Here is a 41,652-nt window from a genome sequence, read left to right as displayed (position 1 = left end):
CCGCGCGGACCCGGAGGTCCAGGAGGCCCTGCGCGCCGCGCGTCTGGACGAACTGGCCCGCCCCACCGCCGACGACGGTCTGCAGGCGCTGCTCGGGGACCGCGCCTCGTTCGAGGAGTTCGACGTCGACGCCGCCGCCGCGCGCGGTATGGCCTTCGAGCGTCTGGACCAGCTCGCGATGGACCACCTCCTCGCCGCCCGCGGCTGAGCAGTCGGCCCGGCCGACCCTTCGGCGCCCCCGCGCGGAACGTCACGGACTCAACAGGTCCGCGACGCCCTCCGCGCGGGGCCCGCGGTGGCTCAGAGCGCTTCCTCCCCCGGGTCGCGCCCGAGCGAGGCCAGCGCGGTGGCCGGGTCGTGGGCCCCGCCCCCGGCCGGCACCCAGTGGCCGTCCTCCGCGCGGTAGGGCCACCAGCGGCCGTCACGGCCCAGACGCAGCTGGGCCGACCCGTCGGCGACCGTCCACCGGTTGCCGTGCACACACAGCGCGGGCCGTTCGCCCTCGTCCCAGGCCGCGTCCAGGGCCGCACACGCGCGTGCCCACGCTTCGCCCCGCACGTCCCACTCCTCCTCCAGCACACGGAGCGCGGTGACGCCTCCGTACCGCCACGCCCGGACGGCCGACGCCAGCTCTTTCCTGCTGCGCCCCGACCCTTCGGCGAGCCGGTCCACGACGGCCCGCTCGGGAGTACCGGCGGCCAGCCGCACGGCATCCTGGCCGACCGTCGGTTCCGCGCCCTCGGGCAGCAGTCCGGGTCCGGCGTGCAGGGACTCGGCCAGCAGCCGGTATGCCGCCACGGCGGTCCGGGCCGCCAGGAACTCCAGCGCCGCCGGATCCACCGGTCGTGCGGGCCGCGTCCCGGTGTCGAGCGACGGCGGGAGTCCCGGCTCGGACGGCAGCTCGGGCAGGGCGGGAAGCGGCGGGAGGATGTCACCGGCCGCGTACGCCTCGCCGGCGTCCACACCGGGCGGTGCCGCGGTCTCCTCGCGGGGTTCGGCGCCGCGTGACTGGAGGTTCGCCAGCAGGGCACGCCCGCCGCGCCCCCGCATCAGCAGCAGCACGAGGGGGTCCTCGTCGAGCAACCGCGCCACCTGGTAACAGAGCGCCGCGGTGTGCCCGCAGTGGTCCCAGGCGCCGCAGTCGCACTCGGGCTCCAGATCACCCGTCCCCGGCAGCAGGTCCACCCCGGCCGCCGCCGCGTCCTCCACGAGGTGCGGTGGCATCTCCCCGTCGAGCAGCGCGGCGACATGCCCCGCACGCTCCGCGGTCATCTCCAGGAAACGGTCCCACTGCTCGGCCGGCAGCTCGGCGAGGAGGACATCGGCCCGGTGCCCCGTGCCGTCCCGGTCCTGCACGACGGCGGTGATGCGCCCCGGCCGCACCGACACCGCTCCCACGGCCCCCGCGCGCGCGAGCCGACGACCGGTCCTCACCTGCTCCCCGTCCAGCGCCGCCTCCTCCAGCGCCTTCAGCCACGCCCGGCCCCACCAGGTCAGCGCGAAACCACGCCCCCGCGCGGGCGGCAGCGCGGCGAAGGTGCGCTCCACTTCGCCGGGTCGGCCGGTGGTGCGCCCGCCGCAGTCGCGGTACCCGTTCATCGCGTGCCTCCTCGCAGCTCGACCAGTTCGGCCAGCTCGGCGTCCGTCAACTCGGTCAGCGCGGCCTCGCCCGAACCGAGCACCGCGTCGGCAAGCTGCCGTTTGCGGCTCAGCATGTCGGCGATGCGGTCCTCGATGGTGCCCTCGGCGATCAGCCGGTGCACCTGCACGGGCCGGTTCTGGCCGATGCGGTGGGCGCGGTCCGTGGCCTGTGCCTCGACGGCCGGGTTCCACCAGCGGTCGTAGTGCACGACGTGCTCGGCCCGGGTGAGGTTCAGCCCCGTGCCCGCCGCCTTGAGCGAGAGGAGGAAGACGGGCACGTCACCGTCCTGGAACCGCCGGACCATCGCTTCCCGCTCGGCCACGGACGTCCCGCCGTGCAGGAACTGCGCGGACACGCCGAGCTGTGCCAGGTGCCGTTCGAGGAGCCGTCCCATGCCCACGTACTGCGTGAAGACGAGTACGCTCGCGTCCTCGGAGAGGATCGTGCCGAGTAGCTCGTCCAGCAGCTCCAGCTTCCCTGAGCGACCGGCGATCCTGGGACGCTCCTCCTTGAGGTACTGCGCCGGATGGTTGCAGATCTGCTTCAGCCCGGTCAGGAGCTTCATGATCATCCCCCGCCGCTCCATGCCGTCGGCACCGGCGATTGCCGCGAGGGTCTCCCGCACCACCGCCTCGTACAGCCCCGCCTGCTCGTCGGTGAGGGACACGGCACGGTCGGTCTCCGTCTTCGGCGGCAGCTCGGGCGCGATCCCGGGGTCCGACTTGCGGCGCCGCAGCAGGAACGGGCGGACGAGCCGGGCCAGCCGTTCCGCGGCGGCGGGGTCGCGGTCGTCCTCGATCGCCCGCGCGTACCGCGCGCGGAAGGCGCCGAGGCGGCCGAGCAGCCCCGGCGTGGTCCAGTCGAGGATCGCCCAGAGTTCCGACAGGTTGTTCTCCACCGGCGTGCCCGTGAGCGCCACGCGCGCGCGTGCGCCGATGGCACGCAGCTCCCGCGCGGTCGAGGAGTAGGGGTTCTTGACGTGCTGCGCCTCGTCCGCCACGACCAGCCCCCACGTCACCTCGGACAGCCGGGCCCGGTCCAGCCGCATCGTGCCGTACGTCGTGAGCACGAACTCCCCGTCGGCCAGACCGTCCAGGTCACGCCCCGCCCCGTGGAAACGGCGCACCGGCGTGCCCGGGGCGAACCGCTCGATCTCCCGCTGCCAGTTGCCCATGAGGGATGTCGGACACACCACCAGGGTGGGCCCGGCGGAGTCCGGGTCGCACTGCCGGTGCAGGTGCAGCGCGATCAGCGTGATCGTCTTTCCCAGGCCCATGTCGTCGGCGAGGCAGCAGCCCAGCCCGAGGGACGTCATCCGGGCCAGCCAGTTCAGTCCCCGCCGCTGATAGTCACGCAGGTCGGCGGCGAGTGCGGCAGGCTGCTCGACGGGCTCGTGCGCCTCGGGGTCCGCGAGCCGTTCCCGCAGCTCCGCCAGCCGGCCCGTCGGCTCCACCTCGACGCGGTGGCCGTCGACCTCCGCGGAGCCCGTCAGAGCGGCGCCGAGCGCGTCCACGGGTGCGATCCTGCGGTTCTGCCGGGCGCGGGCACTGCGTACCTGCCGAGGGTCGATCAGTACCCACTGGTCGCGCAGCCGGACGAGGGGACGGCTCGCCTCCGCGAGGCGGTCCAGTTCCTCGCGTGTCAGTTGCCGGTCGCCCAGGGCGAACCGCCAGTCGAAGGCGAACAGCGCGTCGGCGGAAAGGAACGACGGTCCGTCCGAGAGCAGACGCGTTCGCCCCTGCGGGGGACCGACGACCGCCCGCGCGGTCAGCCCGCGGGCCGCCTCCCGGGGCCAGTGCACCTCGACGCCGGCGCCCGCGAGCGCCGCGGCGCCCTTGCCCAGGAGTTCGGCGACCTCCTCGTCGGCCAGGTCCACGGTGTCCGGCACCGCGGCCGACAGCAGGGGAGTGAGCGGCGGCCACGCCCGTGCGGCGCGCCGCAGCGCCAGCAGGGCGTCCATCCGCGCACGGGCGCCGAACGCGCGGGCGGCGGCACTGGTCCCGGTCCACACCTCGGCGGCGTCCGTGACCAGAGCGGGATCGCTCAGGCTGTGCACTTGGAGCACGGCGCGGAAGGCGGGCGCCGACTCCTGCGGAGTGGTGTCCGTCAGGCCGGGCGCCTCGACGCGCAGCGAGATGCGCACGCCCGCATCGTGGCCCGCCGCGACGTCGGCAGCCCAATCCCGCAGTTCGGGCAGGTGCTGCGGCTCGGTCGCCGCGTAGGCGGGACCGCCGGTCACCAGTGTGGCCGCCGGGGAGCGGGGCAGCGTGTCGGCGATCGCGTCCAGGAAGGCGCGCAGCAGCAGTTCCGGGTCGGGCAGCCGGAGGGGGCCGTCCGCTCCGGCTGCCTGGGTGTCGCCGGTCCCGCCGAGGGGCGTGGCATGCGCCTCCGGTGGCATGGCGGCGGCGAGCCGCCGGACGGCCTCGACGTCCTCCGAGCCCAAGGGACCCGTGCGCCAGGCGTCATGGCCGCCCGCCGAAAGGCCGGGCAACAGCAGGCCGCGCGCGGCGAACTGCAGGCCGAGCAGGGTGGCCGCGCCCCAGAAGACGGCCGACCGGTGCCCGTCCGCGGACACACGCGCGCGCGTGAGGACGGGCAGTGCCGCGCGTACCGGCAGCACGACGGACGGCACGGTCACGGGCTCGACGGTCTCGCCGTCCGGCACGACGACGGTCAACTCTTCTGCGCTGCCCGTCTCCTGAGTCCGTGGGGCAGTGCCGTCACCGTGCCAGAACGCGACTCGGCCGGCGCGGGGCGGGTCGCCGGGCAGGAACACGGCACGGCACCGGTCCGGTTCGGAGATGTCAAAGGGGGATGGCGCGGGGAATGTCTGCGCAGCGATGACTGATTCCTCAAATTTGACTACTGGCTTGGAGTCGCCGAGGATACAGCGCTTCACTGGTCGGCTGACGATCTGAGAGTGTGGTGTCCGACACATGCAGGAGGTCTAGGGGAGGACGTCAGGGATCTCTCAGGGTGCCCTCGGGGTCGGACGCGGAACCGGCCGAGGCGCGGGCGCGTTCTTCCGGACAGAGAGCGGCACCGGCCGCGAAGGAGGCGACACACATGTCGAAGAAGGCGAAGATCGCCGCAGGGGGTGTGGCGGTCGGGCTCATCCTGACGATCTGGCTCCCCTTGTGGGCAGCGCTGCTGATCGTGCTGGGCGTCCCGGCCGCCGCCTACCTCACGCTCGACCCCTCGCAGCGGCGTCGGCTGCGCCGTGTCTCCCGCAAGGAACTCGGCCGCTGAAGGTCACCGGCTCCCGGCGGCGCTGCCGTCCAGCGCACAGGCATTGACCACGTCACCGCCCGAGGGCCGGCCGACGGTCCGGTCCGCGGGCGGGCGGACGCCCCGCTCCACCCAGGTCACCAGCGCCTCGAAGGCCGTCAGGTAGCAGGGGAGGATCGGCCGGAGCCGGTCGGGGTGGGTGTCGTACAGCCCGTCGACATGGGTTCCGCCCTCGATCGTGTAATAGCGGTGCAGGGCACCCCGCCCGCTCCGGTCGACCATGCGCGCGTACACGTCGGAGTCGGCGGCCTTCGGCAGCAGGGTGTCCAGATCGCCGTGCACCGTGATCAGCGGCTTGCCGACGCGGCCGGTCAGGGCCACTTCGGCCACCGCGCGACGGACGGACGCGGGCCGCGAGGCGTAGTCGTAGGCGGCGTCGGACGCGCACGGCGCCAGGATCTCGTCCAGGGTGCTCCCGGCCGACGCTCCCGGACAGTCCGGGTCGTAGGCGGGGTCGAACTCGGCGCGGTACGTCTTCTGCGTGACGCCCCAGTAGGCCTTCTCGTGGTACGGCCAGAGGAACTCCGAACCGCGCGCGAAGCCGACCCGGTAAAGGTCCTCGTCCGAGGCCGAGCCCACGCTCCGGGCCACCGCGGCGGGCAGGGAGGTGAGCAGGTTGGGCCCGTGCGCCGTCCACAGCGCGCCCTCCCAGTCCACTCCGCCGTCGTACAGCTCCGGATGGTTCTCCAGCTGCCACCGGGTGAGATAGCCGCCGTTGGAGATGCCGGTCATATAGGTGCGGTGCGGCGCCTGCCCGTAGCGCTGGGCGACTGCCCTGCGGGCCGCGCGGGTGAGCTGGGTCGTCCGCATGTTCCACTCGGCGACCGCGTCCCCGGGCCTGGCGCCGTCCCGGTAGAAGTCGGTGCCGTTGTTGCCCTTGTCGGTCGCGGCGTACGCGAACCCCCGCGCCAGCACCTGATCGGAGATGGCCTTGTCCGTCGCGTACTGACGCCGGGTTCCCGGCGCGCCCGTGACGACGAGACCACCGTTCCAGCGATCCGGCAACCGGATCACGAACTGCGCGTCGTGCCGCCAGCCGTGCGTGGCGTTGAACCGCGAGGAATCCGGGAAGTAGCCGTCGATCTGCACCCCGGGCACTCCGGACGGCGTGTGCGTGGCACGGGCGGTGAGCCCCGTCTGGTCGGCCGGATCGGTGTACGGCGTACCGGCCAGACCGGTGGTGGTCAGATCGGGCAGACAGGCCGTCCGCTGGAAGGCCGCGCCCGGCACCCGCACCCGGTCCTGCCGTGCGCAGTGGCCGTCACCGGGGTCCGAGGCGGCGGCCGGAGCCGGCCCGGCCAGGGCCGCCGCCACGAGAGCGGCGCTGAGTAGGGGAACACCACGGGACGGACGCATCGGGGGCCTCCACACGGGACGGAGCGGGCGGGAGCCGTCGGCCGCACGGCCGAGGGCTGCCCCATCGTGCGGTGCTCCGCTCACGTCATCCATGGAGTGGCACCACATGCCGCACGGTGCGCGCGTGGTGGCCCAAGACATTCATCGGTCGGGGCGTCCGACCGGGGTGATCAACTGGGCCGGACGGCCATCCTGTCCAGTGCCTCCAGCAGCCCCGGCAGCTCGGGTCCCCGTCCCACCGGGAGGACTTCCCCGGGAGCCTCGTCGAGCAGCACGAACGCGATGTCGTCGGTCCTGGCCACCAGTGACCAGCCCGGACCGTCGGCGCGCAGCGTCCGCGCGTCCCCGGGCGCGAAGGACGACCGCACCCGACCCAGCGGCGGCGGCGAGTCCACATAACCCCGGGCCTCCGCGAGGACCCGCCGTATCCGGGTCCGGCTCTCGCCCCCGGCCGGCTGCGCGGCGTCCTCGTCCGAGGAGGCGTCGGAGGCGGCGGGGGACCCGTCGGGAGCCTCGGCGCCGTCCGATGTGCCCGGGCCGCCCTGTGAGCCGCCGCCGGACGGCACGAACTGCGAGTCGTCGATCTGCCCCCGCCACGCCGCCCACTGCAGCGCGATCTCGTCCGCGCCCAGGCGCCGCTGGGCGGGTCCCCAGCCCGCGGTGTCCGGCGGACACAGCACGGGACCGTCCACGACCTCGGGGCCCGGGTCGTGCGGCGGGGGCACGTGGGGAGCGGCGACGGCGACGGCGAGCGGCCAGCCGGGCAGGGCCGCCACCACGGACCGCTCGTCGGGGGACAGGTCGTACTCCATGCCGCAGTCCCAGGAGGCGATGGCGACCGCGACGAGCGACACGTCGTCCGTGACGACGGTCCACCGCGCGCCGTCCCCGTCCTGCCCCAGCACCAGGCCGTAGCCGTCGGCGAGCGGCGCGAGACCGAGCGCCGCGCAAGCCTCCGGATAGTCGTCGCCCAGCACGCTCGGGAACTGCGCCGGCGTGAGCAGCACCGCCGTGAGCACATAGAGCGCATCGTCCGCGGCGGCGACGGCGCCCTCGTCCGTCCCGGCCATCCCAGCCTCCCCAGGAGTTCGTCCAACGGCGCGCACCCTAATGCGCCCGGGAGCCCCTTGTCACGACCTCCCGGACCAGCCGGAGCTGCGGTGATGCAGCGGGAGGAGGTGAAACGCTCCGGCCTGCACCCCGGTTGGGGCGGGCCCTCGGCCGTCGTGGGAAAGTTCTTCTCTCGCTGAGCGTCGATCTACCGCTACGCACCGTAGAGTTGAAGGGAGTCGGCGGCAGAAGGGGGACGGCAGGGTGAGGCGTTTCGAGAGGCTCGAGCAGATCCGGCGGATGGACCCGCACAAGGACGCGTCGGAGATCTACCGGCTCAGCGCGGCGTACGAGTTCCCCTGGGACCACACCCGCGCGCTCGAGCTGGCCCTCTACCGCACCTACGCGGTGCCCTCCATCGGCGGGCTGCTCGCCGAGACGGCGGAGCTGACCGACCGGTCGCAGAAGCGCTACGACGACACATCGCTGCTCCTCGACACGGTCGTCGAGCACGGCTTCGACAGCGGTCTCGGCCGCACGGCGATCCGCCGCATCAACGGGATGCACCGCTCCTACGACATCAGTGACGACGACATGCGCTATGTGCTCTGCACGTTCGTCGTGATGCCCAAACGGTGGATCGACGCCTATGGCTGGCGGCGCCTGTCGCGGCACGAGGTGATCGCCTCCACCGTCCACTACACCACCCTCGGCCGGTACATGGGCATCAAGGGCATCCCGGGCTCCTACGAGGAGTTCGAGTCCTACCTCGACGCCTACGAGGAGACGCACTTCGCGTGGGACGAGGGCGCACGCCGCGTCTCCGACGCCACGCTCGACCTGATGGCCTCCTGGTATCCCCGCCCGCTCGCCCCCCTCCTGCGCACGGCCACCCTCGCTCTCCTCGACGACCCCCTGCTGCGCGCCTTCCGCTACCCGCCGCCCGGCCCGGCCACCCGCGCCCTCGTCCGTCGCGCCGTACGACTGAGGGGGCGCGCCGTACGGCTCCTGCCGCCACGCCGCGCACCCCACTACGCCCGGCAGAACCGCGAGATCAAGGGCTACCCCAACGGCTACCGGGTGAACGACTTGGGCACCTGGCCGGTTCCCGGCTTCGGCGGGTGCCCTGTGCGGCACGCGGAGGGACCGGCCAGGGACGGCTCGGCCGCGGAGTGAGCCCACCCCTGGGCATCACTCTTCCCGGACGGCCAGGGCGAGGAAGCGGGTGTCCTCGTCGGTGTACGACGTCATGCGCCACCCCGCCTTCGCCAGCAGCGGGCGAAGGTTGGGCTCCGCGCGCAGGTCGTCGGATGTGATCCGGCGGCCATGGCGGGCCGCGAGCGCGGCCCGGCCGATGGGGTGGAACAGCGCCAGCACACCGCCGCTGCGCACCACGCGCGCCAACTCCCGCAGATTCGCCAATGGTTCGGGCAAGTGTGCGACCAGGCCCGCCGCGAACACCGCGTCGAGCGAGCCGGAACGCAGCGGCAGTGCCGCCACGTCGGCGAGCAGGAGCCGCCCGTCACGATCACGACCGGCGCGTACCGCGACGTCCAGCATGGCGGCGGTCAGATCCACCCCCAGGACCACCCCCGCGGGTCCCACGGCGGCCCGCAGTGGTGGCAGGGCGCGACCTGTGCCGCACCCCGCGTCGAGGACCCGGTCACCCGCGCGCAGGCCCAGCTCGGCGACAGCCGCCGCGTAGGCCGGGCCGTCGTGCGGGAATCTGCCGTCCCAGCCGGCCGCACGGGCCGCGAAGAACTCCTGGACGTGTGTGCGGTCGTCGCTCATGTTCCGCATCATCCCCCACCAGCGAGTTATGCGTCGGTGTACCCGTGTGCGAGTGGGCTCAGTCGGACACCCCCTTCTCCGCCGGCACCTTGTCGATCACCACCCGGACGAGGAGTTCTCCGGGTACACCGTTGCGGGCGCCGAATTCCTCCGCCCGCTCCTCACCCATGTACCGCGCGCCGAGGAGGGCCGCCCAGCGCCGGACCTCCACCAGATCCTCCACGATCCGGGCGCGGCCCTCCAGGACCGTATGGGCGAACGGCGGCCGGTCGTCGTCCACGCACAGGGCGACCCGGCCGTCCCGGGCAAGGTTGCGTCCCTTGACCGTTCCCCTGCCGGTGGTGAAGACCAGCTCGTCGCCGTCGAGCAGGAACCAGACGGGGGCGAGGTGCGGGCGCCCGTCCGCCCGGACGGTGGCCAGTTTCGCGGTACGGGTGCCGTGTGTGACGAACTCGCGCCACTCGGTGTCGGTCATCTTATCCGCCATGCCCGACATCCTCCTTGCCCGGGAACCGGTCGTGGGGAAGGCTGGCGGAGAGATCCTCCGGCCAGGGGGAGTCGGCACACGGGGAGACCGAACCATGGCGCAGAACCGGAAACTGGGCTGGCTGCTGGACGACCTGACCGAACGCGTCGAGCATGTGCGGCATGCGCTGGTCCTGTCCAACGACGGGCTGGTGACCGGAGCGAGTACGGGACTGCGACGCGAGGACGCCGAGCACCTGGCGGCGGTGGCGTCCGGCCTGCACAGCCTGGCCAAGGGATCGGGACGCCACTTCGGCGCCGGGCAGGTGCGCCAGACGATGGTCGAGTTCGACGAGGCGGTCCTCTTCGTCACCGCCGCCGGCAGCGGCAGCTGCCTGTGCGTGCTCAGCGGCGCCCAGGCGGACATCGGCCAGATCGGCTACGAGATGACCCTGCTCGTCAACCGGGTCGGCGAGCACCTCGGGCTCGATGCCCGAAAGCCCGAACAGCAGACCCCGAACGAACCGTCCTGACCTGCTCGTTCCTCACCCCTGCGGAGTTATCCACAGGCTCGCCGCGATCTCGGCGAGACCGGTTACGGTTCTGTCATCGCCAACGCACACAGCGTGAGCACAGAACCTCCACGGGGGCACCATGTCAGGCAGCACCGTCACCGCATCGAGGCGCGCGAGCCTCGCACCGAGCCACGCCGCCCGCGAGCTGGGCCTGAAACGACGTGAGTTCGAGCTGGCCGTGAACCTCGGACGGATCCGCACCGTGCCCGACGAGGGAGGCGGAGGACGCCGCGTCGCCCGTACCGAGATCGAACGGCTGCGCTCACTGGACGGCTTCCCCGACACACTGCGGGACGGCGTCCGCGCGGTGGCCGGCACCGAGGCGGCCAGGCTCATGGACGTGTCCGAGGCGCGGTTCAAGCGCCTGGCCCGCCTCGGCCTGATCGTGCCGGTCCTCTTCTACGTGAACCGCTACGGCGCCCTGGTCTGGATCTACCTGGCCGACGAGGTGGGGCAGTTCGCCGCGGACGAGAAGAACGCCCCGCTGCTCAACGGGCGCACGCCCGAGCCGCTGAAGAAGCAACTGGACACAGGGCTCGACCTGCGCCCCCGCAACTGGCGCGGACGCCACCTCAGATTCATGCTGCGACAGGCCGAGGACCCCTGGGAACGCGCCGGGGCCTTCGCGGCGCTGCTCGACCCCGCGCTGATCGCCGACATGGTCAAGGACCTCTACGAACGCGCTCACCTGAACCGGTTCCGGCCGGGACCGCCCGGCCACACCAGCCCAGGAACACCGGCCGCGCGGCTCGCCGAGCAGCTCATGACGGCGAGCGACGCGGACGAGATCGACTGGCTGCGGGCCGACCTCGCGGCAGCCCTGGCCGAGGCCCGCGAACACCGGCAGGCGCCGCGTCCCACCCGCCCGTCGGCACCGGTGCACACCCTGCCCGAGCCGCGCCGGGACGCAGCCGAGCCGCAGCGGCCTCGCAGCCTGCTGCACTGGCTGCGGCGATGCAGAGGCGTCTGACTACAGCGCCCGGAACAGCCCTTCCTGGACGACCGACACCAGCAGCCGGCCCTCAAGGTCGTAGATCCGGCCTCGGGCGAGCCCTCGTCCGCCCGTGGCGATCGGCGACTCCTGGTCGTACAGGAACCACTCGTCCGCGCGGAACGGCCGGTGGAACCACATCGCGTGATCCAGCGACGCCATGTCGAACCCCCGCGGACCCCACAACGGCTCGACCGGAATGCGGACCGCGTCCAGCAGCGTCATGTCACTGGCGTACGTCAGCGCGCAGGTGTGCACGAGCGGATCGTCACCCAGCGGACCGACCGCGCGCATCCATACCGCGCTGCGCGGGTCCGCGCCCTTGATCTCGTCGGGCGTCCAGCGCAACCGGTCCACATAACGGATGTCGAAGGGCTGACGCCGCGCCATCCGCTCCAACTGTTCCGGCAACTCCCCCAGATGCTCCCGGATCTCGTCCACCACCGTCGGCAGGGACTCCGGGTCGGGAACCTCTCGGGCCGGCGGCAACTGATGCTCGAAGCTCCCTTCCTCGGGCTTGTGAAAGGAGGCGGTGAGATTGAAGATCGTGCGGCCCTGCTGCACAGCGGTGACCCGGCGGGTCGTGAACGACCGCCCGTCCCGCACCCGTTCGACCTGGTACACGATCGGCACCCCGGGGCGGCCCGGGCGCAGGAAGTACGCGTGCAGCGAGTGCACGGGCCGGTCGCCCTCCGTGGTCCGGCCCGCGGCCACCAGCGCCTGGCCCGCGACCTGGCCGCCGAAGACCCGCTGCAGCGACTCCTCGGGGCTGCGGCCCCGGAAGATGTTGACCTCGATCGGCTCCAGGTCGAGCAGATCGACGAGCTTCTCGGCCGGGTTCGTCATGGGTGCCTTTCTCCTGTGCTCACAGCTGTCCGACGTCGGTGACGCGGACCACGGCGCGGCCCTCCGCGTCGGAGGCCGCCAGATCGATCTCCGCGCTGATGCCCCAGTCATGATCGTCATTGGGGTCGTCGAAGATCTGCCGGACGCGCCACAGCCCGTGCTCCGGCTCCTCCTCGATCAACAGCAGCTTCGGGCCGCGGGCGTCGGGGCCGGTGCCGAGGTCGTCGTACTCGTCCCAGTACTTGTCCATCGCCTCACCCCAGGCCTGCGCGTCCCAGCCGGACTCGCCGTCCAGCTCGCCCAGCTCCTCGACCTGGTCCAGGGCGGCCAGCTCGACCCGGCGGAACATCGCGTTGCGCACCAGGACGCGGAAGGCGCGTGCGTTGGCGGTGACCGGCTTGACCTGGTCGGCCTTCTCCTGGGCCTCCTCGGCGGTCATCTCCTCCGGGTTGGCGAGCTGCTCCCACTCGTCGAGCAGACTGGAGTCCACCTGGCGCACCATCTCGCCCAGCCAGGCGATCAGATCCTCCAGGTCCTCCGATTTCAGGTCGTCCGGGACGGTGTGGTCGAGGGCCTTGTAGGCGCCGGCCAGGTAGCGCAGCACGATGCCCTCGGTGCGGGCCAGCTCGTAGACGGAGACCAGCTCCGTGAAGGACAGCGCGCGCTCGTACATGTCCCGGACGACGGACTTCGGCGACAGCGGATGGTCGCCGACCCACGGATGGCTCTTGCGGTACGTGTCGTACGCGTGGAAGAGCAACTCCTCCAAGGGCTTCGGGTAGGTGATGTCCTGGAGCCGCTCCATGCGCTCCTCGTACTCGACACCGTCCGCCTTCATCGCCGCCACGGCCTCGCCCCGCGCCTTGTTCTGCTGGGCGGCGAGGATCTGGCGCGGGTCGTCGAGCGTGGACTCCACGACGGACACCATGTCCAGGGCGTACGACGGCGATTCCGGGTCCAGGAGCTCGAAGGCGGCCAGGGCGAACGTCGACAGCGGCTGGTTCAGGGCGAAGTCCTGCTGCAGATCCACCGTGAGCCGGACGATACGGCCCTCGGCGTCGGGCGTGTCCAGCTTCTCGACGATGCCGCCGTCGAGCAGCGAGCGGTAGATGGCGATCGCGCGCCGGATGTGCCGCAACTGCTGCTTTCGCGGCTCGTGGTTGTCCTCCAGCAGATGGCGCATCGCCTCGAAGGCGTTGCCGGGACGGGCGATCACCGACAGCAGCATCGTGTGCGTCACCCGGAAACGCGACGTCAGCGGCTCCGGTTCGGAGGCGATGAGCTTCTCGAAGGTGTCCTCCGACCAGGCCACGAAACCCTCGGGCGCCTTCTTGCGCACCACCTTGCGACGCTTCTTCGGATCGTCGCCCGCCTTGGCGAGTGCCTTCTCGTTCTCGATGACGTGCTCGGGCGCCTGGGCGACGACGAAGCCCTCCGTGTCGAAGCCCGCCCGCCCGGCCCGCCCGGCGATCTGGTGGAACTCCCGCGCGCGCAGCGTGCGCACCCGGCTGCCGTCGTACTTGGTCAGCGCCGTGAACAGCACGGTGCGAATGGGCACGTTGACGCCGACGCCCAGGGTGTCGGTGCCGCAGATGACCTTCAGCAGACCGGCCTGCGCCAGCTTCTCCACCAGGCGCCGGTACTTCGGCAGCATGCCGGCGTGGTGCACGCCGATGCCGTGCCGGACGTACCGGGAGAGGTTGCGGCCGAACTTGGTCGTGAAGCGGAAGTTGCCGATCAGCTCGGCGATCCGGTCCTTCTCCTCCCGCGAGCACATGTTGATGCTCATCAGCGCCTGCGCCCGTTCCACGGCCTGGGCCTGGGTGAAGTGCACGATGTAGACGGGCGCTTGACGCGTCTCGAGCAGCTCGGTCAGCGTTTCGGTGAGCGGGGTGCGGCGGTACTCGTAGGAGAGCGGCACGGGCCGCGTCGCCGAGCGGACCACCGAGGTCGGGCGGCCGGTGCGCCGGGTGAGGTCCTTCTCGAACATCGAGACGTCGCCGAGGGTGGCGGACATCAGGATGAACTGCGCCTGCGGCAGTTCGAGCAGCGGAATCTGCCAGGCCCAGCCCCGGTCCGGCTCGGCGTAGAAGTGGAACTCGTCCATGACGACCTGGCCGACGTCCGCGTGCCTGCCGTCGCGCAGTGCGATCGACGCGAGGACCTCGGCGGTGCAGCAGATCACCGGGGCGTCGGCGTTGACGGAGGCGTCGCCGGTGAGCATACCGACGTTCTCGGTGCCGAACAGCTTGCACAGCTCGAAGAACTTCTCCGAGACGAGCGCCTTGATCGGGGCCGTGTAGAAGGTGACCTCGTCGCGGGCCAGCGCGGCGAAGTGGGCGCCCGCGGCGATCATGCTCTTGCCGGATCCGGTGGGCGTCGACACGATCACGTTCGCGCCGGACACCACCTCGATCAGCGCCTCCTCCTGGTGGGGGTAGAGGGTGAGACCGCGATCCTGGGCCCACGACTCGAAGGCTTCGTAGAGGGCGTCGGGGTCGGCGGTCTGCGGCAGCTGATCGATGAGGGTCACGCCCCCATCTTGCCTGGCCTCCGGTCGGATGAGGGAATCGGATGCCCGCACGAAGATCGCGAACGCTACGCTGTGTCGCCGGCACGACGTCGGCGCACAGCGCCAACTGCACAGCGGCACACCAGGAACGGGGCGGGCTACGGCGATGATGGGACCAGCGCATTCTCTCTCCGGCGCCGCGGCCTGGCTCGGTGTCGGAGCGGCCGCGACGGCGGCGGGGCACTCGATGCCCTGGCCGGTTCTGCTGTGCGGCGCCCTGATCTGCGCCGGCGCCGCGCTCGCCCCGGACCTCGACCACAAGGCGGCCACCATCTCGCGCGCCTTCGGACCGCTGTCGCGCTGGCTGTGCGGGATCGTCGACAAGCTTTCCTACGCCGTGTACAAGGCGACCAAGAAGCAGGGCGACCCGCGCCGCTCCGGCGGTCACCGCACGCTGACCCACACCTGGCTCTGGGCGGTCCTGATCGGCGCAGGCGCCTCGGTGCTGGCGATCACCGGAGGGCGCTGGGCGGTGCTCGCGCTCCTCTTCGTGCACCTGGTGCTGGCCATCGAGGGCCTGCTGTGGCGGGCCACCCGTGGTTCGAGCAGCGATGTGCTGGTGTGGCTGCTGGCGGCGACGAGCGCCTGGATCCTCGCCGGGATCCTGGACCAGCCCGGCAACGGCGCGGACTGGCTGTTCACGGAGCCGGGCCAGGAGTACCTGTGGCTGGGCCTGCCGATCGTGCTGGGCGCGCTGGTGCACGACATCGGGGACGCGCTGACCGTGTCGGGCTGCCCGATCCTGTGGCCGATACCGCTGGGCCGCAAGCGCTGGTATCCGATCGGCCCGCCCAGGGGCATGCGGTTCCGGGCGGGCAGCTGGGTGGAGCTCAAGGTGCTGATGCCGGCGTTCATGGTGCTCGGCGGAGTCGGCGGCGCGGCGGCGCTGAACGTGATCTGAGGCGCCCTCCTCCGCGGGGCAGCCGCCTGGTCTCATTCGGAGGCGCGGCGGATTCCCTCGCCGTAGCGGCGTTCGAAACGGGCGACGCGGCCCTCGGTGTCGACCGTGCGGGCCTTGCCCGTGTAGAAGGGGTGGCTCTCGGAGGAGATCTCGACGTCCACGACGGGGTAGGTCTCGCCGTCGTCCCACTCGATCGTCTGGTCGCTGGTCGCGGTGGACCTGGTCAGGAAGGCGTACCCGGCGGCCCGGTCACGGAAGACGACGGGGTGGTATTCGGGGTGCTTGTCCTGCTGCATGGCTGCTCCTGGGGTGGCGGTGACGTTGCCGGGTGCGGATGCGGACGGCGGCCGGGGTCAGCCGTAGAGGCTGTCCTCGTCGACGATGTGCACGGCTGCCTCCTCCGCGGAGGCGGCGGCGCCGTCGATGCCGACGTCGGTGGCGACCAGCGCGCTCTCCTCGTCCTCGTGCGCACCTTCGTCCGGGGCGACGAGCCGGCCGGAGCGGGCCGCGCCGACCTCGTTGTCGAGGGGCTCGCCGTCGGTGCCGTCGCAGTCGCCGATGCCGTCTCCGTCCGGCGGGGCGAGGTCGGGGAGTTCCTCGGCCAGCCGCTGGTCGAGGGTTTCGCCAGCCTGCCGCTCGGCGGCGGTGACGCCGGTGTGCTCGACCGCCCAGGGCCTCTCGGGAGGGGACCAGCCGCGGTCCAGAGGATTGTCGACCCCGTCGTTCTCCAGGGTGTCCTCCGCGTCGAGCAGTCCCGAATCGTCCTGAATCTCGGAGGCGTCGGGCTGGTAGACGTCGTCACCCCATCCGTCGGCGCTGTTCACGGGTACCTCCAGGTGGTCAGGACGGGGCCGCTCCCGCAGCGGTCGGCCACGCGGGTTCACGGGCGCTCCCCGAGCCTGCGCCGTCTTCCAGCCTTCCACCCCTTTTCGCACCCGCGCAACGGCACGGGCGACGGCCGCCGGCCTCCGACGGGCGGAGGTCGCCTCCCCGGGCCGGACGGCATCCCGCGCCCGGGACTCCGGGACGGGCCCTTGCGCCGGCGTGCCGCCCGGCGCAAGGCCCGAGCCCGGTTCGGCCCGCCGCTTCTTCCGGCAGCCCAGGTCCACCCCAGGTCTAAGCCCAGGTACGCCCAAGCCCGGGCCCCGCCCCGGTGTCTCACCCGTGCCAGGACCGCCACAGCGCCGCGTACGCGCCGTCCGCCGCGACCAGCTCGTCGTGGCTGCCCAGCTCGGTGATCCGGCCGTTCTCGACGACGGCTATGACGTCGGCGTCGTGGGCCGTGTGGAGGCGGTGTGCGATGGCGACGACCGTGCGGTCGTCGAGGACGCGGGCCAGGGACCGCTCCAGATGGCGTGCCGCGCGGGGATCGAGCAACGAGGTGGCCTCGTCCAGCACCAGCGTGTGCGGGTCGGCCAGCACCAGCCGGGCCAGCGCGATCTGCTGGGCCTGTGCGGGGGTGAGCGCCAGCCCGCCCGAGCCGACCTCCGTGTCCAGGCCGTCGTCGAGCCCTCGCACCCACTCGTCCGCGTCCACCGCGGCGAGCGCCGCCCACAGCTCGGCGTCGACGGCTTCGACGCGTGTCCCCTCGCCCGACCGCAGCCGGGAGGGCGGCAGGGCGAGGAGCAGGTTGTCGCGCAGGGATCCCACGAAGACGTGGTGCTCCTGGTTGACGAGGGCGACGTGGGAGCGGACGCGTTCCGCGGGCATCCGGGACAGTTCGGCGCCGCCGAGGGTGATCCGGCCCTCCCGAGGGGCGTAGATGCCGGCGAGCAGACGGCCCAGCGTGGACTTGCCCGCCCCCGAGGGACCCACCAGCGCCAGCCGGGTGCCGGGGGCGACCTCCAGCGACACCCTGCGCAGGACGTCCACGCCGTCCAGATAGCCGAAGCGCACCCGGTCGGCGTGCACATCGCGCCCGTCGGGCGCCACCGAGGGGTCACCGGCGGCCGGCTCGATGTCCCGGACGCCGACCAGCCGGCCCAGCGACACCTGGGCGACCTGCAGCTCGTCGTACCAGCGCAGGATCAGCCCGACCGGGTCGACCAGCATCTGGGCGATCAGCGCGCCGGTCGTCAGCTGACCGACGTCGAGCCAGCCCTGCAGGACGAACGCCCCGCCGACCATGAGGACCGAAGACAGGACCGTGACATGCGTGACGTTGATGACCGGGAAGAGCACCGACCGCAGCCAGAGCGTGTAGCGCTCCCAGGCGGTCCACTCCTTGATCCGCCGGTCGGACAGCTCCACCCGGCGCGCGCCGAGGCGGTGCGCCTCGATGGTGTGCCCGGCGTCGACGGTCTCCGCGAGAGCGGCGGCGACGGCGGCGTACCCGGCGGACTCCGAGCGGTAGGCGGACGGCGCGCGCCGGAAGTACCAGCGGCAGCCGACGATCAGCAGCGGCAGCGCGAGCAGCACGGCAGCGGCCAGCGGGGGCGCGGTGACGACGAGACCGCCCAGCAGCAGCACCACCCAGACGACGCCGATCGCCAGTTGCGGCACGGCCTCCCGCATGGCGTTGGCGAGCCGGTCGACGTCCGTGGTGATCCGGGACAGCAGATCGCCCGTGCCGGCCCGTTCGAGGACACCGGGCGGCAGTCCTACCGACCGGACGAGGAAATCCTCACGCAGGTCGGCCAGCATCCGCTCACCGAGTACGGCGCCTCGCAGCCGTACCTCGCGCACGAAACCGGCCTGCACGATCAGCGCCACCGCGAACAGGGTGACGGTGAGTCCGAGATGGAGCTCCCGTGCGCCCTGCGACACCCGCTCGACGAGCCCGCCGAGCAGGTAGGGGCCGACCATCGAGGCGATCACGGCGATCGTGTTGACGGTGATGAGGAGGAGAAAGGCCCGGCGGTGCCTGCGGAACAGCTCGGCCACATAGGCGCGCACGGTCGCGGGAGCGCCGACCGGCAGCGTGTGGGCCGTCGTCGGGGCCGCCGGGTCGTGGTCCGGCGGCGCGAGGCCGATCATGCGGTCTCCTCGATCTCTTCCAGGTCGTCCAGGTCGTGCAGGTCGTCCATGTTGTTCATGTTCTTCATGTGGTTCAGGCCGTCCGGGTCACCGTGGGGGCCGCCCGTGGCGGTCTCCTCCTCGGTCTCGCGGGTCACCACGGCCCGGTACCGGGGCTCCTTGTGCACCAGGTCCCGGTGGACGCCGACCGCGGCGACCTCGCCCTCGTGGACGAGCACCACCCGGTCCGCGCGGTCCAGCAGCAGCGGGGAGGAGGTGAAGACGACTGTGGTGCGGCCGCTGCGCAGTCCACGCACGCCCTCGGCGATCCGCGCCTCGGTGTGGGAGTCGACGGCAGAGGTCGGCTCGTCCAGGACCAGCACCTCCGGGTCGGTGATCAGGGAGCGGGCGAGAGCCAGCCGCTGGCGCTGGCCGCCCGACAGAGAGCGCCCGCGTTCGGTGATCCGCGCGTCCATCGGGTCGTCGGCGTGCAGGGAGCCCTGGGCGAGCGCCGCCAGGACGTCGTCGCACTGGGCGGCGGCCAGCGCCTCCGCCGGTTCGACGCCCCCGGAGGCGGGTACGTCGAGCAGTTCTCGCAGGGTGCCGGACAGCAGGACCGGGTCCTTGTCCTGGACCAGGACGGCGGTGCGGGCGCTGTCCAGGGGCAGTTCGTCCAGCGGGACGCCGCCCAGCCGCACGGAGACGCCCTCCTCGGAGGGGTGTCCGCCGAGACGTTCCGCCAGCCGTCCGGCGGCGTCCGGGTCGCCGCACACCACGGCGGTGAGGCGTCCGGCGGGGGCGAGCAGACCGGTGGCGGGGTCGTACAGATCGCCGCTCGGTAGGTCGGCCGGGCGGGAGCCGTCCGTGTCGGTGGCCCGTTCCAGTGACAGCACCGCGGCGGCCCGCCGGGCGGCGGGGCGGGAGAAGGAGTACGCCATGGCGATCTCCTCGAAGTGCCGCAACGGGTAGGTGAGGATCATGACGGAGCTGTAGACGGTGACGAGTTCGCCGACGGTGACACGGCCTTCGCGGGTCAGATGGACGCCGTACCAGACGACCACGATGAGCAGCACTCCCGGCAGCAGCACCTGGATCGCGGAGATCAGCGCCCACATGCGGGCGCTGCGCACGGCGGCGTGCCGGACCTCCTGCGAGGCCCTGCGGTAGCGGTCGAGGAACAGTTCCTCGCCGCCGATGCCGCGGAGCACGCGCAGGCCGGCGACGGTGTCCGAGGCCAGTTCGGTGGCGCGGCCGGCCTTCTCTCGCTGGACGTCGGCGCGCCGAGTGGCGCGGGGCAGCAACGGCAGGACCGCCACCGCCAGCACCGGCAGGCCGACCGCGACGACGACGCCGAGGGCCGGCTGGTAGACGACCAGACCGACGCAGACGAGCACCGCGGTGACGGCCGCGGCGCTGAAGCGGGAGATGGCCTCCACGAACCAGCCGATGCGTTCGACGTCGCCCGTGGACACGGCCACCACCTCGCCCGCCGCGACCCGCCGGGTCAGCGCGGAGCCGAGGTGGGCGGCCTTGCGGGCCAGGAGTTGCTGGAGGCGGGCGGCAGCCGTGATCCAGTTGGTGACGGCGGCCCGGTGCAGGAAGGTGTCGCCGACGGCGGTGCCGGCGCAGGCCAGGGCCAGCATTCCGCCCGCGAGGGCGAGCCGGCCGCCGGAGCGGTCGACGACGGCCTGGACGGCGAAGCCGACGCAGAACGGCAGCGAGGAGACCGCCACGAAGTGGAGCAGTCCCCAGGCCAGCGACTTGAGCTGACCGCGAAGTTGGTTCCGGCCCAGCCACCACAGCAATCGCGGTCCCGAGCGTGCGTCCGGCACGCCGGGGTCGGGATACGGAAGGTCTTGGATCTGCATGACGTCCCAGTGGCTAGGTGTCGACGGGCGGGGCGAGTGGCGAGCGGGTCAGGGAGAGGGGCGAGAGCGACGAGAGGAGCGGGCGAGCCGGGAGGAGAAGACGTGGGAGGACGAGAAGTCGATGACGGACGACATGCCGTTGCGCAGCACGAAGGGCCGCGAACGGCGGCAGCAGGCCGTGAAAGGTTCGCGTCAACGCGTGGTCGAAAGCAACCCGTTTTCCCCGTGGCCGCACGGATCCGGCTACGTCTTCGCACCCTCGCGGGCACTCACATCCGGCCACGCCTTCGTGTCCCCACACCCGCCCGGATCCGGCCCCCGCCCGGTGCCGGCCACGCCTTGGTACTCCCGCGCGCGGCGGACGAGGTCCTCAGTACGGGCCCTCCAGCGGCGCCCCGTCGATCAGTGTGTCCAGCAGCCCGCCCAGGACACGGCGTTGTTCCTGCGTCAGGGGCGCCAGGATCTCGTCAGCGGCCGAGCGGCGGGCGCCGCGCAGCTCGCGCAAAGCCTTGCGGCCGTCCTCGGTGAGTTCGATGCGGATCACCCGCCGGTTGACGCGGTCGGGCGCGCGCCGGACCATGCCGCTCGCCTCCAGACCGTCGACCAGCGTCGTCACGGCACGCGGCACCACCTCGAGGCGCTCGGCCAGGTCGGCCATGCGCGGCGGCGAACCGTAGTGGGCGAGCGTGCGCAGCAGCCGCGACTGGGCCGGCGTGATGCCGAGCGCGCGCTGCTCCAGATGACGCTTCTGGATGCGGTGCACCCGGCGGGTGAGCCGCAGCAGTTGCTCGGCCAGCAAACCGTCCGGATCGGGGGTGGTCATGCGGGAACAATATCAGGATGCCATTCATTGTGAGTATAGGTAACAATGAGCTGCGATCCGCTCGATCCCCTGCGGTCGGCCCTCCCCTCGTGCGGAGCCGCGTCCACCCCTCCATGAGGAGCCCATGCACCCCGACCACGAACCGACCTGGAAGCCGCCCGCCGACGACGGGGAGGGACCCCGGCAGACGCGGCGCATCCTCGCGCTGTTCCGTCCCTACCGCGGCCGTCTCCTGGTCGTCGCCCTGCTCGTCGGCGCCGCCTCGCTGGTCACGGTCGCCTCGCCGTTCCTGCTGAAGGCGATCCTCGACGTCGCCCTCCCCGAGGGCCGCACCGGCCTGCTCACCCTGCTCGCCCTCGGCATGATCCTCAGCGCCGTGCTGACCAGCGTCTTCGGCGTGCTGCAGACACTGATCTCCACGACCGTCGGCCAGCGGGTCATGCACGACCTGCGCACCGCCGTCTACGGCCGCCTCCAGCGCATGTCCCTGGCCTTCTTCACGCGCACGCGCACCGGCGAGGTCCAGTCCCGCATCGCCAACGACATCGGCGGGATGCAGGCCACCGTCACCTCCACCGCGACGTCGCTCGTCTCCAACTTCACCAGCGTCGTCGCCACGATCATCGCCATGCTCGTCCTCGACTGGCGGCTGACGGTCGTCTCGCTGCTCCTGCTGCCGGTCTTCGTGTGGATCAGCAGACGGGTCGGCGACGAGCGGCGGCGGATCACCACCCGGCGCCAGAAGCAGATGGCCGCGATGGCCGCCACCGTCACCGAGTCGCTCTCCGTCAGCGGCATCCTGCTCGGCCGCACCATGGGCCGTGCCGACTCGCTGACGAAGTCCTTCGCCGACGAGTCGGAGGCCCTGGTCGACCTCGAGGTGCGGGCGAACATGGCCGGCCGGTGGCGGATGGCGGTCGTCACGATCGTGATGGCCGCGATGCCCGCCGTCATCTACTGGACCGCCGGGCTCGCTCTCCATATGGGCGGACCGGAGGTCTCCCTCGGCACGATCGTCGCGTTCGTCTCGCTCCAGCAGGGCCTGTTCCGCCCGGCTGTGAGCCTGCTCGGCACCGGCGTGCAGATCCAGGCCTCCCTCGCGCTCTTCCAGCGCATCTTCGAGTACCTCGACCTGCCCGTCGACATCACCGAACCCGAGCGCCCCGTCCGTCTGGAGAGGATCAAGGGGGAGGTCGCCTTCGAGAACGTCCGGTTCCACTACGACGACAGGAGCGGTCCGGTCCTCGACGGCATCGACCTCACCGTCCCCGCCGGCGGCAGCCTCGCGATCGTCGGCCCGACCGGCGCCGGGAAGTCCACGCTGGGCTACCTGGTGCCACGGCTGTACGACGTGACGGGCGGCCGGGTCACCCTCGACGGCGTCGACGTCCGCGACCTCGACTTCGACACACTCGCCCGCGCGGTCGGCGTCGTCTCCCAGGAGACGTACCTCTTCCACGCCTCGATCGCCGACAACCTGCGCTTCGCCAAGCCCGATGCCACGGACGAGGAACTGCACGCCGCCGCGCGGGCCGCCCAGATCCACGACCACATCGCCTCGCTGCCCGACGGCTACGACACCGTCGTCGGCGAGCGCGGCCACCGCTTCTCCGGCGGGGAGAAACAGCGCCTGGCCATCGCCCGCACCATCCTGCGCGACCCGCCCGTGCTGATCCTCGACGAGGCGACCAGCGCCCTGGACACCCGCACCGAGCAGGCCGTCCAGGAGGCGATCGACCGGCTGTCGGCGAACCGGACGACGCTCACGATCGCGCACCGTCTGTCCACCGTCCGGGGCGCCGACCAGATCGTCGTCCTCGACGGCGGACGCGCGGTGGAACGGGGCACGCACCAGGAACTGCTGGGGCGCGACGGCCGGTACGCCGCCCTGGTCCGCAGGGACGCCCGACTGGAGCCGACCGGCTGAAGATATGCCGGGTTTGCCCGCACCTGCGGGTTACCGTGCCCGCATGCAGACCAACACTCCGCCACGGAACACGATTCGACTGACGCGCCGGGGCCGGGTCGCCCTCATCGCGACCGGAGCCGTCGTGGCCGGCACCGCCGTGGCGGTGCCGCTGCTGACTCTCCAGGGCGAGGAGGACCCGAAGCCCGCCCTGGTGATCCCGGAGGGCTGGCGCGCCACTCAGGTCTACGCGGCCGTCGACAAGGCCCTCGCCCTGCCGCCCGGCACCACGAAGAAGGCGGTGCCCACGGCGGGTCTGACATTGCCGAACGACGCCGAGGGCAACCCGGAGGGCTATCTCTACCCGGCGACATATCCGCTCGACGACAAGTCGACCCCCCGGTCGCTGCTGAAGGTCATGGTCGACACCGCCACCAGAAAGTTCAACGCCGCCCCGGTCGCCGCCGGGGCGCAGCGCAACGCAATGAACGTCTACCAGGCGGTCACCATCGCCAGCATTGTCCAGGCGGAAGCGGCCACCAAGGCCGACATGGGAAAGGTGGCCCGGGTCGTCTTCAACCGGCTGGAGCGCGGGATGCCGCTCCAGATGGACTCCACCATCCATTACGCGCTCAACCGCAGGACGCCGAACACCACGCTCAGCGACACCCGCATCGACAGCCCCTACAACTCGTACCAGCGCATGGGCCTGCCGCCCACGCCCATCGCCAACCCGGGCGCGGACGCGATGCGCGCCGCCATCAGCCCGACGCCGGGCGACTGGCTGTACTTCGTCACGGTCAAACCGGGCGACACCCGCTTCACGGCCGACTACGCCGAGCACCAGCGCAACGTGGCCGCGTTCAACGCACAGCGCCGGCCCGGACAGAGCCCGGCGCGCTGAGCCGGCGCCCGGTCAGGCGGCGAGCGCCTCCCGGGCCAGGAGCCGTCGTATGTCCCGTACGGCCGCCCGCCCGGCCCGGTTGGCGCCGATGGTGCTGGCGGAGGGGCCGTACCCGACGAGATGGATCCGCGGGTCGGCCACCGCACGCGTTCCGTCGACCCGGATGCCGCCGCCCGGCTCGCGCAGACCCAGCGGTGCGAGATGCCCGATGGCTGCCCGGAACCCCGTCGCCCACAGAATGGCGTCGGCGGCCACGCGCTGCCCGTCCCGCCACTCCACGCCGTCCGTCGTGATCCGGTCGAACATCGGCCGGCGGTCGAGCACACCGCTCGCGAGACCCTGCCGGAGGGCGTCGTTCAGCGGCAGCCCGGTGACGGAGACGACGCTGCGCGGCGGCAGCCCCTGCCGCACCCGTTCCTCCACGAGCGCGACCGCGGCCCGGCCCGCCTCCTCGTCGAACGGCCCCTCGCGGAAGACGGGCGGCCGGCGCGTCACCCAGGTCGTGGCCGCGGCCACCGGCGCGATCTCCAGCAGATGCTGCGTCCCGGACGCGCCGCCGCCCACCACGACGACCCGCTGCCCGGCGAACGCCTGCGGACCGGGATACTGCGCGGTGTGCAGCTGCCACCCGCGGAAGGTCTCCTGGCCCGGGTAGCGCGGCCAGAACGGCCGGTCCCAGGTCCCCGTCGCGTTGATCAGCGCCCGCGCCGACCAGACGCCCGCCGAGGTTTCCACGAGCAGCCGCCCGCCCGGTCCCTCCCGCACGGCACGCACGTCCACGGGACGCCGTACACGCAGGCCGAAGGTCTCCTCGTACGCCGCGAAGTAGGCGCCGACGACCTCGGACGACGGCCGTGCCGGATCGGCGTCCGTCAGTTCCATGCCGGGCAGCGCGTGCATGCCGTGCACCTTGCCGTACGTCAGCGAGGGCCAGCGGAACTGCCAGGCGCCGCCCGGCGCGGGAGAGCGGTCCAGGACGACGAAGTCGCGGTCCGGCTCGAGACCGGACCGCCGCAGGTGATAGGCGCCGGCCAGTCCGGCCTGACCGGCGCCGATGACGACCACCTCGACCTCGCGCACACTGTCCACGCTTCCCCCAACCCCCGTGGGGCCGTGGATCTTCCCGCGAGGTCAGCGCCCGCTCGCCACCAGCAGCGGCGCACCGGCCGGACCGCCCGGCGCATGCGTCAGCAGCCCCCGGGCGGCCAGCTCGGGAATCACCCCCTCGCCGAACCAGTACGCCTCCTCCAGGTGCGGATAGCCGGACAGCACGAAGTGCTCGACGCCCAGGGCGTGATACTCCTCGATCCGTTCCGCCACCTCGCCATGGCTGCCGACCAGCGCGGTCCCCGCACCGCCGCGGACCAGCCCCACACCCGCCCACAGGTTGGGGTGGATCTCCAGGTCCTTGCGCGAGCCGCCGTGCAGCGCGAGCATCCGTCGCTGCCCCACGGACTCGCTGCGCCCCAGCGCGGCCTGTGCGGCGGCGATCGTGTCCGGGTCGAGATCGTCGAGCAGCCGGTCCGCGGCCGCCCACGCCTCGGCCGACGAGTCGCGCGAGATGGTGTGCAGCCGGACGCCGAAGCGCACCTCGCGGCCCTCCCGCTCGGCGAGCGAGCGGATCCAGTCGATCTTCTCCTTGACCTGCGCGGGAGGCTCGCCCCAGGTCAGATACACGTCCGCGTGCCGTGCCGCGACCGGACCGGCCGCCGCCGACGAACCACCGAAGAACAACGGCGGCACCGGCTCCGGGGGCAGCGCGGTCAGCCCGCCGTCGATCCGGTAGTGGCTGCCGTGGAAGTCGTACGGCAGCCCCTGCCAGACCCCGCGGACGACCGAGAGGAACTCGTCGGTGCGGGCGTAGCGCTGGTCGTGGCCGAGACGGTCGCCGAAGCGGCGCTGCTCGTCGGAGTCGCCGCCGGTGACCACGTTCAGCAGCAGCCGTCCGCGGGTGAGGCGCTGGTACGTCGCCGCCATCTGCGCGGCCAGCGTCGGCGAGAGCAGCCCCGGCCGGAACGCCACCAGGAACTTCAGCCGCTCGGTGTGCTGGGCGAGCGCCACCGTGGTCAGCCAGGCGTCCTCGCACCAGGTGCCGGTCGGCGTGAGCACCGCCTCGAACCCCAGTTGCTCGGCGGCCTTGGCGATCTGGGCGAGGTACTCGATGTCCGGGGCGCGCACGCCGCCGACCGCGCGGGGCGCGCCGAGGTCGTTCGGGGCGTAGGCGTGCCGGTCCACCAGGGTGCGGCCGTCGCCGCCCGTGGGCAGGAACCAGTGGAGACGGACGGTCATGTCAAGACTCCTTGTAGACGCGGGGAGCGGTGGTGGACGGCGGAAGGCCGCCGTTGTAGCGGGTGTCGACGAAATCGGCGAAGTCGACCTTCTCGGGGATCAGCTTCAGTTCGGCGAAGGTGTCGACGATCTCCTGCTCGGACGCGATGGCCGCATCGTCGACGGCGACCGGGACCCGCGTGCCGTTGGTGCGCTTCACCGAGGCCAGCGCCACCTCGTAGGGCAGACCGGTGTCCTTGGCCCACACCTCGGCCCATTCCTCGGGATGGTCGTACACCCAGTCCTGAGCCCGCCGCAGCCGGTCCAGGTAGTCCTCGATGGCCGCGGACTTCTCCTCGTCCGCGAGGGCGTGCGGCGCGGCGACCTGGAAGGTGAGGCCGTTGGTCACGCCGTCGCCGGTGGTGAGGACGCGGCCCTGCTTCGCCCCCAGCACCTGGGAGGTGTACGGGTCCCACACCGCCCATGCGTCGACCTTGCCGCTGGTGAACGCGGCGAGCGCGTCGGCCGGCTGGAGGTACTTCACCTTGACGTCGCTCGGCGAGAGGCCGGCCTTCCGCAGTGAGGCGACGAGTTGGTAGTGCGCCGACGAGCCCTGCGCCACGGCGACCGACCTGCCCTTGAGTTGCTGCGTGCCGGACAGCTCGGAGCCGTGCGGCACGAGGATGGTGTCGCCCTTCGACGTGCCGTGCCACGCGGCCACGACCGTGATCCTGGAGCCGGCGCCCGCCGCGAACACAGGTGGCGTGTTGCCGACGCCACCGATGTCGACGGCCTTGGCGTTGACGGCCTCCAGCAAGGGCGGTCCGGAGGTGAAGGTGGACCACTTGATCTTGTAGTCGAGGTCGTCGAGTTCCCCGGCGGCGCGCAGGACCGCTTCGGAACCCCCTTTCTGGTCACCGACGTTGAGCGTGAGGGAGCCCTTGCCGTCGACGCCGCCGCCGGACGAGGAGTCGGCTGCCGAGGTCCCGCCGCATGCGGTGAGGGCCAGGGCGACGGGGAGGAGCAGGGCTGCGGGGAGATGGCGTCGTCGCATCGTGGTTCCGTTCGTCGGGGTCGGGGTCGGGGTCGGGTGCGGAAGGGCCGGGCCGGGCAGGTGAGGTGTGGTCGGCGGGCCCGGGTGCGCAGAAGCAGGTCGGGGAGGTCGGTTCGGGGCGTGGGGATTCAGGCGGCCTGGGTGCCGGTGCCGACGCCGAGGCGTTCCAGGAGTCCGGCGCGCAGTGCGGCGAACCGCGGGTCGGCGAGGTCGCGCGGCCGGTCGAGGCCGATGTGCTGTTCGTGGGCGATGACCCCGTGGTCCATGACCAGGACCCGGTCGGCGAGCAGAACGGCCTCCTCGACGTCGTGCGTGACCAGCAGCACGGCGCAGCCGCGCCGCTGCCACAACTCGCCGACCAGGCGCTGGGCGTTGATGCGGGTGAGCGCGTCCAGCGCCCCGAAAGGCTCGTCCAGGAGCAGCAGATCGGGCTCGCGCACCAGGGCGCGGGCCAGTGAGGCGCGCTGGGCCTCGCCGCCGGACAGCGTCTTGGGCCAGGCGTCGGCGCGGTGACCGAGGCCGACCTCGTCCAGCGCCCGCGCGGCGACGGCCCGTTCGGTCCTGCCCGGCAGTCCCAGCAGGACGTTGCGCCAGACCTTCTTCCACGGCATCAGCCGCGGCGCCTGGAAGGCGACGGCCTTGCGGCGCGGCACCAGCACCGTGCCCTCGATCTCGCGGTCGAGGCCGGCGAGGATGCGCAGCAGCGTGGACTTGCCGCAGCCACTGCGGCCGAGCAGGGCCACGAACTCGCCTGGTCGGATGTCGAGTTCGAGGTTCTCGATCACCGCCCGGCCGCCGAAGGAGCGGGTCAGCCCGGCCACGTGCACGGCCTGCGGGGTCACCGGCCGGTGAATGTCGGTCGCCATTGCAGCAGCAGCCTTTCGAGCGAGCGGACGATGAAGTCGGCGAGCAGGCCGAGGAAGGCGTAGACGATGAGGCAGACCACGATCACGTCGGTCCGCAGGAAGTCCCGTGCCTGCACCATGAGGAACCCGATGCCGGCGTCGGCGTTGATCTGCTCCGCGAACACCAGCGCGAGCCAGGCGATGCCGAGCGAGTAGCGCAGGCCGGTCAGCGCACCGGGCAGTGCGCCGGGCAGGACGACGTGCCGCACGAGTCCCCACCGCGACAGGCCGAGCGACTCCCCGGCCTCGATCAACTGGGCGTCCACACCGCGAATACCGGCGTAGACGTTGAGGTAGAGCGGGAAGGTCACGCCGAGGGTGATGACGGCGATCTTCGGGGCCTCGCCGATGCCGAACCAGATGATGAACAGCGGGATCAGCCCCACGAACGGCACCGTGCGCAGCATCTGCACGGAGGCGTCCACCAGGTCCTCGCCGATTCTGAACAGGCCCGAGACCAGGGCGAGACCGGTGCCGACGACCGTGCCGAGCAGCAGGCCGGCGGCGACCCGCTGGAGCGAGGTGCCCATGGCCGCGGGCAGCGACCCGTCGGCCAGCAGATCACCGGCGACCTGGGCGATCCGCCCGGGTGAGGCGAGGACCTCGGCGGCCAGGACGCCCGTCGAGCTGAGGAGTTGCCACAGCCCGAGCAGCAGGACGGGCCCGGTGGTGCGGCGCAGCCAGCGCGGGACACGGGCGGTCCGGTGGCCGGCCCGCACTGTCGACGTGCGCGATATATCGGAAATATCCAGCTGAACGGGGCTGGGTGGGGCATGGCTGATGGTCATGAGGGCTCCACGAGGACAAGAGCGACGCGTGGTGGGCGCGTGTCCCGGCACTGCCACGCCGGAGGTTCAGGAGCCGTCAGCGCCCGTACGACCGTCGAAGCGGGCCGTACGACCGCCGAGGCGGGTCCATGGCCCACGACCCGCGGACAGATCTCGAGCGGGCCAAGGCGGAACCGAAGGCGGGAAACACGCCGGAAGACGCGGGGAAGAGCCGAAGCGAAGAGGGGGAGAGGGCGTCAGCAGCCGCGGCGACAGGCGGCGGAGGCCACCCGCAGCAGGTCGATGTGACCGCGCGTGGTGAGCAGGGCTGAACGCAACATGCGGCAGAAAGTAGCCAGACGGCGGAGTCACGGTCAATGGGTGTCTCGCACAGTGGACCGGTGTGTCATCCACTGGTCGGCCGCTGCCGGGCACGGCCGGTCCCATGCGTCAGGATGGTGGCATGGCAGATGCGTTCACCACCCGCGTCCTGAACATCGCCACCGGCTCCGCGGAGCGCGTCGTCGACATCACCGGCGACTGCGAGTCCTTCCTGCGCGAGGCCGCGGCGGGCCGGGACGGACTGCTCAACGTCTTCGTCCCGCACGCCACCGCCGGGGTGGCGATCATCGAGACCGGTTCCGGCAGTGACGACGACCTGCTCGCCGCCCTGCACACCCTGCTCCCCGCCGACGACCGCTGGCAGCACCGCCACGGCAGCCCCGGTCACGGCCGCGACCACGTCCTGCCCGCGTTCGTGCCCCCGCACGCGACCCTGCCCGTGATCGACGGGCGGCTGGAACTGGGCACCTGGCAGTCGGTGTGCCTGGTGGACACCAACAAGGACAACACCCACCGCAAGGTCCGGCTGTCGTTCCTCGGCTGACCCGGCGCGTGACCGCGCGGCGCACGGGGACCGCGGGACCGCGCGGTGCGGGGCCGAGGAGCGCGGGGCCGTGGGGCCCCTCGGCCCCGCGCCTTCGAGTGGTGGCCGCCGGGGCGCGGGCGTACGGTCGAACGGTGAACCGTCAGTGGACGGAACCGTTCACCGCCCTCAGCAAGGGCGTTCACTGACTCTCGTGAGGGCCTGCCCCCGAGAGGGCGACATGTCATGACCAGGAGCCCGCGGCCGACGTCCGCCCCGCAGACCACCGCCCGTTCCCGCGGCGGGGGCGGGAACGGGATGGCTCTGCTGGTGATCGCCTCGTGCCAGCTGATGGTGGTGCTGGACATCACCATCGTGAACATCGCCCTGCCGGACATCCAGCGTTCCCTGGAGTTCTCCACCACCAGCCTGTCGTGGGTCGTCAACGCCTACACCCTGACCTTCGGCGGTCTGCTGCTGCTCGGCGGCCGGGTCGGGGACATCCTCGGCAGACGGCGGGTGTTCGTCTTCGGTGTGCTGCTCTTCGTGCTGGCCTCGCTGCTCGGCGGGCTCGCCCAGAACGCCGGTCAGTTGCTGGCCGCACGGGCCCTCCAGGGCGTCGGTGGCGCCATCGCTTCCCCGACGGCGCTGTCCCTGATCAGCACGACCTTCCGTGAAGGCCCGGAGCGCAACCGGGCGTTCGGCGTCTTCGCGGCGGTCTCGGCGGGCGGCGGCGCGATCGGGCTGCTCGCCGGCGGGGTGCTCGTCGAGTGGCTCAACTGGCGGTGGGTCCTGTTCGTCAACGTGCCCATCGGGCTGCTCATCGCGTTGGCCACGCCCCGCTGGATCAAGGAGTCGGAACGTCATCCCGGCCGCTTCGACGTCGCCGGGGCGCTGACCTCCACGGTGGGCATGGTGCTGCTGGTGTACGGCTTCATCCGGGCCGCCCAGGACGGCTGGCGGGACGCGCTGACGCTGGCGTCGTTCGCCGCGGCCGTGGTGATCCTCGCGGTCTTCCTCCTGGTGGAACGGCGGTCCCGGCAGCCGATCACGCCGCTGCACATGTTCGCCGACCGCAACCGTGCGGGCACGTACGGGATCATGCTGTGCCTCGCCGCCGCCATGTTCGGGATGTTCTTCTTCCTCACCCTGTTCGTGCAGAACGTGCTGGACTTCAGCCCGATGCAGGCGGGACTGGCCTTCCTGCCGGTCAGCGCGGTCATCACGGTCGGCGCAGGGCTGGCCTCGCAGTTCCTGCCCCGCTACGGCCCCAAGCCGTTCATGGTGATCGGCGCGATCCTGGCGGCGGCCGGACTGGCCTGGCTGACCCTCACGGACGTCCACTCCACCTACGCGGGCAGCGTTCTCGGGCCGATGCTGGTGTTCAGCCTGGGCATGGGCATGGAGTTCGTGTCGCTGACGCTGATGGCGCTGTCCAACGTGTCGGCGCGGGAGACCGGCGCGGCCTCCGGGCTGCTCAACGCGACGCAGCAGGTGGGCGGTTCGCTGGGGCTGTCCATCCTGGTGACCGTGTTCGGCACCGCGAGCAACGACGAGGCCGGGCGCCGGATTCCGGCGTTCCTCGCCCAGGCGACCCCGGCCGAGCGGGCGCGGTTCGAGAGCACCGGTGAGCTTCCGCCGCCCTGGAGCCACGAGGTCCTCACCGCCGGGGTCTCGGCGGCCTTCATCATGGCGGCGATCTTCGCTGTCCTGGCGGCGCTGATCGCCGTCGTGGCCATCCAGGTGCGCGCCGCCGACGTGGAACGCCTCAAGGGCACGCCGGAGTCCGGCCAGGTGTGACGCAGGTGTGACGCAGGTGTGACGGGGACGCCGGGCGTCAGTGGGCGAGTTTGAGCCCGATCACGCTGCCGACGATCAGCGTCAGGAACACGATTTTGAGCGTGCTCACCGACTCCTGGCCGGTGAGCATCGCATACAGGATCGTGAGCACCGCACCGATGCCGACCCACACCGCGTAGGCCGTGCCGACCGGCAGATCGCGTGTCGCGTACGCCAGTCCGGCCATGCTCGCGCCGAGGCCGACGACGAAGACCAGGGACGGGACGAGGCGGCTCAGCCCTTCGGACCTGCCCAGCGCGGTCGCCCACACGGCTTCCAGAACGCCCGAGAGAACGAGGATGATCCACGACATGACTGCCCTCCAACGGGCCGTCTTGTCGCACGCCGGGTACGGCACCCCTCGTCCGGGAGCCACTGATCGGGCTCCGTTCCACGTTCTCACACGCCCTGTGAGGGGGCAATTCCCGCGGGTTCGGGCCGTGCGGGCCGACGCGGATCGGCCACATGGCGGACGGGGGGTGGCGCGGCGGCCGGTTTTTCCCTAGTTTCCCTATCGAATTACTAGGAAAGCGTTGACGCTCCCAGACCGGGCGAGTGAGGATGACATCGTGACCATCGCACCAGCGGCTCCGGCCCCGGCCTCACAGACGGACGCCGGCCACGCGCACTGGCTGCACGTCGCCCGGGAACTGGCCGACGATCTCGCCACGGACGCCGTGGAGCGCGAGCGGGCCGGCAAACCGCCCCTGGACGAGGTGGAACGGCTGCGCGAGGCGGGCCTGCTGACCCTGCTCGCGGCCACCGCTCATGGTGGGGGCGGCGCGGACTGGCGCACCGCCTACGCGGTCGTCCGCACGATCTCCGCCGCCGACGCCGCGATCGGTGAACTGCTCGGCGTGCACTACTTCCTGTCCTCGGGCGCCCGGTTCTTCGCGGGGCCCGCCCGCGCCGAGCGCGTCGAGCGGGAGTCGGCGGCCGGGCGTTGGTGCTGGAGCGGAGGCATCGCCTCCGACCAGCCGTCGCTCATGCTCAACCCCGGCGCGAACGGGCATCTGCTGGACGGCAGGCTGAGCTGTGCCGTCGGCGCGGGCGTCGCCGACCGGCTGCTGGTCCGCGCCTCCCGCACCGACACCGGCGAGCCGCTGGCCGTGGTGGTCGACCCCTCTCACCCGGGCGTCGTCCGGGGGACCGGCGGCGAGACCTTCGGGCAGCGGCCGGCGGCCGGCGGCAGCGTGGCGTTCGACTCCGTGCCCGTGACGGCCGACGACGTGTTCGGCTCCCTCTCCGCGGACGACGGAGTGCTGTCGCCCTTCGCCGGGCTGGCCGCGCCGACCGCCCGGCTGGTCTCGGCCCAGGTCTGTCTGGGCGCAGCGGAAGGACTGCTCGCCGAGGCGCGCGAGCTCAGCCGGCCCGCGACCGCGTCAGGGCAGCCGTCCGACCCACTGCACTGGCCGGTGCTGTCCGGCGCCCCGCACTGGCCGGTGAGCCCGGCACAGGATCCGTACGTGCTCGGCGCCTACGGCGAACTCGCCGTCACCGCCCGCTCCGCCGCCGCCCTCGCCGACCAGGCCGTCGACGCGCTGATGCGCGGACTGGCGCGGGGCGAGGAACTCGACGACGACGAAGGCGCGGAGATCACCGTCCTGGCCGGCGCCGCCGAGGCCGCCGCCTCCCGTGCCGCGCAGGAGATCACCACCCGGGCCCTCGACGTCATCGGAGCACGCGCCGCATCCACCCGCTACGGCCTCGACCGTTTCTGGCGCAACGCGCGTACGCACACCCTGCGCACCCCCGTCTCCTCCCGGCTCCGCGAGGCCGGCGACTACCACCTCAACGGCACCCACCCGCCCTTCACACTGCCCTGAGCCGTCGACTCCCGTGCGAGCCGGCCTCGTCGTGAACCTCGGCGTCCTCTGGAACAGGGAGGGAAAACGAATGGTCCACCCGCCGCCCCCGCCGATCTCCCGCCGCCAGGTCCACCCGGCGCCCGCCGGCAGCGCGGACCCCCGGGCCTGACACGGCTCGCGCCCGACAAAGCCCGTCGCGTCCGGGGCCCTCCACGAGTACGCCGCCCCGAGGCGTGCCCTCACGAGTACGCCCCACCAAGTCCCCCCACGAGTACGCCGCCGCGCCGGCGCCGTCGCGGTCCGCCCCGCCACGCCCGCGCCTTTCCGAGGGAGACGCATGCTCGCCACACACCCCGACCCCGTTCCGGCCTTCCGCGGCAGGATCGGCCAGGATCCCCGCAGCGGCTATCACGCCGTCCCACACCGCTACCGCCTGTATCTCACCCCGTCCTGTCCGGAGTGTCTGCGCATCGCCGTCACCCACGACCTGCTCGGCATCGGCGACACCCTCCCCGTCACCCTGCTGCCGGCCCTGCCCGACACGGCCGACGGCGGCCACGGGGCGCTGCGCCCCCTGTACGAGGCCGGATCGCACCGCCACCCGGGACCGGCCCTGGCCCCCGTGCTCGGCGACGACTGGACCGGACGCATCGTCAGCACGCACGCCCCCGACATCCTGCGGGACCTGGCCCGATGGTTCGGCGGACCGGGCGCGGCACTCCGCCCGTGCGAGGCGCAGGAGGAGACCGAGACGGTCGACCGGCTCTGCGAGCGGGGCGTCACCGCGTCCGCCCACCGTGCCGGACGAGCGGACGCCGACGCCGAGACCCGGGACGCCGCGCTCACCGATCTGCTCACCGCCCTCGACGGCTTGGAACGGCGGCTCGCCGGCCGTGCGTACGTCCTCGGCTGCGGTGGCGGACCCACCGCCGCGGACGTGCAGGTCTGGGTCACGCTGGTGTGGCTCGACACCGTGCACGGCCGGCATCTGGACGGCGCCGTGGCGCGGCGGATCGCCGCGCACACCCGTCTGTGGGACTACGCCCGCCGACTGACGGCGCACCCAGCGTTCGGCCGCCACCTCGACCTGGACGCCATCACTCGGCGCCACCGCGCCGAGTGCGGGAACACCGGCGTCTGCGCCGGGGCGCCGAGAATCACGCAACGGGCGGCGTGACGCGAGGCGCCAGCCGGCCTCGGACGACGAACGTGACGGCATGACGCGGACGGTCCGCCCTGGTCACGAGCCCGGAGGCACGACGTGAGCCGCCGGCCTCAGTCCTGCCGCGCCCGCTCCGCGTCCCGCTCCTTGAGGCGGGCCGCCTCCTTGCGGACCTCGGCCTGGGTCTCCTGCTCCTTGCGCAGCCACTCGGGCCGTTCCTGCTTCAGCGCCTCGATCTGCTCGGTCGTGAGCGGCTCCGTGACGCCGCCGCGGGCGAGGCCGGCGATGGACACGCCGAGCCTGGCCGCGACCACGGGGCGGGGGTGCGGGCCGGTGCGTCGCAGTTCCCGCAGCCACTCGGGCGGGTTGGCCTGGAGCTCGTTCAGCTCGGCGCGGGAGACCACGCCCTCCTGGAACTCGGCGGGGGTGGCGGGGAGGTACACGCCCAGCTTCTTCGCCGCGGTCGCGGGCTTCATCGTCTGGGCGCTCTGGTGCGACGTCATGCCGTCCAGACTATCCGCCGGTCACGGGGCCCCCGACCACAGCCGGTAACCTGGCGGGGTGACAGGCTCGGAAGCACCGCCCACGTTCCGGCTCGCGTACGTCCCTGGGACGACACCCGGCAAGTGGGTGCGGATCTGGAACGAGCGCCTGCCCGAGGTTCCCCTGACCCTCCTGTCGGTGACCGCCGCCGAGGCCCCCGACGTCCTGCGCGAGGGCCGCGCGGACGCGGGCGTCCTCCGGCTGCCGGTCGATCGCGAGGTCTTCAGCGCCATCCCCCTCTATACGGAGGCGACGGTCGTGGTCGTGCCCAAGGACCACCTGATCACCGTCGCGGACGAGGTGACGACGGCCGATCTCGCCGACGACGTCGTCTTCCACCCTCTCGACGACGTGCTGGAGTGGGAGCGGCTGCCGGGCCGCCCGGCCGTCGAGCGCCCGGCCACCACCGCCGACGCCGTCGAACTGGTCGCCGCGGGCGTCGGCGTCCTCGTCGTGCCCCAGTCGCTGGCCCGGCTCCACCATCGGCGCGACCTGACCTACCGCCCGGTCGTGGACGCACCCCAGTCGAGCGTGGCCCTGTCCTGGCCCGAGGACGCGACGACCGACCTGGTCGAGGAGTTCATCGGCATCGTGCGGGGCCGCACCGTCAACAGCACCCGCGGCCGGTCCCAGCCCCGGCCGGAGCAGCAGCGGCGCGACGAGAATCCCGCCCGGCGGAAGCCGACGCCGGCCAAGTCCGCCGGCGGGAAGAATCCGCGCGGCCGGTCGGGCGGCTCCCCGAAGGCCGGGGCACCCAGGACCGGAGCCAAGCGAGGCAAGCCGCGTCGCCGCTCCTGACCCGCCGCGGGGCTCGGCCGGCCCGGCCTCTCAGCGCACGTACACCGCCCGCCGCGCGGTGTTCACCACCGCCTTCCCGTCCGCCCGACCCAGCAGCCCTGCCGCTGTCCACGCCTCCACGGTCGACCGCACCCGCGTCACCAGCGCGCCCTTCCCGGTGAACGGCGCCCCCGCCCACACCTCGTCCAGCAGCGTCGTGCCGTCGGCCCGACCCGGATTGGCGACTCCCGAGTCCGCGCCGCCGAGGACCACGCGCGGTTCGACGCGCCGGAGCAGGCGTGCGTCGGCTCCTCGACACCCTCGAAGAACGGCGCGAACAGGATGCCGTGCAGCGTGAAGTGGAGCGGTTCGCCCGGTACCGGCGTGAGCGAGGGCAGCAGATCGCCGGAGAGGGCGGCGTTGCCGTACGGGGCGACGTCGAGGTGCTCGGTCGTGCTCGACGGCGGTCCCGAACCTCCCCGCGACGCTGAGCACGGCCGGTTCCGCGCGCAGCGCCTCGCGCACCTCCTCCAGCGCCGTGATCACGGTGCGGATGCGGTCCGCGTACACCTCGTCGCCGGTGCTCGCGTACGCCTGGGACAGCATGGTGAGGAAGTGGCCGGTGTAGTGCCCGCGCAGATTGCCGTTGGCCTCGCCGTCCAGTCCCTCCCAGCCGCCGGGTGCCACCGCACCCCGGGTGGACAGGCCCGCGTTGGCGCGGAAGACCTGCACCAGCCGGTCGACGGCGTAGCCGCGGGCGTGGTCGAGCATCAGCTGCCGTTTCGCGGCGAACAGGCCCTCGCCCAGTTTCACCTCGCCGAGGAGAAGGGGTGCAGAGCCCAGCACGCGGGCGGTGCGGGCACGGCGGCGGACGCCCGTGCCGCCGCTGTCCCGGCGAGTGGGGGCGCTGCGGCTGCGGCGATCGCCGACTGCAGGAGGGTCCGTCGGGAGAAGGGCTGTGCCATGGTGCGCCTCCACGGGGCCACTGACCGAGGTGATGGTTCGATATGTCGAACATTGTGCGAAAGGTCGACCGGACGGTAGAGACGGGGTGGGGGCGCGTCAACGGTACCGGCGGGTTCGGCCGCGGCCCGGGGTCACTTCCGGACCGACCGTCCGATCGACTCCACCAGCGGCAGCAGCCGGTGGGGCACGCGTTCCCGCAGCGCCACCTCGGTGCGGGTGCGCACCACGCCGGGGAGGCTGATCAGCTTCTGGATCACGTCCTCCAGGTGCGCGTTGTCCCGCGCGACGACCCGGGTGAGCAGATCGCCGCCGCCCGTGATCGAGAACGCCTCCACGATCTCCGGTACGACGGCCAGCGCGTCGCCCACGTCGTCCAGGTGGCCCTGGGTGACCTCGATGTGCACGAACGCCAGGACCGGATGGCCGAGCGCGGCGGGGGAGAGGGCAGGGGCGGTGCCGGTGATCACGCCCTCCCGCTCCAGGCGGTCGAGGCGGGCCTGGAGCGTGCCCCGGGCAACACCGAGGATCCGGGCGTACTCCCGCACGCTGGTGCGCGGCTGCTCCAGCAGTAGCCGCAGGATGCGGGTGTCGAGCTCGTCGACGGTCATGGCGGCCGTCCTCCTCGGTGTCGCCGGTCGGCTGTGATCACCGTCGACCGTACCAATGGCGCACTCGAACACGGCCGGGCTGGGCCGCCGGATCTGATCCGTTGGCTCGTCGATGGCCGAGTCCTTCCCCACTGTGCTGTGCCAATGGTTCAGTGGAGGAGGCGCCACTTGAGCCACTGGTGGCATGAGTGTTGTCATGGAGGCGTCGATGGCGCTGCGGATCCCGCGGCGCCTTTTTCGTGCCGGTTGTCGGACCGGCCGTCACACGTTCGCGACAAGGGGGCGGAAGACAGTGCTGAAGAGGATGTTCGTGGCTCCGGACCCGGGGCGGGCGCGGCTGCGTTTCGCCGCGCGGGCCGTCCTCGGCATCGGTCTGGCGGTCGTCGTCTGCGGCCTCGCCGGGCACTCCCTCGCCGCCGCCGTCACGGGCGGCCTCGCCGCGCTGCTCGCCCTGTTCACGGTCACGGACCCGAGCGTGCGGCAGCAGGCCGTCACCACCGCCCTGCTGCCCGTGGTCGGCCTGCCCGTCCTGGCCGCCGCGGCCGAGCTGCACGACCAGCCGGTGGCCCGCGACCTGACGTTCCTCGCCGTCGTCGGCGCAGGCGTCTACGCCCGCCGCTGGGGCCCTCGCGGCCACAGCCTCGGCGTGTTCGCGTTCATGACCTTCTTCATCGCGCAGTTCCTGCGGGCCACCCCGGGGCAGCTCCCCGAGCTGTCCGCCGCCGTGCTGCTGTCCGTGGCCGCCGCCGCGGTCGTCCGCTTCGGGCTGTGGTGCTACGAACGCCGTACGCCCCCGGCCCCGGCGATCGCCCCGCCGGACGGCTCCGGTCTCGACCGGATCACCACCCGGCAGGCGATCCAGGCGACCGCCGGCTCCGGTTTCGCTCTCGTCGTGGGCCAGCTCGTCTCCGGCGAGCGGTGGTACTGGGCCGTCGGCGCGACCTGGTGGATCTTCGTGAACACCACCTCGCGCGGCGAGACCCTGGTCCGCGGCTTCCGGCGGCTGCTCGGCACGGTGATCGGCATCGGCCTCGGTCTGCTCGTCGCCGTGCCGGTGGACGGCTCGCCCATCCCCTCGGCCGTCCTGGCCGCCGTATGCGTGTTCGGCATCTTCTACACGGCCGCCGTCTCCTACACCTGGATGATGCTCTGCGTCACCCTGCTCGCCGAGCTGCTCTACGGCCTCCTGGACGTGCTGCACCCCGCCCTGCTCGCCCTGCGGCTGGCCGAGACCGGCGTCGGCGCGCTGGGCGCGGCGCTGGCCGTGCTGTTCGTGCTCCCCGTCACCACCCACACCGTCACCGACGCCTGGATCCAGCGCGCCCTGCGCTGCGTCCACGCCTGCACCGCGGAGGCCGCCGCCCGCCTCGCGGGAACGCCGGACGCCGACCCCGCGCGGCGCGTGGCGGAACTGGAGCAGCTCCTCGGCCGGGTCCGGCTCGCCGTCGCCCCGCTGGTGCACCCGCTCAACCCGATGCTCGTCCGCAAGCGGCGGGCCCGGCGCGTGCTGGCCCTGCTGGACGACTGCGCCCGGGAGATCCGCGGACTGGTCGCCGTGGCCGCCGACCCGGAGGCCTCCCACGACGCTCGGCTGGCCGCCGCCTGCTGGCGGGTCGAGGCGGCCGTCGAGGCGCTCACCGACGGCGACGGCACGCCCGTCGTCCCCACCCCGCAGCCGCCCGCGGCGACCGAACCGGTCCTCGCCCATCTGCACGGCCTGGAACGCGCCCTCGCCGAACTCGCCACGCCCCTGCGCGGCCACTTCGGCCCGTCGCCGGTGGGCGCGTCGAGGCACGATTCCCCGCTTGGTCTAGACCGCGCATGATCGACTGCTACCGTCGCCTGCGACAGCCATGGACCGAGAGGGGACAGCGGTGGCAGACGGCGGGCGGGCGTTCATCGGGTCGTTCACGGCGGCGGGCGGCCCCGGAGTGGTCACGGTGGCCGTGGACGCGACGAGCGGCGCACTGACGGTCCTCGGCAGCACGGGCGGCGTTCCCGATCCCTCCTACCTGGCCCTGTCGCCGGGCGGGGACATGCTCTACGCGGTCAGCGAGACCGCCGACGGCGCGGTCGCCGCGTACCGCGTGTCCGGGGACGCGCCCGAACCGGCCGGACCGCCGGTCCCCGTGCGGGGCAGCGGGCCGACGCATCTGTGCGTGTTCGACGGTCACGTCCTCACCGCCAACTACGGCTCCGGCAGCGTCAGCGCCCTGCCGCTGCGCCCCGACGGCACCCTGGCGGGCGGCGATGCCGCGGTGCTCCGGCACACCGGCGCGGGACCGTACACGCCCCGCCAGCAGGGGCCGCACGCCCACCAGGTGCAGCCCGACCCGAGCGGACGGTGGGTCGTCAGCGTGGACCTCGGCACCGACTCGGTGCGCGCGTGCGCCCTGGCGGACGGCGGACTCGTCCTGCACCGCGAGACCGCCCTGCGCCCCGGTTCCGGTCCCCGCCACCTCGCCTTCCACCCGGCCGGCCGGCACGCCTACGTGGTCAACGAGCTGACCCCCACGGTCACGGTCTGCCGCTGGGACGGCTCGGAGGGCTCCCTCAAGCCGCTCGCCGAGACGCCGGTGCTGCACGGCGCCCCGGCCGGCGACGCCTACCCCTCGGGCATCGTCGCCTCGCCCGACGGCCGTTTCGTGTGGACCGCCACACGCGGCGAGGACGTGCTGTCCGTGTTCGCCGTCGCGGGCGACGAGCTGCGGCTCACGGCGACGGTGCCGTGCGGCGGACGCTGGCCCCGCGCGCTCGCCCTGCGAGGCGGGTTCCTGTACGCCGCGAACGAGCACTCGGGCGACGTGACGTGGTTCGCCGTGGACCCGGACACGGGGCTGCCCCGGCGTGCCGGGGCGGTGGCGGTGCCGGCGGCTTCGTGCGTGGTGTTCGGCTGAGCCCCCGAGGCGGCTCACCTGCGCAGAAGGGCCCGCTCCGGCGTCTCGGAGCGGGCCCTCGTCGTGCGGGTGGGTTCAGCGGGCCGGCACGCCCTGGGGCTGCGGGGCGATACCCAGGGCCGTCGTGTACTTGGCCAGGGTCAGCTTGCCGATGGCCGGGTACGCGCCGAGGGACTCGGAGGCGGAGCAGCCCGCCTCGCGGGAGGCGTCCTCGAGCACCGACGCGTCGACCTCGGGGCCGATCAGGTACGGGGCCAGCGCCAGCTGCTGCGAGCCGGACGAGCGCAGCTGCTCGGCGACGGAGGCGATCGAGCCGTCCTGGTCCAGGGCCGCCGCCATCACCGGCACGGCGAGCCGCGCGGCCAGCAGCATGCCCGTGATCCCGGCCGCCTGCACGGCCTCCTCGCCGCCCACGGCGGCCAGGATGATGCCGTCCGCAGCGGTCGCCACGGTGAACAGCCGGGCCCGGTCGGCGCGGGCCAGACCCGCCTCCGACAGCCGCACGTGCAGGGCCTCGGCCAGCAGCGGATGCGGGCCGAGCACGTCGGTCAGCTCGGCGGCGACCCGGCTGTCCATGACGGCCAGGCGGATCTGGCGCAGCAGCGCGCTGTCCGGGCCGGCCAGCAGGGGCACCACGACGGCGACCGGGCCCTCGGGCTCCTTGGTCTCCACGCCGGCGGCCAGTGCCTGCTCGTAGCGGGCGGTGCGCTGGTCGGCCGCGCCGGACAGCACCGACTGGAGCGTGGGGAACTCCGCGTCGTCGCCGTCCACGAACCCGATGCGGGCGTCGAGGCCGGGCAGCTCGGAGCGGGCGATGCTCACGACCTCCTCGGCGAGGCTGCGCGTGGCGGCGCTGGGCGTGCCCGGGACCGCGAGGACGAGCGCGGGCGCGCCCTCGGGAGCCGCCAGGGGCTCGGGTCGGCGGTGCCGCCCGGGCTGGCGGGGGCGCGGCATTCGTACTGGCAGGCCGGACGCGGGCCCAGTGGGGGAGCTCATGGCGCCGCATGTTACTGGTTTCCTGGGCTCCCCTGTTCGGGGAGGGTGCAGGTGAGCGGTATCCGTCCGGTTTTGTCTGATGAGTTACGTACCGATCGGAAGTGATCGGCGCCTTTGCCCGGGATGACCGCCCGCGGCCGGTATCGGCCTCACCCTCCGGGCGCGGTCACCACTTGGAGCAGAGCCTCCTGTTCGGGTAACTCCCTTCTTCCGGCGGCCAGTCCGGTGGCGATGCGGACCGCCCCGTGCAACGGGTCGCCGTCG

Annotated in this window: 38 protein-coding genes, 2 pseudogenes and 1 riboswitch (1 of these 41 only partly in view); of the genes and pseudogenes, 15 read left to right on the top strand and 25 right to left on the bottom strand. The window is 72.7% G+C overall.

What is annotated here, in order from left to right; all coding sequences use genetic code 11:
- Positions 1–208, top strand: a pseudogene (locus ACZ6KF_RS10990) (xylose isomerase); the annotation flags it as partial.
- Positions 209–300: 92 nt separating this feature from the next.
- On the opposite strand, the gene ACZ6KF_RS10985 reads toward ACZ6KF_RS10990, so the two are convergent.
- Both ACZ6KF_RS10985 and ACZ6KF_RS10980 read right to left on the bottom strand, forming a co-directional pair.
- Positions 301–1,599 (bottom strand): SWIM zinc finger family protein, encoded by a 1,299-nt coding sequence (locus tag ACZ6KF_RS10985; RefSeq protein WP_469178013.1) that lies wholly within the window; start codon positions 1,597–1,599, stop codon positions 301–303.
- The gene (locus ACZ6KF_RS10980; RefSeq protein WP_469238154.1) at positions 1,596–4,484 is read right to left on the bottom strand and encodes a DEAD/DEAH box helicase; all 2,889 of its coding nucleotides are present in this window, start codon (positions 4,482–4,484) and stop codon (positions 1,596–1,598) included. Before ACZ6KF_RS10980 ends, ACZ6KF_RS10985 begins: the two co-directional genes overlap by 4 nt.
- A 224-nt stretch (positions 4,485–4,708) precedes the next feature.
- On the opposite strand from ACZ6KF_RS10980, the gene ACZ6KF_RS10975 reads away from it, so the two are divergent.
- Complete coding sequence (locus ACZ6KF_RS10975; RefSeq protein WP_356630409.1) at positions 4,709–4,891, top strand: hypothetical protein; 183 nt, start codon at positions 4,709–4,711, stop codon at positions 4,889–4,891.
- A gap of 3 nt (positions 4,892–4,894) precedes the next feature.
- Here ACZ6KF_RS10975 and ACZ6KF_RS10970 read toward each other — a convergent pair whose 3' ends face one another.
- Together ACZ6KF_RS10970 and ACZ6KF_RS10965 are read right to left on the bottom strand one after the other, a co-directional pair.
- A complete protein-coding gene (locus tag ACZ6KF_RS10970) occupies positions 4,895–6,286 on the bottom strand; it encodes a tannase/feruloyl esterase family alpha/beta hydrolase (protein ID WP_469178011.1) in 1,392 nt (463 codons plus the stop codon).
- Between the two features lie 170 nt (positions 6,287–6,456).
- Positions 6,457–7,356, bottom strand: coding sequence for a hypothetical protein (locus ACZ6KF_RS10965; protein ID WP_469159457.1), 900 nt, complete (start codon positions 7,354–7,356; stop codon positions 6,457–6,459).
- Between the two features lie 244 nt (positions 7,357–7,600).
- On the opposite strand from ACZ6KF_RS10965, the gene ACZ6KF_RS10960 reads away from it, so the two are divergent.
- The gene (locus ACZ6KF_RS10960; RefSeq protein ID WP_356630403.1) at positions 7,601–8,512 is read left to right on the top strand and encodes an oxygenase MpaB family protein; all 912 of its coding nucleotides are present in this window, start codon (positions 7,601–7,603) and stop codon (positions 8,510–8,512) included.
- Positions 8,513–8,527: 15 nt separating this feature from the next.
- On the opposite strand, the gene ACZ6KF_RS10955 is transcribed toward ACZ6KF_RS10960, so the two are convergent.
- Together ACZ6KF_RS10955 and ACZ6KF_RS10950 are read right to left on the bottom strand one after the other, a co-directional pair.
- On the bottom strand, positions 8,528–9,127 hold the full coding sequence (locus tag ACZ6KF_RS10955; protein WP_356630401.1) for a class I SAM-dependent methyltransferase: 600 nt from the start codon (positions 9,125–9,127) through the stop codon (positions 8,528–8,530).
- A 58-nt stretch (positions 9,128–9,185) separates the two neighbouring features.
- A complete protein-coding gene (locus tag ACZ6KF_RS10950; RefSeq protein ID WP_356630399.1) occupies positions 9,186–9,614 on the bottom strand; it encodes a PPOX class F420-dependent oxidoreductase in 429 nt (142 codons plus the stop codon).
- Between the two features lie 94 nt (positions 9,615–9,708).
- Here ACZ6KF_RS10950 and ACZ6KF_RS10945 point away from each other — a divergent pair, with 94 nt between their 5' ends.
- A complete protein-coding gene (locus tag ACZ6KF_RS10945) occupies positions 9,709–10,125 on the top strand; it encodes a roadblock/LC7 domain-containing protein (RefSeq protein WP_356630397.1) in 417 nt (138 codons plus the stop codon).
- A gap of 121 nt (positions 10,126–10,246) precedes the next feature.
- Positions 10,247–11,137 carry a DUF6397 family protein gene (locus ACZ6KF_RS10940; RefSeq protein ID WP_469238144.1) on the top strand — a complete coding sequence of 297 codons (891 nt, stop codon included), beginning with the start codon at positions 10,247–10,249 and terminating at the stop codon, positions 11,135–11,137.
- On the opposite strand, the gene ACZ6KF_RS10935 is transcribed toward ACZ6KF_RS10940, so the two are convergent.
- Positions 11,138–12,004 carry an acyl-CoA thioesterase gene (locus tag ACZ6KF_RS10935; RefSeq protein WP_356630393.1) on the bottom strand — a complete coding sequence of 289 codons (867 nt, stop codon included), beginning with the start codon at positions 12,002–12,004 and terminating at the stop codon, positions 11,138–11,140.
- Between the two features lie 19 nt (positions 12,005–12,023).
- A complete protein-coding gene (locus tag ACZ6KF_RS10930) occupies positions 12,024–14,588 on the bottom strand; it encodes a DEAD/DEAH box helicase (RefSeq protein ID WP_469159454.1) in 2,565 nt (854 codons plus the stop codon).
- Positions 14,589–14,682: 94 nt separating this feature from the next.
- Here ACZ6KF_RS10930 and ACZ6KF_RS10925 point away from each other — a divergent pair, with 94 nt between their 5' ends.
- Complete coding sequence (locus tag ACZ6KF_RS10925) at positions 14,683–15,477, top strand: metal-dependent hydrolase (protein WP_356630433.1); 795 nt, start codon at positions 14,683–14,685, stop codon at positions 15,475–15,477.
- Between the two features lie 32 nt (positions 15,478–15,509).
- On the opposite strand, the gene ACZ6KF_RS10920 is transcribed toward ACZ6KF_RS10925, so the two are convergent.
- From ACZ6KF_RS10920 to ACZ6KF_RS10900, 5 genes are all read right to left on the bottom strand, one after another.
- Positions 15,510–15,773, bottom strand: a complete 264-nt coding sequence (locus ACZ6KF_RS10920) for a type B 50S ribosomal protein L31 (RefSeq protein ID WP_356630389.1) — start codon at positions 15,771–15,773, stop codon at positions 15,510–15,512.
- Between the two features lie 57 nt (positions 15,774–15,830).
- A complete protein-coding gene (locus tag ACZ6KF_RS10915; RefSeq protein ID WP_469159453.1) occupies positions 15,831–16,301 on the bottom strand; it encodes a DUF5709 domain-containing protein in 471 nt (156 codons plus the stop codon).
- Between the two features lie 334 nt (positions 16,302–16,635).
- Positions 16,636–18,453: an ABC transporter ATP-binding protein gene (locus tag ACZ6KF_RS10910; protein WP_469238142.1), complete on the bottom strand. Its 1,818-nt coding sequence runs from the start codon at positions 18,451–18,453 to the stop codon at positions 16,636–16,638.
- Positions 18,450–20,300 (bottom strand): ABC transporter ATP-binding protein, encoded by a 1,851-nt coding sequence (locus ACZ6KF_RS10905; protein ID WP_469238140.1) that lies wholly within the window; start codon positions 20,298–20,300, stop codon positions 18,450–18,452. Before ACZ6KF_RS10905 ends, ACZ6KF_RS10910 begins: the two co-directional genes overlap by 4 nt.
- A 370-nt stretch (positions 20,301–20,670) precedes the next feature.
- Positions 20,671–21,123 (bottom strand): MarR family winged helix-turn-helix transcriptional regulator, encoded by a 453-nt coding sequence (locus ACZ6KF_RS10900; protein ID WP_356630381.1) that lies wholly within the window; start codon positions 21,121–21,123, stop codon positions 20,671–20,673.
- 124 nt (positions 21,124–21,247) lie between these two features.
- Here ACZ6KF_RS10900 and ACZ6KF_RS10895 point away from each other — a divergent pair, with 124 nt between their 5' ends.
- Together ACZ6KF_RS10895 and mltG are read left to right on the top strand one after the other, a co-directional pair.
- Positions 21,248–23,050 (top strand): ABC transporter ATP-binding protein, encoded by a 1,803-nt coding sequence (locus ACZ6KF_RS10895; protein WP_469238138.1) that lies wholly within the window; start codon positions 21,248–21,250, stop codon positions 23,048–23,050.
- 43 nt (positions 23,051–23,093) lie between these two features.
- Entirely contained in the window at positions 23,094–23,933 is an 840-nt protein-coding gene (mltG, locus tag ACZ6KF_RS10890; protein WP_469159449.1) for an endolytic transglycosylase MltG, read from the top strand.
- A gap of 12 nt (positions 23,934–23,945) precedes the next feature.
- Here mltG and ACZ6KF_RS10885 read toward each other — a convergent pair whose 3' ends face one another.
- From ACZ6KF_RS10885 to ACZ6KF_RS10860, 6 genes are all read right to left on the bottom strand, one after another.
- A complete protein-coding gene (locus tag ACZ6KF_RS10885) occupies positions 23,946–25,022 on the bottom strand; it encodes an NAD(P)-binding domain-containing protein (RefSeq protein WP_356630375.1) in 1,077 nt (358 codons plus the stop codon).
- Positions 25,023–25,064: 42 nt separating this feature from the next.
- Entirely contained in the window at positions 25,065–26,222 is a 1,158-nt protein-coding gene (locus ACZ6KF_RS10880; RefSeq protein ID WP_356630373.1) for an LLM class flavin-dependent oxidoreductase, read from the bottom strand.
- Position 26,223: 1 nt separating this feature from the next.
- Entirely contained in the window at positions 26,224–27,255 is a 1,032-nt protein-coding gene (locus ACZ6KF_RS10875; RefSeq protein ID WP_469238136.1) for an ABC transporter substrate-binding protein, read from the bottom strand.
- 128 nt (positions 27,256–27,383) lie between these two features.
- On the bottom strand, positions 27,384–28,121 hold the full coding sequence (locus ACZ6KF_RS10870) for an ABC transporter ATP-binding protein (protein ID WP_356630369.1): 738 nt from the start codon (positions 28,119–28,121) through the stop codon (positions 27,384–27,386).
- Positions 28,094–28,948: an ABC transporter permease gene (locus ACZ6KF_RS10865; protein WP_469238134.1), complete on the bottom strand. Its 855-nt coding sequence runs from the start codon at positions 28,946–28,948 to the stop codon at positions 28,094–28,096. The genes ACZ6KF_RS10870 and ACZ6KF_RS10865 overlap by 28 nt, the downstream gene beginning before the upstream one ends.
- 236 nt (positions 28,949–29,184) lie before the next feature.
- Positions 29,185–29,268, bottom strand: a complete 84-nt coding sequence (locus ACZ6KF_RS10860) for a putative leader peptide (RefSeq protein ID WP_349817350.1) — start codon at positions 29,266–29,268, stop codon at positions 29,185–29,187.
- 122 nt (positions 29,269–29,390) lie between these two features.
- Here ACZ6KF_RS10860 and ACZ6KF_RS10855 point away from each other — a divergent pair, with 122 nt between their 5' ends.
- The gene (locus tag ACZ6KF_RS10855) at positions 29,391–29,813 is read left to right on the top strand and encodes a secondary thiamine-phosphate synthase enzyme YjbQ (protein ID WP_356630365.1); all 423 of its coding nucleotides are present in this window, start codon (positions 29,391–29,393) and stop codon (positions 29,811–29,813) included.
- 225 nt (positions 29,814–30,038) lie between these two features.
- Positions 30,039–31,592, top strand: coding sequence for an MFS transporter (locus tag ACZ6KF_RS10850; protein WP_469238132.1), 1,554 nt, complete (start codon positions 30,039–30,041; stop codon positions 31,590–31,592).
- 37 nt (positions 31,593–31,629) lie between these two features.
- Here the strand turns inward: ACZ6KF_RS10850 and ACZ6KF_RS10845 are convergent, their stop codons facing one another.
- Positions 31,630–31,944 (bottom strand): DMT family transporter, encoded by a 315-nt coding sequence (locus ACZ6KF_RS10845; protein ID WP_469159443.1) that lies wholly within the window; start codon positions 31,942–31,944, stop codon positions 31,630–31,632.
- Between the two features lie 11 nt (positions 31,945–31,955).
- A riboswitch (guanidine-III (ykkC-III) riboswitch) is annotated at positions 31,956–32,021 on the bottom strand.
- A gap of 176 nt (positions 32,022–32,197) precedes the next feature.
- On the opposite strand from ACZ6KF_RS10845, the gene ACZ6KF_RS10840 reads away from it, so the two are divergent.
- Together ACZ6KF_RS10840 and ACZ6KF_RS10835 are read left to right on the top strand one after the other, a co-directional pair.
- Positions 32,198–33,457, top strand: a complete 1,260-nt coding sequence (locus ACZ6KF_RS10840) for an acyl-CoA dehydrogenase family protein (protein WP_469159466.1) — start codon at positions 32,198–32,200, stop codon at positions 33,455–33,457.
- 319 nt (positions 33,458–33,776) lie between these two features.
- Positions 33,777–34,616: a glutathione S-transferase C-terminal domain-containing protein gene (locus ACZ6KF_RS10835; RefSeq protein ID WP_469238130.1), complete on the top strand. Its 840-nt coding sequence runs from the start codon at positions 33,777–33,779 to the stop codon at positions 34,614–34,616.
- Positions 34,617–34,714: 98 nt separating this feature from the next.
- Here the strand turns inward: ACZ6KF_RS10835 and ACZ6KF_RS10830 are convergent, their stop codons facing one another.
- On the bottom strand, positions 34,715–35,104 hold the full coding sequence (locus ACZ6KF_RS10830; protein ID WP_356630355.1) for a DUF5997 family protein: 390 nt from the start codon (positions 35,102–35,104) through the stop codon (positions 34,715–34,717).
- 58 nt (positions 35,105–35,162) lie between these two features.
- On the opposite strand from ACZ6KF_RS10830, the gene ACZ6KF_RS10825 reads away from it, so the two are divergent.
- Positions 35,163–35,942, top strand: coding sequence for a LysR substrate-binding domain-containing protein (locus ACZ6KF_RS10825; protein ID WP_469177985.1), 780 nt, complete (start codon positions 35,163–35,165; stop codon positions 35,940–35,942).
- Positions 35,943–36,368: 426 nt separating this feature from the next.
- Here the strand turns inward: ACZ6KF_RS10825 and ACZ6KF_RS10820 are convergent.
- Together ACZ6KF_RS10820 and ACZ6KF_RS10815 are read right to left on the bottom strand one after the other, a co-directional pair.
- A pseudogene (locus ACZ6KF_RS10820) lies at positions 36,369–36,886 on the bottom strand (beta-L-arabinofuranosidase domain-containing protein); the annotation flags it as partial.
- 132 nt (positions 36,887–37,018) lie between these two features.
- On the bottom strand, positions 37,019–37,495 hold the full coding sequence (locus ACZ6KF_RS10815; protein WP_356630351.1) for an Lrp/AsnC family transcriptional regulator: 477 nt from the start codon (positions 37,493–37,495) through the stop codon (positions 37,019–37,021).
- 292 nt (positions 37,496–37,787) lie between these two features.
- On the opposite strand from ACZ6KF_RS10815, the gene ACZ6KF_RS10810 reads away from it, so the two are divergent.
- Positions 37,788–39,320, top strand: coding sequence for an FUSC family protein (locus tag ACZ6KF_RS10810; RefSeq protein ID WP_469238127.1), 1,533 nt, complete (start codon positions 37,788–37,790; stop codon positions 39,318–39,320).
- Positions 39,321–39,369: 49 nt separating this feature from the next.
- The gene (locus ACZ6KF_RS10805; RefSeq protein ID WP_469238125.1) at positions 39,370–40,392 is read left to right on the top strand and encodes a lactonase family protein; all 1,023 of its coding nucleotides are present in this window, start codon (positions 39,370–39,372) and stop codon (positions 40,390–40,392) included.
- A 75-nt stretch (positions 40,393–40,467) separates the two neighbouring features.
- Here ACZ6KF_RS10805 and ACZ6KF_RS10800 read toward each other — a convergent pair whose 3' ends face one another.
- Both ACZ6KF_RS10800 and ACZ6KF_RS10795 read right to left on the bottom strand, forming a co-directional pair.
- Entirely contained in the window at positions 40,468–41,388 is a 921-nt protein-coding gene (locus ACZ6KF_RS10800; RefSeq protein WP_356630345.1) for a sirohydrochlorin chelatase, read from the bottom strand.
- Between the two features lie 149 nt (positions 41,389–41,537).
- Positions 41,538–41,652, bottom strand: the end of a protein-coding gene (locus ACZ6KF_RS10795; protein ID WP_356630343.1) for an N-acetylglucosamine kinase. 902 nt of this gene lie beyond the right edge of the window; the window shows 115 of its 1,017 coding nt (coding positions 903–1,017); its start codon lies off the right edge, out of view; it ends in the stop codon at positions 41,538–41,540.

Source organism: Streptomyces sp. NPDC046379 (assembly GCF_055587785.1).
The sequence above is the reverse complement of the archived record's forward strand: the minus strand, read 5'-3'. Positions and strand labels throughout refer to the sequence as shown.

Bases quoted from the DNA above. Each gene is read 5' to 3' on its own strand.
- ACZ6KF_RS10985 (WP_469178013.1), bottom strand. From the start codon at position 1,599: ATGAACGGGTACCGCGACTGCGGCGGGCGCACCACCGGCCGACCCGGC.
- ACZ6KF_RS10975 (WP_356630409.1), top strand. From the start codon at position 4,709: ATGTCGAAGAAGGCGAAGATCGCCGCAGGGGGTGTGGCGGTCGGGCTC.
- ACZ6KF_RS10970 (WP_469178011.1), bottom strand. From the start codon at position 6,286: ATGCGTCCGTCCCGTGGTGTTCCCCTACTCAGCGCCGCTCTCGTGGCG.
- ACZ6KF_RS10965 (WP_469159457.1), bottom strand. From the start codon at position 7,356: ATGGCCGGGACGGACGAGGGCGCCGTCGCCGCCGCGGACGATGCGCTC.
- ACZ6KF_RS10955 (WP_356630401.1), bottom strand. From the start codon at position 9,127: ATGAGCGACGACCGCACACACGTCCAGGAGTTCTTCGCGGCCCGTGCG.
- ACZ6KF_RS10950 (WP_356630399.1), bottom strand. From the start codon at position 9,614: ATGGCGGATAAGATGACCGACACCGAGTGGCGCGAGTTCGTCACACAC.
- ACZ6KF_RS10945 (WP_356630397.1), top strand. From the start codon at position 9,709: ATGGCGCAGAACCGGAAACTGGGCTGGCTGCTGGACGACCTGACCGAA.
- ACZ6KF_RS10940 (WP_469238144.1), top strand. From the start codon at position 10,247: ATGTCAGGCAGCACCGTCACCGCATCGAGGCGCGCGAGCCTCGCACCG.
- ACZ6KF_RS10935 (WP_356630393.1), bottom strand. From the start codon at position 12,004: ATGACGAACCCGGCCGAGAAGCTCGTCGATCTGCTCGACCTGGAGCCG.
- ACZ6KF_RS10925 (WP_356630433.1), top strand. From the start codon at position 14,683: ATGATGGGACCAGCGCATTCTCTCTCCGGCGCCGCGGCCTGGCTCGGT.
- ACZ6KF_RS10920 (WP_356630389.1), bottom strand. From the start codon at position 15,773: ATGCAGCAGGACAAGCACCCCGAATACCACCCCGTCGTCTTCCGTGAC.
- ACZ6KF_RS10910 (WP_469238142.1), bottom strand. From the start codon at position 18,453: ATGATCGGCCTCGCGCCGCCGGACCACGACCCGGCGGCCCCGACGACG.
- ACZ6KF_RS10905 (WP_469238140.1), bottom strand. From the start codon at position 20,300: ATGCAGATCCAAGACCTTCCGTATCCCGACCCCGGCGTGCCGGACGCA.
- ACZ6KF_RS10900 (WP_356630381.1), bottom strand. From the start codon at position 21,123: ATGACCACCCCCGATCCGGACGGTTTGCTGGCCGAGCAACTGCTGCGG.
- ACZ6KF_RS10895 (WP_469238138.1), top strand. From the start codon at position 21,248: ATGCACCCCGACCACGAACCGACCTGGAAGCCGCCCGCCGACGACGGG.
- mltG (WP_469159449.1), top strand. From the start codon at position 23,094: ATGCAGACCAACACTCCGCCACGGAACACGATTCGACTGACGCGCCGG.
- ACZ6KF_RS10880 (WP_356630373.1), bottom strand. From the start codon at position 26,222: ATGACCGTCCGTCTCCACTGGTTCCTGCCCACGGGCGGCGACGGCCGC.
- ACZ6KF_RS10875 (WP_469238136.1), bottom strand. From the start codon at position 27,255: ATGCGACGACGCCATCTCCCCGCAGCCCTGCTCCTCCCCGTCGCCCTG.
- ACZ6KF_RS10870 (WP_356630369.1), bottom strand. From the start codon at position 28,121: ATGGCGACCGACATTCACCGGCCGGTGACCCCGCAGGCCGTGCACGTG.
- ACZ6KF_RS10865 (WP_469238134.1), bottom strand. From the start codon at position 28,948: ATGACCATCAGCCATGCCCCACCCAGCCCCGTTCAGCTGGATATTTCC.
- ACZ6KF_RS10860 (WP_349817350.1), bottom strand. From the start codon at position 29,268: ATGTTGCGTTCAGCCCTGCTCACCACGCGCGGTCACATCGACCTGCTG.
- ACZ6KF_RS10855 (WP_356630365.1), top strand. From the start codon at position 29,391: ATGGCAGATGCGTTCACCACCCGCGTCCTGAACATCGCCACCGGCTCC.
- ACZ6KF_RS10850 (WP_469238132.1), top strand. From the start codon at position 30,039: ATGACCAGGAGCCCGCGGCCGACGTCCGCCCCGCAGACCACCGCCCGT.
- ACZ6KF_RS10845 (WP_469159443.1), bottom strand. From the start codon at position 31,944: ATGTCGTGGATCATCCTCGTTCTCTCGGGCGTTCTGGAAGCCGTGTGG.
- ACZ6KF_RS10835 (WP_469238130.1), top strand. From the start codon at position 33,777: ATGCTCGCCACACACCCCGACCCCGTTCCGGCCTTCCGCGGCAGGATC.
- ACZ6KF_RS10830 (WP_356630355.1), bottom strand. From the start codon at position 35,104: ATGACGTCGCACCAGAGCGCCCAGACGATGAAGCCCGCGACCGCGGCG.
- ACZ6KF_RS10815 (WP_356630351.1), bottom strand. From the start codon at position 37,495: ATGACCGTCGACGAGCTCGACACCCGCATCCTGCGGCTACTGCTGGAG.
- ACZ6KF_RS10800 (WP_356630345.1), bottom strand. From the start codon at position 41,388: ATGAGCTCCCCCACTGGGCCCGCGTCCGGCCTGCCAGTACGAATGCCG.